A 42,328-nucleotide genomic window follows, 5' to 3' on the forward strand; every position below is an offset into this window, starting at 1 on the left:
TGTCGCCCACAACCTTACCCACACTTCGCCCACAGATAATATTGATAATATTACTATAAAATTTTTACTTATTTGGGTTAGGTGATTTCTGAGTCAACGTTGGAGCCTCCTAAAGTTAGGTAAAATGATGAGGCAACGCGGATTTTTGTGCAAGTCAAGGCGGATTTGAACAAAAAGATAATTTCTAGAGGTGCACTTAAGATAAAAATGGTTTTCATAGTTGAGGGTAGTACAAATGATGAGATTGGGAAAATATGACCGACGGAAATTCCCTTGCGGGATGGCCGTTTCAATCTTGTAACAAATAGTTATTTTAATCCTTGGAAATAGAAGTTGAGGTTTGTTTTTTGTCTGTAGGTGTGATGTCATAATTCATTATGTGCTCTACCTCCTGTTTAAATTGCAGGTAAAGATCAGCCTGCTGTTCTTCATGCTTATTATATGATTTAGGTAATCTGGTAATAATATTTCTATCAATTCTGCGTAAGGCATTTAACATAAATAAAAGCATATTTACAGCTTCGGGTGCTATTTTAGGGGCTGAATATTTTTTTTCTTTATCCACGGTGTATTCGTAAGCGTCGTTATCAAAATTAAAGCTGATGGGAAGATTAAATGATCTGTGTAACCTAAAACAGGTTTCTGCAGTAAAAAATTTATCATAAACTAAATTTTGCGTGCAATCGGGAGTGAAAATGTTGAACAATTTTTTAATGCGTGGTCTGAACTTTTTACGCGTCGCTAATTTATCCTTTTCTAGGCAATAATCGCAGATGGTATCTGTGATAGAATTAGTCATGTAATTAACTAAACAAGTTCGTTCGTCCTGCAAATAATAATTAGACACTAAACTTTTCGTCAATGAATGTGCATAAATAATCTTGCAAATAAAACGTTTATTTTTTTCAAATATGGCAAATAGTTTTTTGATTTGACTGTAGTCCAATTCATGGGCTGCAGTATTCCTTAGGGATAGAGCGGCATTTTTGATGGGTAATGATAATCCATACCTACTGCAATAAAGATTACAGAATTTATTAATGATTTCGTTAGCTTCTTGCAAGATGGATTGTTCTATAACGTAGACTGAAGATAATTCCTGACCAATGCTCTGAAAAATATCTGCGATTTGTTTGGCATCCTCTGGGGTAGGTTTTTGCTCTTTGAATAACATTAAGGTTGCATTTAATATTTTTAGCTTATCTTGCAAAGACTCGTATAAATTAGCTTGGGTGAGAAAGAAAATGTTGTCAGGGCTGAGTAATTTTATGATAAGTGCAATGGCCCCAGTTAAGTGATAGAGCTCATGCATTTGAATTGATGAGATACAGGCTTCAGTTGCATTTAATAATGAGATGGCGCAATTATATTTAGCCTGATCGGTCACTAAATCATCGCTCTGTCTAAAAAATCTCCTAAATGAAGGGGATTCTGTCGTTAAATCGAGCACTCCTTTGTTTGTAAAGCATAGATCAGCCAGCATATGGACTAATTTTTTGTCGTTATCTATGGATCTTCTCAATTTTAATGGCGTGGTAAACATACTGATTTTAGATAAAACTCCAGGTGGTATTTTTGCATCTTTGGGTTCCACAGAGGGTGATAGCGGAGTTGATTTTTCAAGTTTAGGTGGGTGTAAAAAATCACTTAAACGTTTGCGCGCATCTTCGCTAAATTGTCTGGCGCTACGCATATACTCCTCTACATCTGGCATGGTAATCGAAGCAGCCATTTCTAACATTCTATCAATTTCAGCTGTTTGTTTAATATGCCTTTGGATTACAGTATCGTTCACATAATCATCCAGACTTCGGCAGACATAATCTAATTCGCTGATAGAAGAGATCATTTTGATAAAAAATTCTTTTTTTGCTACTTCCAGTCCGATACTAGCCCATTTGTTTGACAAAGGTTTATTAATACGCGTGGCTTCTGCAACGAGTATTTCTTTAGCCGATTCTCTTCGAGGATTGCGAAATTCAAATAATGCCTTTTTGACCATCTGTAAAGGATCTAGGGTGCGCTGACTTAAATTGATTAAGAATTTTCTATGTAGAATAGTGACTTGCAGTGAACCACTGCTAAAGCAAGCTTTTTCTAATGTTTGGATGAACCAGCTATAAGCAGCTAATTCCTGATTCACTGCGGTTAAAAGACATAGTAAATTGAAATATTCTCTGGAGGCAGTTTGCACGGTTGTTTTTTTTGATTCTTTTTGAAATACTGAAAATACACCTGGAGCCCATGCAGTAAGATAGGCGTTGGATTCAAAGCTAAAATCAATTAACTGTGGTTTAAGTGCCCGTTCAGCCAGTTCTAGAAATTGTATGGGATTTCCTTGTTGTTTTTTGTCTTCTGCGGCACTTTTTATGGTCTTATCAGTCCTTAGCACATGTTGACGCAGCAGGGTCAAAGAGCATTCCAGCATGTCTTTGTTAGTTGTCAATTTACAGTAGTAATCTAAACCTTCTTTGACAATGACATCTGTAAATATAGCTTGACAGAAACCGGGATTATAAATTAGCTCTCTTAAAAATTGATCCGCGCTTAAAAAGAAGGTTATTTTTCCTTGTGTGGCCTGTTCTAGGTGCGACATTCCCTGAGGTTGATTCAATATATAGTCAATATAAAATCCAGCTTGCGAAAGGCTGATTTTTTTATCTGTGATTAACTTTCTGATATCTTCTATAGCGAGTTGTACTTTTTCTTTTTCTGTATTGGTTTTGATAATTAAACTGGCTTGACCTACCGTTTGTTTGACTTCTTTTAAGCGTGTTAATGAGATAGTCCTCTCTTCGCCAGAGAGGATACTGATATATTTTTTATAGATCTCTTCTAAAGCGTATTTTATCGAAGCGATTTTGATGTCTGTGCCCTGCAGCATGTAATGTGTATAAAGGGGCAGGCCGTCTATGATGTTTTTCGCATGCTCAAGGTAGTCGCGCAGCCAGGTAGGTATTTGTTTTGGCTGATTGATGATAGATTTAACTTCGTCCAAACCATCGGTTAAAGTGGTGATTGCTGGTTGTAGATATTGTTTAAAATGTGTACCTTCACGTAAAAAATAGAATCCTTGGCTACGTTGTAGCATTTGTAGAAAATTCAAAACTCTATCTAAAATGATATTACGCTCGCGAATATCCATATATTTGGTATTGGAATAAATGCGATCGATCAATATGGCAATTAAGAGTAGACATGCTCTTTTTAGAGTTGATGGACTACTGCCAAGCAGGTTTTTCATTTCCGCGTATTCATGGGCAAATTCTTTCATTTCTCCAGGTAATTTGCTATCAGGAAAAGCGCTGGAAGCTGTGAAGATATGTGGATTAAATGTCGGTTTAAAATGAATGTTTGCAGGAAATAGTGTGTAGAAGCTAGCTTTTTCAAAGCCAATTGTTATATTCCAATGCGTGTGAAACCAATCACAGAGTTTCTGAATATCTAGAAAATTATTGTTATTATTTAAGCATTGATAGCAGCATAATAGTATTTTTTCAAATAAATAGCCTTCTCCTGACTGTGGATTGATTCTGCCATAATTTAAAATAAGGGTATCGCTGGATTCAACACCATTTTCAGCTGGTTCTGAAGATGGGGGAGAGGGTTCTTCTGATTGACCTGTTGTTCTTTTTTTGACTTGGCTAAGTGTTTCTTTTTTGAGTTCCTCCATTTTATTTTTTCACCTCAATTATGATTATAAATTGCTTATATTTTGTTATCTATGCGAAATATAGTCAATACCGTAAAAATTACGCATTTTAAATGTTTTTAAAATAAAAGAGGTAGTACTGCAATAAGTTTTAGAATTGAGAAAGATAATTAAGAGAAATAGGCTTAGTGCCATCCGCCTGATATCCCGCGATCAAGTCGCAGGATATCAGGCCGAACGCATTAAATTTGGAGTGCGTTAGAAATAGATAAAGTTACAAATATTCCATTAAATTCAATTCTGCACCAGCCGACGAGGCGCAACTCGTCCATCTTTGAGAATTTCACCTACCCCGATAAAAGCGCCATTTTTATGTGATAGGCGCACCCAGCCGTCGGTGGGAGCATGGGGGATGATAACGGGCTGTCCTTGTTTTAGATAATAAATTGCCGCTTCTGATAAGGGCAAGAGTGGCCAAGTGGCGATGGAGCTATCAACCGGCAGTAAATAGGAATCCAGTAGCTCTTTAGATTGTGTCTGTTGTAGTTGTTCCAGGTGGGACAAAGTTTGCATTTGCTCAGGCTGGTAGGGTCCGGCGCTTAAGCGGCGTAGTTGGGTGACATGCGCACCACAGCCTAAAGTTTCTCCCATGTCTTCAACTAGGGTACGAATATAGGTGCCTTTGCTTGCGCGTACTTCAAAGCTGAAATAATCGCTACCGGCCTCAAGCAGTATAAGTTCATGAATAGTAACTTGGCGTGATTCACGCGGTATTTCTATGCCTTGACGTGCTAATTTATATAAAGGTTGTCCGTTGTGTTTGATCGCCGAAAACATAGAGGGCACTTGTTCAATAGAGCCGGCAAATTGGTTAAACAGCGAATGCAACAAATCTGCGGTAATCGTAGGTATGGAGCGTTGGCACACCACTTCGCCTTCACGGTCTCCAGTAGTCGTTTTAATACCTAATTTTGCGGTGACTCGGTAATATTTATCCGCTTCCAATAAAAATTGACTGAACTTGGTGGCCTCGCCAAAACAGATAGGCAGCATACCACTGGCCAAGGGATCTAGGCTGCCGGTATGTCCAGCTTTATTGGCCTCAAATAATCTTTTCACAATCTGCAATGCAGCATTGGAAGACATACCTTCGGGTTTGTCTAATAATAAAATACCATTAACAGCGCGCCTGTTACTTCGGGGTTTGTTCACCTTTGTTTTCTCCTTTAGCTTCCTCTTCTTGGATGGCTTGATTGATTAAGCGATCAATTCGATCTGCTTTGCTGATTGATTCGTCATAAATAAAATGTAATTTAGGGGTGATTCTTAAGTTGAGTGTATGTGCTAATTCATAGCGTAGAAAGCCAGCTGCTTTGTTGAGAGCAGCTAATGTGGCTTGAATATGTTGTTCGTCCAATTGGCTGATGAGCACAGTGGCATTTGCCATGTCAGGTGAAACATCTACCGCTGTGATGGACACTGTATGAAAGCGAGGATCATGTGCTTTGGTAGTGAGTAATACGGCTAATTCGCGTTGAATTTGATCCGCTATGCGTTGCATGCGGTTAAAAGAAGTATGACTCATGTTAGGGTTCCTGGGGCATAAGCATCTTCACCTATGGAAAAAGGAAGGTACTTTCCCCCCCTTTTTCAAAGGGGGGGGTATGATCTTTGTGGAAGAAAGAAATTAGTTGGGTTGAGAGTAGAAGAAGCATTTTTACAACTGTCGTGTAATTTCCTGTGTTTCATACACCTCAATCTGATCGCCGACTTTCACATCATTATAATCTTTAACACCAATACCGCACTCGGTGCCACTTTTCACTTCGTTAACATCATCTTTAAATCTGCGCAGAGACTCTAGTTTACCTGTGAACACGACAACATTGTCTCTCAACACCCGAATAGAACTATGGCGTCTGACTACACCCTCAATGACTAAGCAACCTGCAATAGCGCCAATTTTTGAGGATCGGAAGACATCTCTTACTTGGGCTAGACCAGTTATGGTTTCTTTATATTCAGGTTTTAACATACCACTTAGCGCTGCTTTAATTTCGTCTATCAAGTTGTAGATAATGCTGTAATAACGCAAATCCACGCCTTCTGTTTCTACCAATTTTCTAGCACTGGCATCGGCGCGGACATTAAAGCCAATCAGAATAGCAGAAGAAGCAATGGCTAAATTGACATCGGACTCGGTAATGCCGCCTACACCGCTAGCGATGATATTTACTTTTACTTCTTCAGTGGCCAATTTCGTTAATGCATCACTGATGGCTTCAACTGAACCTTGCACATCGCCTTTAAGCACGATGTTAAGCGCATTAACCTTGCCTTCGCCCATTTGTGAAAAGATATTTTCCAATTTAGAAGCGCGCTGTCTAGCTAACTTGATATCGCGGTATTTCCCTTGACGGAATAGGGCGACTTCACGGGCTTTTTTCTCTGTGGGGACGGCGATAGCTTCATCACCTGCGCTAGGAGTACCTGATAAGCCAAGTATTTCGACCGGGGTGGAAGGAATGGCGCTGTCGCGTGTATGACCGAGATCATCAATCATGGCACGGACACGGCCGTATTCACCGCCTGCTAATAGAATATCACCCTTATGCAAGGTGCCGCTTTGCACTAAAATAGTTGCCACAGGTCCACGGCCTTTATCTAGTCGTGACTCAATGACAATACCACGGGCTGGGCTGTCAACCGGGGCCTTTAATTCCAACAACTCTGCCTGCAGTAGTATTCTATCCAAGAGGTCGTCCACGCCTTGGCCGGTTTTAGCTGATATCTGCTGAAACATGGTATCACCACCCCAATCTTCAGAAATAACCTCATATTTCGACAGCTCAAGGCGCACACGATCTGGATCAGTGCCGGGTTTATCCATCTTATTAATGGCGACGATCATGGGTACCTTGGCCGCTTTGGCGTGTTGAATGGCTTCTATGGTTTGTGGCATCACGCCGTCGTCAGCGGCCACAACTAAAATCACCAAGTCGGTACATTTGGCGCCGCGGGCACGCATGGCGGTAAAGGCTTCATGGCCTGGCGTATCCAGAAAAGTGATGACGCCTTTGGCAGTATTTACCTGGTAGGCACCTATATGCTGGGTGATGCCACCTGCTTCACTGCTGGTGACTTTAGTGCGGCGAATGTAATCTAGTAATGAGGTTTTACCATGATCGACGTGTCCCATAATGGTGACAACAGGTGCACGGGTTGTGGTGTGCTGTTCCTCTTCACTTTCAAGTTGCAAACTTTCTTCTAGGGCGTTGATATTCAGTAGTTTAGGTTTATGCCCCATTTCTTCAACCACAATGGAGGCGGTTTCTTGGTCTATTACCTGATTGATCGTCACTAGTGCGCCAAGTTTCATCATGGATTTAATGACTTCAGCGGCTTTAATTGACATTTTTTGAGCTAAATCAGCTACGGTGATGGTTTCAGGTATAATCACTTCACGAATTAAAGGGGCAGTGGGCTTAGAAAAGCCATGCTCACGGGTAAGGCTGGCACCAGCACCCACCGCTTGTGCTTTTTTAGGTCCTCTTCTATGACGGGGATGATATTCCAATTCTTCCTCATCACCTCTGGGAATTTCATGTGCGCCATGTCGCTCCGTCCGACGTTCTTTTTTCTTTTTAGTACGTTTTTTGTCTTCGGCTTCGTAAACTGGGGCTTTAGTTGGTTTGGGTTCTTGCGCGCGTGTTGGAGCAGTTTCAATAGCAGCAGTGGTTTTTGTTTCTGTCAGTTGCTCCGCTTGAATTTCCACTGGGGCTTCAATGGGTCCTATAGATTCGGTTTGTGGCGCTTCTGGTTTTTCAGCAATAGTTTCTGTCGGTATTTCGGGGATAGGGGAGGGAGTAGGTTCTGGGGTCGGTACTGGAGGAATGGCTTTTTGTTCGACTACTACTGATTTCTTACGGCGGATGATGACGGGCACTGCACTGGTGGAAGGTTTGCCGGGCTGGCGTAACGAATCCACTTTAGTTTCTGTATAAGTTATTTTTTCAGCAGCAGGCGAGGGAGTAGCCACAATTTTGCTTTGACCGCTTTTAAAAGATGCCAATAAGGTACGTTTTTGTTCACCGGTCAGCGTCAGAGGTTCATCAGCATTGTTGACAACGATGCCGATTTTCTGCAAAGACATCAGTAGCCGTTCTAGCCGGTCTTCGGTGGTAATGCCAATGGATTTAGCAAATTGTCTGACTGTTACTTCGGCCATTATTTATTCCTCAATACAATCTATTGTGGTGTAAGCGTTCAGCCACTAGATGGAAACGGCCATATTTCCCCAATTTCACCCCTAAAATTTCGGGAAAAATGCTCACATACTCCCATGTATGCTGCGCTTTTTCCCGAAATTTTAGGGGCGACCTTGGAAAAATCTGACCGTTTGTGTCTGGTTTAGTAGGGTGCCTGAACGGTTACATTTTGGTAACCACATAATGGTTACGCTATTTTTTCTCAGGTTCATCTTCGGCAAACCATGGCGCGCGGGCGGCCATGATAAGCTTAGCAGCTAGTTGTTCATCGAGTCCTTCAATTGCGCTGATATCATCTACAGCCTGTTCTGCCAAATCTTCTTGGGTGATGATGCCGTTATTGGCTAATTGGTACGCGAGTTCCGCTGTCATACCTGGAAGATCCAGCAAGTCTTGTGCGGGTTCGGATACATTTAGCTGAGCCTCAAGTTCTTTAGCCAATAGTAGGTCACGTGCTCTGTCCTGAAGATCATTGGCAGTATCTGTATCCAGGCCAGGTATAGCTGCTATTTCTTCAATGGCGGCAAAAGCCAGTTCATCAAGGCTAGTATAACCATCTTGAACGAGTGCGGCTGCTATTGTTTCATCCAGGTTGAGCTCCTGCATAAAATTTTGTTTTAAACGTTCAGCCTCAGCAGTATGTTTCTCATTGGCTTCTTGTGCAGTCATCACATTCAGCTTCCATCCGGTCAAATCACTGGCTAGGCGCACATTTTGGCCATTTCGGCCAATGGCTTGTGACAGTTGATCTTCGCGCACGGCGACGTCCATGATTTTAGTTTCTTCATCAGCCATGATGGAGACTACTTCAGCAGGCGCCATGGCATTAATGACCAGCTGCACGGGGTTGTCATCCCAGAGTACAATATCGATGCGTTCGCCACCTAATTCGCCAGAAACTGCTTGTACGCGAGCGCCACGCATACCGACGCAGGCGCCAATGGGATCAATACGGCCATCGTTGGTTTTAACAGCGATTTTTGCGCGTGAACCTGGATCGCGGGCAACGGCTTTGATTTCAATCACTTGTTCGCCAATTTCAGGTACTTCGATTTTGAATAGCTCTGCCAGCATTTGCGGATGGGTGCGGCTGATTAACAATTGGGGCCCACGTTTGTCACCACGTATAGCATAAAGGTAGCCACGCAAACGATCGCCAGTTCTAACCACTTCACGTGGAATCATTTCATCGCGAGTAATTAAGCCTTCTGCACCATCGCCAAGATCGAGAATAATACTGTCGTGAGTGGCTTTTTTGATGACACCGGTGATAAGTTCGCCTATGCGTTTTTGATATCGGTCTTCTATTTTTTTACGTTCGGCTTCGCGTACCTTTTGCATCAGTACTTGTTTCGCTTGCTGGGCTTCGATTCGGCCAAATTCGACGGATTCTATGGGTTCTTCAATCACATCACCGGCTACTAATCCGGGGTGATCTATCACAGCAGTTTGTAGCAAAAGGTATTTTCCTGGGAAATCTTCGACTTCTTCGGGATCTTCGGATATCGTCCAAAACCTGAATGTTTCATAGTCACCGGTTTTTTGGTCTATGGAGACGCGTATTGAAACATCATCTTCATATCGTCTTGCCGCAACTGCTGCAAGGGCGGCTTCGACAGCCTCGAAAATAACAGATTTGTCCACTCCTTTTTCATTGGATAAGGAATCGACGATTAATAAGATGTCTTTGTTCATGCTAAAACCTCAATTCTGGTATGAGATTGGCTTTCTCAATATTTTCTAATTCTAAATCAAACGTTCCATCTTCGGAGTGGATGCGTACGGTGGTATCAAAGACGCCTTGCAATTCCCCGGAAAAGTTGCGTCTACCATCCAGTGCATTACGTAGTTTGATGCGCACCCGTCTGCCTAGAAAACGTTGGTAATGTGCCTTTGTAATTAAAAGGCGATCAAGCCCTGGAGAAGACACTTCAAGGTTATATTGTCCCAGGATGAGTGTTGAGACATCCAGCACGGCACTGATTTGCTGGCTGATCCGCATACAATCGTCTACGGTCACGCCCCCTTCTGGATTATCGACAAATACACGTAAAGTTTTCCTATGACCTTCGGAAACAATGGCGCAATTCACTAGCTCAAAGCCTAAAGCGGAAATGGCGGGTGCAATTGTATTTTCCAGCTCCGATGAAACAGTCATATTTACCCCAGGTACAAATAAAAAATGGGCAATCAGCCCATTTTTACTAAAGCTATATACATTTCCAGGCGCTATACTCGAAGTGTTTGAGTATATATACTGAGTTTCAACTACTGGCCGAAATGCGTATCATAGTTTTTTACATTTTTATTTGGTAGCGGGGGCAGGATTTGAACCTACGACCTTCGGGTTATGAGCCCGACGAGCTGCCAGACTGCTCCACCCCGCGGTGCATCTAACCGAACCATAATAACTAATCTGTTGCCTAAACTCAAGTACTATAAAGTGAAATCCGATTTCAAAGGCTTGAACCTGACTATGATTGACCTAGGTTGTAAGGCATAAGACCAGCCATTTGCCTACAATAAGTTCCGCCGTTTACCTACATTTTAATCATAAGGAGTATGGTGTAATACTTATCGAGAAATCACTTGGGGCGCAGGGAACTTGAATTTATAGGAGCCTCAGTTCATGGATGATGCATCTAGGGAAGGATGCAGGCTGCAAGGATGCTGCCACGAACCAAGTGATTTCACCTTTATGGCAATTCGGTACATAGTTTGCAGTGGTCAAACCGGACTATGTACCGATTGGCTATTCTATATCAGTTTATTCAATATTGTAAGGGTCAAGTATGTTAATGGAGTTACCTGAACCAGTACAAAAGCAAGTCCTCTATTATCTTGAAACTGATAACTTCCCAGCAGCTAAAAGGCTGCACGATCTTTGGGTTTCTCATCCATCCGAAATTGATTTAGATTCAGATGAATCTAAAATTGCTGATAAGTAATTGGGTCAAAATGCAATGATGCGTCTAGGACTCATTTTCTTCTTGCAAATCTTTTTTCCTTCCCATTAAACGGCTGCAAAATGACTAGGTTTTGCTCGTTATTCATATTTTACCCATAGCATCTTCGTAGTAAACACATTTTCTTAAATAAAGAAGGAGTGTCAGTATGATTCGAGTTTTGTTAGTGGATGACCATGAATTAGTACGCACAGCGTTTAAACTGATGCTGAATGATGCTCAGGATTTTGAGATTATTGGCGAAGCAGAAAATGGTGAAGATGCAATCCGTTTGACGCGTGAACTTTCGCCTGATGTGATTATTATGGATTTGAACATGCCAGGCATAGGTGGTTTTGAAGCTATAGCGCGGTTGCTACGCAGTAATCCATTAACCAAAATTCTGATTGTCAGTGCTCGTGTAGATGGACTTATTCCCGCACGTTTAATTGAAATGGGGGTTGCTGGGTATTTAAGTAAACAGGCAAGTGCTGAACAAATGCTAGTAGCCATTCGAACTGTATATGAGGGCGGCCGCTACATTGATGCAACTATGGCAGAAAACATTGCCATGTTTCATATTGCTCCAGCAGAAAATGCTTCGCCTTTTGCGCACTTATCGGAGCGTGAATTACAAGTTCTGCTGATGGTAGCCGACGGTATGGAGACAGATGAAATCGCTGATAAACTTTGTCTTAGTAAAAAAACAATTAATGGTTATCAATGTAATTTGTTAAAAAAGCTAAAGGCGAAAACAGATGTAGAAGCTGTTCGTATTGCCATAGAACATGGAATGGTAGAAATATAAGCTATTTTATTTCGCCGCCTCGCCTTGTATTTGAGATATCAGCCTATTTTTTCCAACAACTAAACGCGCTGCCAGCATGCTGCATACACTATTACCTAAAACATTCAGCATGGTTGCCGGTGGATCAATCAAAATAGTGATCGCTGCGATAACAATCAAAGCTTGTGGTGGAAAACCATAAAGCGAAAGAATTAATACTTCTGCAACCATTCCGCCACTTGGAATTGCACCCATAACTGTTCCCACTAATAACCCCACCAGTAAAGCTGTCAGTAATATCGGCAGTCCTGAAAAGTTCATATGAAAAATACCAAATAAAAAAGCGATTTTAACAATCCCACCCAAAGTTGAACCATCTTTATGTAAAATGGCGCCAATCGGAATGACTGTCTCAAAAACTTCTTTAGGAATTCCCATGGTTCTAGCCGCATATAAATTAGCAGGAATGCTAGCGGCACTGCTACATGTTGCAAGCGAGGTCATAATTGGGACTAATGAATTTTTCCAAAATATCTTAATACCGCGGGTTTTTAGAGCCAGGTAAGCATAAAAAGAATAGCCCACAATAAAATATAAGAGTGCAGAAGAATAATAGATTAAAGTCGCGCGAAAATAGGATTCTAATAACTTTGGGCCTAGTTCTCCAACTAACACAGCAAAATAAGCAAAAAAACCAATCGGTGCATAATACATAACATAGGAAACTGCTTTCATGGAAATTTCAGTGCCGGCTTGTAGAAATAGGTTAACAAGTTTTCTTTTACGTCCCAAAGTGGTAGTGGCTAAACCGACGAGACCTGAAAAGAAGATGAGCGCCAAAATATTTTCTCGTGAGAATAATTTCATAAAATCAGAAACTGTGAAGATGTTGACGATCTGTTCTCCGACACTAGGTAATTGCGCAGTGGTTGTTGTGGTTTGTGGCAGCTTTAAAAATACACCTTGCGCTGGCGGAAATAGCTTAACAACAAAAATCATGAAAGCCGCAGCCACAATACCGGTGAAAATAAAGGTCAGAAACATATTGGAAATAACCTTCCATACTTGCTTTAATTCACCCATACTTGCAATGGCAGCAGAAATACTGAAAAACACTAATGGAACGACTACGGTGAACATTAAATTCAAAAAAATATCACCCAGTGGTTTTAAAACAACTGCTTTATCCCCAAGCCAATATCCTGTCATTGAGCCGAGTAGAATCGCGACAATTAATATAATTAGGAATAAATAAGATTGGAGTTTTTTATGGTCAATTTGCATTGTGGAGTTCCAGTTGAGATCCTTTCGTTAAAAAGGCAAAAATATTTTGGTATCTAAAGGCTATAAATATACTAGATTCAGTTTGAAATCGTCACTTAATTCGAAATATTTTCCTTAAATCATATAAAAATAGCTAGAATTGTTATTAATTGTTGACTTGACATCTCAATAATATGTTAAAATCACAACGTTTTATCATCTTTTCCAATTCAAGGAGGAACTAAGCAATGCCAACTAAACGTACTGTTAAACGTGCTAAAAGCGCTAAACGTACTTCTACTCCCAAAGCTAAAACATCTGGATTTTCAGTGCAGGTTCGTGCATTGGAATCTTGTTTGGCGGCAGACCATGCAAAATTGAAAAAAATCTATCCTAAAGCCTTATCGGATGTTGAAAAAGCGATTGTCCGTAAGGTACAGGAACTCAAAAAAGCTAAGTCAAAAGCCAAACCTGCTGCTAAGGGAAGCAAGCCTGGAGCTAATTTGCTAAAAGCCAAGGTTGCATTAAACATCCTTGAAAAGGCAATAGATGCTTTAAAGGTCGAAAAAAATTCTCTGCAGGCAGGACACAAGAGATTTACGGCTTTACATAAAGCTAACCAGCAAGCAGAAAAGATTTGGGTCAAAAACATTTCCAAACTGACAAGGAAATCTAAGCCCAAAGCTAAAAGGAAAGTTGTACGAAAAACTGCAGTTAGTGAGTCCAGAGCAGTTTTACATTAAACTTCTGGTGTTCCCTGGAGCGCGGTCAATTCGTGCTCCCAGGGAATAAACTATCTTTTTTCAAAAAACTACACCCCTATCCCTCCAGATTTTTTAGAACTTCTTTAATATTCACTCCAGATTTCAATATAGGTAACCAAATATCTCCCTCTTTCGCCAAACGTTTATGAATGGTTTCCATGGTAAATTGTTGCGGACTCAATCCAGGCTTTAGTTCTCTCCATTGAAGAGGAGTTGAAACCGTCGCATCAGGCCGAGGACGCACAGAATAGGGTGCGGCGATAGTCTGACCGATGCGGTTTTGCAAAAAATCCAGGTACACTTTACCCTTACGCCGTTTAGGCATACGCTCAAGGCTGGTTATGTCAGGAATTTTCTCATGGATATAGGAAAAAATCAGTTCGGCAAATTGCCTAGAATGTTCAAATGTATATTTTCCTTTTAGGGGTATGAAAATATGCAGCCCCGTAGCGCCGGAAGTTTTGCAATAGTGATTGACCTTCAAGTGCTCTAAAAATTTATGTATTGAATGAGCGACTTCAACCACAGCCTCAAAGTCGATTCCATAAGGATCTAAATCGAGGACACAAAAATCTGGTTTCGCAAGAGAGGTATATTTTGATAACCAGGGATTCATATCAATGCAGCCTAAATTAACCATGTAAAGCAAGCTTGCCTCATTTTCGCAAAGCAAATAGTGAACTTTGCGTTGCTCCCCTTCTGAGTGAATAGGCACTGTATGCAGCCATGAGGGCACATGCACAATATTTTTTTGATAAAAGCCAGGCTCATCTACTCCCTCAGGAAAGCGATGTAATACCTGCAACCGGTTTTTTAAATAAGGCAAAATGAATTTTGCGACTGAATGATAGTATTCAATTAAATCTCTTTTAGTATATCCAGATTTAGGCCAATAGACTTTGTTTAAGTGTGTCAGCTTTAATGGATGTCGATTCACCTTCATAATGACTTCATTGTTTTGACTTAAAAAGGTTGACTTACTCTGCAGTTTTTCTTTAGAACTTCTGTTTGTAAGGCTCTTGCTTTTGGTTAGCTTGGATGATTGAGTATCCTGTTTAGAGGGGTACTTTTGGGCAGGCATCAGTTTAACAGTAGGAATAGGTAATTCGCGATGAACCGAGCGCGCCAGTTTATCCGTTCTTAATCCTAAAAATGCGGGTTGTCGCAATAGCCCCTCCGCTGTCCATTCGTGGAAAGCGACCTCGCATACTAATTGGGGCTTTACCCAAGTGACGGGAGAATTAGTTTTGGGTATGCGTTCAAATGGTGATTGCTCTTGTGCCAAGCGATCCAGACGCGGTTTTAATTCTTTAATTATTTTTTCAGTAAAGCCTGTGCCGGTATGTCCAATGTATTGAAGATGACCTCGCTCATAAACCCCCAAAATTAGAGCACCTAATAATTTACGGCTGCCGCGAGGTGCTGTGTAACCGCAGATAACAGCTTCTTGCTGCGGTCGTGATTTAATTTTGAGCCAACTACGGGTGCGTTTGCCTTCAGAGTAAACGCTGTTGGCTTTTTTGGCCATAATACCCTCTAGGTGGAGTGTTTTGGCTGCTTTAAAAAATTGTGTACCATTTTCCATTACATGCTCACTCAGGCGCACATATTCAAGCTTAGGGAGAATTTTTGACAATATGAGTTTTCTTTGGATTAACGGAATTTGGCGTAAATCATACCCATTGAACCAGATTACATCGAAAATATAATAAATGAGGTGGCCTACACCTTCAGATTGATATTTCTGCATCAGCTGAAAGCGAGAGCGGCCTGTATCATCTACCACCACCATTTCACCATCAAATACAGCTTTTAACTTAAGTTTGGCTAATTCAGTGGCGACTGTGGCGAAATGGTGTGTATAGTCTTGATGGTTGCGCGTGTGGAGTTTAACCTGTTTTTGATTTAAAAATGCCACGATTCGGTAACCATCCCATTTAATTTCATGCAACCATCCGGATTGATCGATTGGTTGAGTGACAGCAGTGGCAAGCATAACCGACAGCGTGTTTGGCATAGGTTTTTTAGGGGTAGCTAATAAATCGAAGTGTTCTTGTTGGAGAGAATCATCATGGATTTGTTCCAAGGTTAAACCACTGACAACAGACTTATCTGTTATTTTCAGTTTTTTATGCGGCGTATTATTTTGAGTTTTGATAAATAGCCAATTGTTTTTCTGACCACGTTTTGTCCTTATTAGTGCGAATTCACCGGATAATTTCTTTCCTTGTAAAATAAAAACGATATGGCCTTTGTCCAAGGCTTGGCTGAAATACAGATTGGGATCTTCTATAGAGTTATCTGCAGACTCATAGGTGCCTTTATCCCAAATGATGACTTTTCCAGCGCCGTAATTGCCTTTAGGAATAACGCCTTCGAAATCTTTATATTCAAAGGGATGATCTTCGACTTGAATGGCCAGATGTTTTTCACCAGGTTGGAGTGGAGGACCTTTAGGCACTGCCCAGCTGATTAAGACGCCATGCATTTCCAGGCGTAAATCATAGTGTAGATGTGATGCCGCATGTTTTTGTATGACAAAAATTAAGGAACGAGATTTGGCTTTTTTGCCACGAGATCCATGGGGTTCAGGAGTTTTTTCAAAGTTCCTTTTGGCATGGTATTTTTTTAATGGCACAAAGCCTCCCGATAAAGCTGTCCTTGTTATGGCTTTTATCTATTGTGCCTGTCCTCCTCACTCAGGATAACAGGCGCCCCTTTTCTTCAAGCTACCTTTTTATGTTTACCCGGTCGTGTTGGCTTTTTTAAACTGGCTTTAAGGACTTTCATTAAATCACCAGGTGTGGTTTTCTTTAATGCCTTCACTTTTGCGCTAGGTTTCTTGCCTCGGGTTTTAATTTGTATGGTATTTTGTAGATCCTCAGCATAAGTATCATGGAATTTTTCCGGCTTAAAGGGATGGCTTAATTGTTTTATCAGTGCTAAAGCCATATCAAGCTCTTGTTTATTAGTAAGATTTTGTTCAGGAAGCTTGAGATCTTCTGGTGAACGAATTTCTGATAGAAAACGTATTTTGTCCAAGACCAACACATTCTCAACAGATTTTAAAACTCCTAAGTGTTCACGGTTGTGCAACACAAATTTCGCAATGGCTATCTTTTTAGATTTATGCATCGCATCACGCAGCAAAGCATAAGCTTTATTGGCGCCTCTATCGGGTTCTAGGTAATACGGTTTATCGAAATAGCGGATATCAATTTCTGCTTCACCTGAGAATTCGATGATATCTATAGTATGTGTTGTGTTGACATGGGCTTTATCAAAATCTTTATCGGTCAAAATCACATATTCACCTTTCTCATATTCATAGCCTTTCACGATATCTTCGTAAGGCACTTCCTTGTCTTCCAGCTTACAAATTCTGGCATAACGAATAGGAGAGTTATCCTTTTTATGTAACAAATTAAAGCTCAGGCTTTTTTCTTCAGAAGCACTATAAAGTTTGATAGGTATATTGACTAAGCCAAAAACCAGAGATCCTTCCCAAAGGGCACGCATGAAATACTCCTGTAAAAACACAATCCTAGGATTAAGTATAGGTCAGTGTGGGTGGATTGCAAAAAGGGTGCGGGGGAGTTAATGGGCAATTTAGACATTTGAGTCTGGGCAGTGGTTCCTTCTCCCCTTGTGGGAGAAGGTGCCCGATAGGCGGATGAGGGGTATGTTTGAATGGGCTTTAAATAGTAAATGCTACTGCAAGCTTACCCCTCATCCGCCCTTCAGGCACCTTCTCCCGCAAGGGGAGAAGGAATAATGTCAATTCTAATTAAAGCATTTGACTATCTTGACGAAACTTCTGTAACAGCGGTGTATTCCAGGCGCTTCTTGCACCCCAGTTATAAAACACGATAGCCGCGATAACGACTGCGAACTGGTCATAAGGGGCTTTAAGGAGATTAGTGCCACCAAAATCAGTGCTGCCTAACCATGATAAGAGCGCCATCACCAAGAGATAAGTGACCAACCAACAACCGCTTTTAAGATGCTGACCAATGCCCGCCAAACCGTTTTTGAACTGATAAAATAGATAAATAAACAGCCCAGCGAAAACGACGAACAATACCTGTCCGGTTAACGGCCAACGTGACCAAAATACAATCAGCGACATGATGATAAAAGCAATGGGTGCAATAGCGCGCATCCCAGGAATCCGGCAAGGACTATGCCAATCGGGTGCAATACGCTTTAGACCGGCAACAGCCAAGGGTCCTGCAACATAGGATAGGGTATTCATAATGGAAATCACATTCGCTAAATGTCCCCAGCCACGAAAAATCCATAGGAAAATAAACCCTAAGATTAAGCTGACCCACATGGCGTTGCGAGGAATGGCATATTTGGGGTGCAATTGGCCAAAGGCGCCGGGCATATAACCACTGCGCTGCATCCCAAATAGCATGCGTGACGTCGAGCCCATATACGTAATACCTGTACCCGAAGGTGAAATTACCGCGTCAATATAGAGCAATATAGCAATCAAGTTCAGGTTAAAACTTAAGGCTAATTGTACAAACGGGGAATTAAAATTCAGGCCATGCCAGCCACTGGCTAGGTCTTTTCCATTTAATGCACCTATAAAACCAGCTTGCAACACTAAATAAATCAACAGACAGATTAAGATAGAGGAGATCAGTGCAATAGGGATAGTGCGGTGTGGGTTTTTAGCTTCACCAGCAAAATTCACAATAGATTGGAAACCATTGAAGGCAAAGATGATGCCGCCAGCAGCGATGGCGATAAATACTCCATTCATCCCATAAGGCGCGAAGGTTTGCCAGCTATTACCAAAGTTAGCCGGTTGGAATCCAGCCCAGATAATGGTGCCGGCGGATAACAAAGGCACAATCAGTTTAAAGGTAGTGACGAAGGTAGTAGAGCGTAGGAACAACTTCAGCGTCCAATAGTTCAGGAAGAAATACCCGAGCATCAAGAGACTGGCTACGAATAATCCGGTAGAGCTCATGGTGCCTGTGCTGGCATCAAATAAATTTTTGAAACCGTGAATGGAGCTTAAATATTGTACGGAAGCAGCCGCTTCAGTCGGAATAGCTGCCACAATTCCCAGCCAATTGACCCAGCCGCTCAAAAAGCCAGTTAATGAGCCATGGGTATATTCCAAATAGCGGGCGATACCACCTGATTGTGTAAACCGGGTACCGACTTCTGCAATGGTCAGTGCAATTAATAAGAGAGCGAAAGCTCCGATGATCCAGGATAACATGGCGGCAGGACCGGCAATTTTGGCGCTGTGGAAAGCGCCAAACAACCAGCCAGAACCAATGATTGAGCTGATGCCGATGAAGGTCAGTTGGACTAAGCCAATTGAGCGTTTCAAACTGCCTTCGCCAGCTCTTGTTTGTGTTGCGGATGTAGCAAGGGAATTGGGTTTCAATGTAAGTGATGCATCATCCATCAATGTTCTCCTGCACGGGTAAATGGGGAAGGGTAAACCCAGGCGAACCAGGGAGCCAAGTGTATATAAAATGCTAAACGCGTGATTGTAACACTCAGTTTGATGGTTTTTCAATTCGTAATTTAACCATAAGTAACTTATTTTTCATGTTAATCTCAGTCTGTTTGTTAATTATTAATATGGCGCAGTGTTTCGCATTAGGAATCTGATGTCGCTTTAGTCAAAAAAAAGGTGGTTTGGCTAGTCAAATCAGCTGGCTCTGTACTGGATATACGAGGGGCGAAGAACGGATGGGAGTGAATTTCTGAGCATTCAACTTCCTAAGTTATGCGTTATTCACAAAATCCAAATAGTCTTTTAAGACACAAGCTACGGCTATCTGATAAAGCTTTTCCCCAGTTGCAACACTAGCTTTACTTGGATCGGAACCAATGCGACCATCAGGAAATTGTTGACGGAAATCACTGGCATCGCGAAATTCACCAATAGGGGCAATTTGAGGATGTAGAGTTGCGGATTTAACTGCATGGGGATAGGCAAAATAAGTCAGCGCAATCTCCCCGGGTGTTGCATGCCAACCTTCATTTTCACCATGTAATTCTTTAGATAAATTCTTCAATTCACGGTGTTCCCACCAATTATGCAACCGACATTCTAATTTAGAAAAAATGGAGGTGCTCTTGAAACTACTTTCAGCATAAATACTATCAAAAGCTGCTTCAAGCGTGGCAACATTCCCGCCATGACCATTCAGAAAATAAATTTTTTCAAATCCATGCACTGCCAAAGAATTGACGATATCAAATATAAGCGCCATTAAAGTGCTAGGCCGTAAAGAGATAGTACCGGGAAAACCTAAATGGTGTTGCGCCATACCAAAATTGATAGTAGGCGCAATCAATGCTTGGCATTGTTTTTCAATACCTTGGGCCAGCGTTTGTGGGCAAATGGCATCAGTGCCAATTAAACCTGTGGGTCCATGCTGCTCAGTTGAGCCAATGGGTATAATAATACTTTTGTTAGTCTTTAAATAAGCTTCAATTTCAGGCCATGTTGAAAGTTGTAAAAACATAGTTATTCTCTAAATATTGATTCAATTTGTAGTGGAGCCTTTGCAATATTAGTTAATATATGCTTAATTTCCAAGGTGATACAATGATAAGGTTTAAGCGGAAAGTTACAATTTTGTAACTACTCGGTCTAAATAAGGTGTGAGCATTTACGCAATTTTATTAAATGAAGAGGAATAAATATGGCACAGAATATAAGTGAGAGTGATCGTAAGGTGAGCGCAAGTGCAGTTTTAGGTGGATTAATAGGGTTGTTCGTAGGTTTAATTTTGCATAATAATTTCGTTGAAAATCCAAGCGAAGCCAGTATTTTGACTATGGTGGCATTAGGAGCTACCTTAGGGGGTAAATTAGGTGTGGCTATTGCTACACCCACTACACAACGTGAGCCAGTGGCGGCAGACTTAGAACTACCACTTCTGGCTAATCTATGTGATCTCTTAGACTGGATAAAATTTCAATCTTATAAATGCAATCAGAAAAATAGACCATAGAGTTTATTTTAACTTCCATTGGGCGACTTATGAAAATAATTGAAACAGCTAGATTGATATTGCGCACCTGGCAAAGCGAAGATCTTGATCCCTATTATCGTATAAACCAAGATCCCAAAGTGATTGAATTTTTGCTAGGGACAATGTCCCAAGAAGAAGTCAAACAGTTTATCGATAAGAATAATCAGCAACAAGAAACCAGAGGCTTTACTTTATGGGCTGCTGAATTGAAAGTGACGCATGAACTCATAGGTTTTATCGGCCTAAACTATACGGATTGGCCGGCTCACTTTACGCCCGCAGTTGAAGTGGGTTGGCGTTTGGGTTCAGAGTACTGGGGTAATGGCTATGCGACAGAAGGAGCGAAGGCTTGCTTAGATTATGGATTCAATCAATGCGGTCTTAAAGAAATTGTTTCATTTACCGTGCCTGCTAACCTACGCTCTATTCGCGTAATGGAAAGGATTGGCATGCTGCGTGATGTAAATGATGACTTTTCTCATCCCAGGTTGGCGTCTGAGCATAGGCTTTCGAGACACGTGTTATATAGGATTAAACATAAAAATTGCGATTAAATTCCAATTTATTATCTTGTGCATCATTATTCAATACTAACCTTTCTTCCAAACATAATCTTGGACTGAAGACCTCTATATAAATCAAAAAAAATTGTCCAGTAGAGGGCGCTAAATGTTAACACTATTTTAAGAATGCTAGGCTAAAATTTTTATAATTTTTAGGCGTTGGAGAAATAAATGAGTACAGAAGAATTCAAAGAGCATCCATATCTAGGTAGTAGCTTTATTGAAGAGGGGGAAGACGGAGAACAGGTAGGTTTGGTATCTGTTTTTGTTCCAGAAGTTGGCTATTACAATCTACTTGAAGCTTACCAAGATCGAGCTGCAGTGAATTTAGATTTAAATGATAGCTCACAACAAATTGAGGGGCTCTTTTCTAGAGATTTTGCTGCTTGTGTTGCAATTATTTTAAGAAGTGAGGATAGCTCTAAGATATCTTTAATGCATATATCTTCCATTTATGATCGAGGAGAGGAAGCGGAATGGTTTAAAGACGAGGTAGCTTTTGTTTCTAATAGTAATAAAAATGATTATAGTATTGAGCTTGGCATAAGTAAGGAAGGATATGAAATTAGCTACGATAAAAAAGATTCGGGCTCAAAAAAACCAGATGATTTCGTAACTGAAAAAATAGCCAGCATCAAAGCGCAAATTATAAGTTTAACTAACAAAGAAGTGAGTGTTGTTCATAAATTACCTTACTCTATGATCTTAATAGATATCGAGGGTACTGTCATCAATTTTGAAGGTATAAACAGAGACGAAATAGAAGTAGTGCCGCAGGAGAATATAGTGTCGCAGGAGGAGGTAGTAGCGCAGGAAGAGATAGGGCTGCAGAAAGAAGTAAATGATGATGATGGTTTTTCTAAAGACCCAATTGAATTACCTAGCGCACAGATAACTGAGTCATCAAGAAAAGGACCTTTAACAGTGGACAGTAAACTTAATACTCAGGTTGTTGCAGATTCTTTCCGTTTCCTGCATTCCCCCATGGAAAAGAAGAGCAAAAGAAAGCTGCCCTCAGACCAAGTCCTTGAGGACCGGCAAGACCCCAAGCGTCATCAAACTAAAGAAGAGATGGTTGAATTGGTACCATTTAGTTCTCTGCCTTCTTGATTCGGATTTGAAATTCACGTAAGAATTAGGTGTGATGTAATTCGAGCACAAAGTGACAAAGTGTTTGTATATTGATCTTGTATCTAATTTGGTTATAAAGTTTTATAGTCGTTGGCGCGAAACTCAAAGCGTGTCATTCGCGCCAACGACTAGTTACGTCACTTTTACAAGGATTGTCATATGGATGCTAAACGGATCAAAAAAATTCTATCCACTGCAAGTCCACCGAACTTAAGAAATTATACTTCCTCTTCATCCTTTACCTGGGAAAAGTCATTAGCTGAGCTGGATGGATTGCCGGAAGAGAAAGGTATTAATATTGCTCATGAAGCAGTGGATCGTCATGTTTTGCGTGGCAAGGGCTCCGATATTGCTTTGCGTTTTATTGATAAAGCTGAGCGAATTACTGAATTTTCTTTTCAACAACTAAAAGATGCCAGCAATCAATTTGCTAATGTCTTGAAAACCTTAGGTATCAAAAAGGAAGAGCGTGTTTTTGGGCTCACTAATCGAACACCTGAACTTTATATCACTGCACTTGGCGCCTGGAAAAATCGTAATGTTTTTTGCCCGCTTTTTTCTGCATTTGGTCCTGAACCGATTAAGGCGCGAATGCTCATTGGATCTGCTAAGGTTTTAATCACTACTGCCGAGCTTTACCGGAAAAAAATCTTAAAAATACGTGCTGCATTGCCGGAATTGCAGCATGTCATCCTAATTGGTCAACAAAAACTAGAAGAAGATTTCAAAGATACATTAAACTTTCAAGATCTCTTAGCTTCAGCTTCTACAGACTTTACCATCGAACCTACCAAGCCTGAAACCATGGCTTTACTGCACTTTACTAGCGGCACCACTGGAACTCCAAAAGGTGCGATTCATGTACATCAAGCCGTAGTTGCTCATTACATCACCGGTAAAATTGCCTTGGATTTTCATCCCACGGATATTTTTTGGTGCACTGCTGATCCTGGTTGGGTCACAGGAACTTCTTATGGCATCATTTCACCTCTGACAAATGGCATTACCAGTATTGTGGATGAAGCTGATTTTGATGCACAGCGCTGGTATCGTATTTTGGAAATGGAAAAAATCAGTGTTTGGTATACAGCGCCGACTGCGATTCGCATGATGATGAAAATGGGCACTGAACTGGTTAGGCAACACAGGCTCCCGCAACTTCGATTTATTGCTAGCGTTGGGGAGCCGTTAAATCCTGAGGCTGTATATTGGGGTATGGAAGCATTCAATCTTCCCATCCACGATAATTGGTGGCAGACAGAAACCGGTGGCATCATGATAGCTAATTATATCAGCATGGATATTAAGCCTGGATCGATGGGGCGGCCTTTACCTGGGATTGAGGCGGCTATTGTTAAACGCTTGCCGAATGATAAGCTGCAAATTATTCATGAAGCTGGGGTCAAAGGAGAGTTAGCTTTGAAAGCTGGTTGGCCTTCTATGTTTCGTGGGTATCTGCATGAAGAGGAGCGTTATAAAAAATGTTTTCTCGAAGATTATTATTTGACAGGCGATCTTGCCACCTGTGATGAAGAGGGCTATTTTTGGTTTGTAGGACGGGCAGATGATATTATCAAATCTTCGGGACATCTGATCGGTCCCTTTGAGGTGGAAAGCGCTTTGATGGAGCATCCGGCCGTGGCTGAAGCCGCCGTTATTGGTAAACCAGATCCAGTGGCATTAGAAACAGTCAAAGCTTTTATCGCCTTAAACCAGGGTTTTCAAGCAAGTGAAGCGTTAAAATTAGAAATTATCGGTTTTGCGCGAAAACATTTGGGCGCTGCTATTGCGCCGAAAGAAATTGATTTTTTAGACAGCTTGCCCAAAACCCGTAGTGGAAAAATTATGCGTAGGTTGTTAAAAGCACGCGAATTGGGATTTCCTGAGGGTGATACTTCCACTTTGGAGACATCACTATGAGTGATTTAGATTTACTCTATCAAATGATTTTAATTCGTCGCTTTGAAGAAAAAGCGGCAGAGCTCTATAGTGCCGGTAAAATTCGCGGTTTTTTACATCTTTACATTGGTGAAGAAGCCATTGCTGTCGGATCAATGCGGGCATTTACCCCAGATGATAATATTGTTGCCACCTATCGTGAGCACGGCCATGCTTTGATGCGCGGCATCTCCGCCAGCACCATCATGTTAGAAATGTATGGTAAGCGGGAAGGGTGTAGTGGCGGGCGCTGTGGATCCATGCATTTATTTTCTGCCGAAAAAAAATTTATTGGTGGTAATGCCATTGTCGCAGGGGGTATGCCTTTAGCAGTGGGTTTTGGGTTGGCAGCCAAAATGCAAGAGCAGCCGATAGTGACAGCGTGTTACATCGGTGATGGTTCAATTGCAGAAGGGGCTTTTCATGAATCTGCCAATTTGGCCGCACTATGGCAATTGCCAGTTTTGTTTTTATGTGAAAACAATTTTTATGCCATGGGAACTAAGTTGAGTGAGCATCAATCCCAAACTGATCTGGCTGCTAAAGCTAAGAGTTACAATATGCCAGCCGTTAAAGTAGATGGTATGGATGTAAAAGCGGTGCTGGAAGCTACGCAAAAGGCCGCAGATTTTGCTCGCAGTGGGCAAGGACCTTATTTTATTGAATTTGAAACCTATCGCTTTCGTGCGCATTCCATGTATGACCCCGATCTTTATCGTGATAAAGCGGAGATCGAAGCTTGGAAACAAAGAGATCCCATTAAAAATTTCTATGAGAAATTGAGTAGCCAAGGTATCGCTTCGCCTAAAGATTTACACCATATTGAAGCGCGTGTTCAGGCAGAAATTAACCAGGCTGTGATCGATGCGGAAAATGGAACCTGGGAGCCGGTTCAGGATTTAACCAAAAATGTTTATAGAGAGGTTACTCTATGACACTGCAATTAATGACTTATCGTGAAGCACTAAAGCAAGCGCATCGTCAGGCTATGTTGCGCGATTCACGGGTCTTTCTGATGGGAGAAGATGTCGGTGTATATGGTGGAACTTATGCGGTCAGTAAAGGTCTGTTGCAGGAGTTTGGTGCAGAGCGCATTCGTAACACACCCTTATCAGAAAATACATTCGTAGGTGCTGGTATTGGTGCGGCCATAGGTGGGATGCGGCCGATCGTTGAGATCATGACCATTAATTTCAGCTTGTTAGCTTTGGATCAAATTATCAACACTGCAGCGACGATCCATCATATGTCTGGTGGACAATTTAATGTGCCATTGGTGATGCGAACTGCAACCGGCGCCGGCCGGCAGGTTGCCGCACAACACTCACATAGCTTTGAAGGCTGGTATGCCCATATTCCGGGCATCCGCATACTTTCTCCCGCTACCGTAGCGGATGCATTTGGTATGCTGTGGCCGGCATTGCAAGACCCCAATCCAGTGCTGATTTCTGAGCATACGACTTTATATAATTTGGAAGAAGAAATTGATACCCGTCTTGATAGCGTAGATATTTACAAAGCGGTGATTCGCAAAGAAGGACATGATGTCACAGTCATTGCTTACAGTGCCATGTTATTAAAAGCCATGCAAGCCGCTGCAGAATTAGAGCATGAAGGAATCAGTGTAGAAGTAATTGATTTGCGCAGCTTGCGACCATTGGATGTACAAACCATCATTACGTCTATCCAAAAAACCCATCGCGCGGTGGTCGTTGATGAAGGTTGGAAAAGTGGCAGTTTGTCTGCCGAAATTATGGCGAGAATTATGGAAAATGCCTTTTACGAATTGGACGCACCAATCATCAGGGTATGTGCGGCTGAAGTGCCAATTCCATATCCCAAACATCTTGAAGAAGCAGCCATTCCACAAACCTCATCAATAGTTGCTGCCATTCGGCAAGTGGTAGGTCACCATGTATGAATTCAAAATGCCGGCATTGGGCGCTGAAATGACATCGGGTAAATTACTTGAATGGAAAGTGAAAGAAGGAGACAGTATCAAGCGTCTAGATATTATTGCCGTTATTGATACTGACAAAGCTGCCATTGAAATTGAGAGTTTTGTCGAAGGCGTGGTGCAGTCGCTATTGGTTCAACCAGGAGAAAGAGTGCAGGTAGGTGCTGTCTTGGCTTTGATTCGTGAAACAGGTGAAGCTGCATTAATCCCTGCCAAAGCACCTGCACCTGTTTCTAAAGGTAGAGCATTTAAAATTTCTCCCTTAGCTAGGAAAATGGCTGAACAATGGGGGATAGACCCAGCAAATATTGTAGGCACAGGTCTTGACGGTGTGATTACCGAAGCGGATATTGAAAAATTCAGGGCCACCACGACAGCCTTGTCTTCTTCCGATCGCACTTTGGCAATGCAAAAAGTGATCGGAGCTGCAATGGCTAGATCAAAAAGAGAGATTCCACATTACTATTTGTCTTGTGAAATTGATTTAAATTTAGCTTTGAAATGGCTTGAACAATACAATAGCATTCATCCCATGAGTGAAAGAATTTTATATGTGGTCTTGCTTATCAAAGCAGTCGCCGAATCTATAAAAAAATTTCCACAATTTAATGGTTTTTATATCGATGACGAATTTCATCCCGCTCCATCAGTGCATGCTGGGATTGCTATTGCACTGCGCGGCGGTGGCCTGATTGCTCCGGCTTTACTTAATGTCGATCAATTAAGTTTGCGTGAAATCATGCAAGGCCTTACCGATCTTGTCAGCAGGGCGCGCAGCGCAAAATTAAAAGGCTCTGAGATGTCAGATTCAACCATCACAATTACCAATCTGGGGGAGCTTGGTGTTGATTCAGTGTTTGGGGTGATTTATCCCCCTCAGGTGGCGTTGATTGGGTTTGGCAGAATTTCACCTCGCAACACGATCATTGCTTCGTTGGCCGCTGACCATAGAGTCAGTAACGGCCATTTAGGCGGCCGATTTCTTTCAGCAATCCAACAATTTCTGCAGGAACCCATTCATTATGGCCAGTCCCCAATCGCTCGATGACATTCAAGCAGCTGTGTTTCATGCTTTGCATTTGATTGCGCCAGAGGCTGATTTGCAAACCCTCAATCCCCAAGCTCCACTGCGTGAAGAATTAGATATGGATTCGATGGATTTTTTCCGTTTTATGTTACAGCTTAATCAAGCTTTACAGATTGATATTCCCGAAGCAGATTATGGGCAACTGTCAACTTTAAAAAGTTGCCTTGAGTATCTGAGTTTAAAAATAAGCAAAAGCTTAGGTTTGCCTTAGAGGCAGTAGGTGCGGTTTTACCTATCCGCAAGATTAACTTATTATCAAAAAGTGCTTGACCGAACCAAAGTTGATAGAGCTCTGTGCGGTCGAAAGGAGGTGACCCCGTCAAACTATCAAAACCCTGCACTGTCCCGACATCAGCATTGCTGGGCATGCCATTAAATTGCAGCATTTGAATGCCAAACAGGCCGCCATCCCACCATGATAATTTTCAGTATCTAGGGTAAGTCCCAAAATGAGGGAACTATTACCCGTTAAATCCTGATTACTTTTTCCTCCTGCCAATAGTCAGTTTCCATCACCAATCCAACTCTCTCCTGGGCGGATTCCAGAATTCTTGGTAAAATTAAATAAACGCCCTAAATCTCCATTACCGGGATTCACTCTGCAGCTGGATTTGAGCTAATGCTCAAATCAGAAAAAGTGCTGAAGTTATTTTCAGCAGTGTTAGCAGTCAAAGGCGGTTGATTAGCCAACGACAATGAAGATGCTAATGATAGGCTTATAGTCAGTGCTGCATTTTTTCGGCAGAGTGAGGCAAAAAAATTTTTATTCATATTGTGTGCTGCAAAACATGCTGATTCTGCTCAAAATCTCATGATTGTCTATACATCGTACCACTAGAGTAATGGAAAGTAAAAAATGAAAAAAATCGTGGTTGATGTAAAAAAACCAATGCACATAACAACCAGTAAAGCGACGAATGGAGAATTTATATGAGACCATTTCACTTGGCAATTCCTGTGCCAGATTTGCAAAAAGCACGCCATTTTTATGGAACTATTCTTGGTTGCCCTGAAGGCAGATCAGATGACACTTGGATTGATTTTGATTTTTTTGGACATCAACTGGTTTTTCATCTAAACCCTAATCAGAAAATCGATCGCTTTGTTAATCCCGTAGATAGTCACCCCGTACCTTTGCCGCATTTCGGTGTCATATTAAATTGGCAAGATTGGGAAGCCTTAGCTGCCAAAATCCAAAATCATCAAATCGAGTTTGTTATTAAGCCTTATGTTCGCTTCAAAGGTGAACCAGGAGAACAAGCTACCATGTTTTTTTATGATTCTAATGGCTTATCTTTAGAATTTAAAGCATTTAAAAATGATTCTATGATTTTTGAGAAATAGTTAAAGAAGGTATCATTGGCCTAGTTCACATGAGGCTTCCCTTTTATTGTACAGTGTTCAATTAGTTATTGAACACTGATTAGTTGTTGGTTACTATGGGCTTATTGTCAATAGCTTAATGGTTATAGGCAATCCTAAAAAGCTTGGCTGTGTTAAAGTCTCCATACCCTCGTCACGGCCTAGAAAAAATAACAACGGTTCAATATCATTTGAGGTAAGTTAAAATGAATAAAATATTTTTTCCAATTCTAATGGTGTGTGGTCTATTTACTCAAGCAGCGTTCGCGCAGGGTTCTATTTATTATTTCCCCACAGTCGAAGAAGCGCAAAAATATTGTCCGTCTTTAACTAATTCAAGTTATGATTTGATCTTTAAGTCAAATTCTTATGTAGATCATAGTGCAGGTATCATAAGCGGAAAATCTCAAAATAATAGTTTATTTTTGAGTGCTAATAATGTGCTCGAACCAATGAGTTGGAATTCTCAAACAGGAATAATTAACGATGCCCAATTTCGAAGTATAGATGGCAACTATGGATTTATTTCTGGTGATAAAACTACTTGTTATTATGCTTATCAAGGTTGGACTGGTGTTACAGTTTATTTGAATATGAGTAATTAGTTCCTTTAAACTATTTTTTTAAATAGCGCGATACAGCTTGCACCAAATGATATTTTTGAGTTACGTATTCTGTTTAACTCCCAATGATTTAGTTTATTAAAAAATCTATTAATTAATGCGGCTGGATTGTGCTCTTGAATGTTATTTGCAAATTTTTTTTCTTCAGACAACAGCTTGCCAATGCCAAGGCGATATGGAAGAGTCCGCAGAGAAAAAGTAATAGGTGGTAGGTAAAAAAAGAAATAAGAGGAGTAAATGGGTTTCAAGCCACTTTGATTAGCTAATTTTATAAGTGATTTTAAGGTGTATCGTCTAAAATGACCTGCTTGATTGTCTGCCTTTGACCATAATATATTATAGGCAGGTACCGTAACATAGATCATTGTTCCTGTTTGTAGCATTGAAGATAACTCATTCAAGGCTTTTTGGTCATCCTCAATATGCTCAAGAACGTCAAATAATCCTACGGCACCAATTGAATTATGCGCGAACGGAAAATCCTGAAAAGGTATATTATAAATCTGCTGTAGTCCACGAAATTTCGCATTTAAACAACCTTCATAGCCCGGCTCGACAAGAAAGAATTTCCTATCTGGATACTTTTTCGCTAAATATGCAATTTGAAAACCATTCCCACCGCCAATATCAACAAAGTTTTGTTGGAAAGGAAAGCGCTGAATCACAGAATGTAATAGGTTATTTCGGTGCTGAAACCAGAAGCTGTTTTCTTCTAATTTCATATTATTCCTGTTTCCCATGGCTGGATAGGATATAGCTATTGAAGAACAAGTTGTCCAAATACCATTTTTGTCGAGTATTAATTTTTTCATATTTGCAAACGATATCAGACGGTGTATAACTTCACATATTCCCTCATTTTAGAACAGGAGAATCATTCAGGGTCAGGCCTGATTTTGTTCCATTGATTCTTTTTGTGTTCATATGCCCAAAGCGAAGACTTGATCCGCATGCCTTAGTTTATAGATCCTGGTTTGCTAATGTAAATTACCCAATGGTTAACAAAAAGTAACCACTATTATAAAATTTAGAAGCACTATTCAGATAAGGTATTATAAGCTGAATTATTGTTCATGGTGATGGATATGATGCCACTATTTTGTATTTCCATAATTTCAATATGATCCAAACGTGGTCCAAATTTTGAAACTACTTTAGAAGCGGCAAAATTAGCTAATTTACCTGCTGTTTCGAAGCTATGTCCCTGCGTGATTGCATATAAAAAGGTTCCCGCAAATATATCGCCCGCCCCAACGGTATCCAATACTTCGGTGGGATATGCGGCAATGTGCGAAAACTTATAACCATCATAGGTAAGTGAACCATTAGCACCCAACGTGATTACAAATTGTCGCGCATATTGTTTAAGAGCTTGTTTTGCTTCTTCTAAAGTAGAGGTCTGTGTAAAAAGCATTGCTTCTTGTTCGTTGCTAAAAATAATGTCTACTTGATTGCCAATGATTGAATGAAGCTTATCTTTAAAATAGAGCACCATATTGGGATCTGATAAACAAATAGCGGTTTTCACATGAAATTTTTGCGCCATTTCACGCACGATGATGGCTGCTTCACAGCTGGGAGGTGATGCCACTAAGAATCCTTCAATATAAAGATACTCTGAGTTTTTTAATGCGCTTTCAGAAATTTCCGCTTTAGAAAATTCAGCGGTAATTCCGAGGTGGGTATTCATGGTGCGGTCTGCATCTGGTGTCACTAATACAATACATTTTCCCGTAGTTCCAGGATATAACGCGTCGGTCAAATTGGTATCAACGCCTTGTGAAGTTAAAGTGTTATAATAAAACTTTCCGGAGCTATCATTGCCTACTTTACATGAAAAAAAAGTGCGTGCTCCTAATTGTTGTAGGGTAACTAGCGTATTTCCTGCCGAGCCGCCACATTCTTTCAGATGTTTGATACCATCAAGTTCTTCTAATAAGCGATGATGTTTATCTTCATCAATTAAAGTCATAACGCCTTTTTCAATATTAAGTCGCTCAAGCGTCGCATTACTCACTTCAAAATCGATATCAACTAACGCATTACCGATACCATACACCTGATATTTTTTCACTTTGAACGCCTCCATTTAAAAGTGCTTTATTTATTCGTGTAATTACTTTTGCAATAAATTCTTATTTATCACGATACACTCCTGAAGGGAACTTCTTATTCATAATAATTGACAGCAAGCACTGCTGAGGCAAATTCTGTTGCATTTCGACCTGCAACTGAAAACCAGGGGCCGGCAATGATACCTAAGTGTGAATTGAAATTATATTCCATAGCAGGGGCTAAACTTAGTTCATTGCCTGAAGGACCATTTTCAATTGCCGGCAAGCCTTCTGAGTTGGTTCCAGTTATTCCGGTAAAATTGGAACCTCCATTTGCTGTGTACAATATATCTAAAGCAGGAACCCAATGATTGGTTAAGGTGTATTCCATTGCCAAGTCAGCACTGAATTGATTACCTAACTTTACATTACCACTTGTTTCATTGTTACCGCCAAAAGAATTCACACCTTGAATACGAGTTGTAGAAGGCAGTGTATAGCCTAAAGCCAGTCGATCACGAAAGTACTTAGTGGCTGTGACATGCCATAGTTGCTGAAAATTTAAACCAAAACTTGTCTGATATGCCCCTGTACCAGTAGCATCCGTCCCTTTTCTATTTGGATTTAAGTCCTCAAAATCACCCGTTGGAACAGTCTCACTGATAGTGCCGCGCAGACTGGGATGCCAGGTATCAGTCACCCCTCTTAACAACTGGAATCCCAAAGTAAAAGTAGCATCACCCGCATCACTGTTCGTTTCTCCATCGGTATGGTTAAACACATAGGGTATAGCCGCTTGAAAATCCATAAAACTGGTGAGCCCTAAGGAGATGATTAATGTTGGGCTGACTGTATAAAAATTATTAGCAAAATCAACGGCCTTTCTATCGCTGTTATAAACCCCATAGGCGTTGGTAAAGAACACATAAGGTTCAATATTAAAATGTCCGGCAGGAATAGTATTACCAGAGCCCGCCAAAAGAGGACCTGTAAACCAGGGTAAGTCTTCATCAGCGGCGGAGTTAACAACACTGGCGGGCAGCACTGCAGAGGGCTCAGTCCCAGAGCTTGGATCACCTAACGCTAATCCATTAGTTGCATGCAGCAAACTGAGAAGACCGGTCACGGCAACAATAAGAGAGGGATTTTTCATGTATAAATCTCACAGATTTAGTTAAAAAGCTTATATTAATTAGAAGCATAATTCACAGCTAGCCACCTCTAGCCAAATTAAATCACATGCCTAAAATAAAAGGGGTTTATCAAAATAACAGAGCTTGGATTAAGGGGTCAAGTCTAACTTTGTACACTTGGACAGCTGATAACTCAGTCCCGAGGTTTTCATAGTAAAATAAACCCTAAAATAGAGCCACAGGCTTGCTTACGCCCATGGTGCCACTATTAAATATTCGCATGGCTGATAACAAAAAAGAAATCAACGAGGTGAAAGAAATAACAAGTAAACGCGATGCATTGATCGATCTCGCGGAGCATAAAGAAAATTCTGCAAACTTCAGAAACAAATCTAAACAAAGCAATTTGCAGCTTTCCCGCAACAATTAACCGCTTTAATGCAAAACCTCGCAAGAAAAAATTCTGATTTAAACCCCACTGTATGTGTCTTTTGGAACAGACCTTATCTACCTCCAGCCCAATCCGAATTAGCTAATCAGACTAAAGCTATGCGGAACCAAATTCAGCGACCAGAGCATCTATAAAACTACGCAACTTGATGGTCGGTTTGCGAGCCGCAGGATAAACCACATGCATTGATTTAGTAGGGCCTTCGTAGTCAGCCAGAAGCTATGGGGTTAGACTATGGGGTCAAATTTTGACATATGACATTGATTTTTGCTTCAATGTCATATGTCAAAATTTGACCCCATAGGCTGCTTAACTTAACGCTCCCCGCGAGGTAGGGATTGCAGAACAATACCTGCAACCCATTGTGAGCGTGTGGTTGCATCTAAAATATTTACATGCCTATATCATTACGCATTGATTTTATTGAAAAATTAATCATATTTCGAAAAAATCAACAAGCTCTTGCAGAAAATCCAGGCCATATCGAAAATAGCTAAATTGAGGTCTCTGGCTATCATGATAATGATTCATGGGTATAGGTTTTTTCACAGCTCGCCATTCACTCACGTTGTGTGCCCAACACAATGTCAACGCTAACAAAGTCATTACTTTTTCTAAGCGATCCAGCGCAGTAATATGAGTTTGTTCAAAATTAAAACCCCGTCCTTTTAAATTTTGAAATAAAGATTCGATTTCCCAGCGCCGCAGATAAATTGAAATAGCATTTTTGGGATGTTGATTAGTAGCCACTATCATCAATTCTCCACCTTCTGAGCGAGAACCTGCTAAAAAAACGGCTGTATTATCCCACAGATTAATTTTCATCATATAAATCGATTTTTCTTTCGGATTTAAATGATTAAAGATTTTTTTAGCTTTTACCCATTTTTTGCCTGCGATATTTGCTTGGCTGCCTTCCTTGATGCGAATATAAAAAGCAATTTTTTCCTTATTAAACCATTTAAAAAATGCTTTGCTGGCAAATTCCCTATCTCCTAAAACCCCTAAAATGCACTCTTTTCCAAATACAGATACAAATCGTTCCATTAAAGCAATATGCTCTTTAGCTGATGCATTACCTGCTTTGGGTAACAACTCCCAGAATAAAGGAATTGCTATACCTTCATAAGCTACGCCTAGCGTAAAGACATTTATCTTCGCTTTACCTAAAAACCAATTTGTTCTGTCTATTGTCAAATAAAGCTTTTTCTCAGTAAAACCAAACCATTTAAATATCAATCGCGCCATTACCGCTGCATCAATGTTAAATTCTCGAAAGAAGCTTTTTAAGCGTTTATAGCGTGATGATTGCTGCACTGGACTGTCCATCACCACAGCCATTTTGAACAAGCTTATTGTTCTTGCTGCTAGCAAGGCTAATATCATTAAACTAAAACAAGTTAATCTGGCCTTGTTCCATTTTAATTCTTGGCCTAGAATTCGAACTAACTCGCTGGTTTTATTTTTATCCATATAATCTCCTTTTCTTTGTCGAAAATGATTATATGTTTTTCTTTCAAAATCAGCGAGTTATCTCGCGCAATTCTTTTTTATTCTTCTTTTTTCAATTTTCGTACCCTACAGAGGTATTTTTGTTGTCGGACATATGGGGGCAGGCAAGGCATTGCTGAGTGAAGCCCTAGCTAAAAAACTGGGATGGCAGTTTATTGATGCCAATCCTAGTTTAGAACGGTATATTGGGCGAAATTTGCATGAAATTTTGGGAAGACAGGGTGAAGAAGCTCTTCATCAATGTGAGGCCGAAATCATATCTCATTATAAGGGTAAAGAACAGGTTGTTGTCTTGATGGAAGAAGCGGTGATTGCTACTGAACAAAATAGGAAACTGTTATCCTCAGAATTTGTTGTTTATTTGAAAGTGACAACACCTATGCAGATCGAGCGAATGCAAGTCAATCTGAGCAATCGACCTCCAGTTTTACCAATCGCCGATCTCAAAGCTTTTTTAGATAAACAACACCTTGAACGTGATAATTTTTATGAAGAGGTAGCGACACTGACCGTCGAGTCCATTTCTGTTGAAGAAGGTGTGAATACAATAATAAAAGCCGTTGAGAAGTTTTGAAGCATGCATCCTGAACCACAAGCTACATTATTGCGGCGATTTTTCTTATTTTTATTAGTAACTCAACATCCTTCCAGTCATCACAATTGATTTTGTGCATTGATGCAAAAACTTATTGGGAAATATCATGTTAACAACTGAGATGAAGTATTTGCCTGCGAAAAATGAAGATGGCAATTTAACTGAATGGAAGTCAACAGTATTTTTGAGACATTTCATTACCAAAGATTTTATAAAGATTGGTGATTACACTTATTACGATACAAGTTTTACTGATGAAAATCCTGAAGATTTCGAGAATACAAATGTGTTGTATTTTCCGACAAATAATTCTCAATTAATCATTGGAAAATTTTGTTGTCTAGCCAATAAATGTAAATTCATGATGTCCGGGGCTCAACATCATTTAAATTCTTTTACTGCCTATCCTTTGTTTTGGAATTTTATCGATAATCCCGAAGTTAAAAGCTATATGGATATAATTCCGGACAAAAAATATTACCATAAGGAATATGATAATACAGTAGTGGGTAATGATGTTTGGATAGGTTATGATGCATTAATTATGCCAGGAGTAAAAATCGGGAATGGGGCTATTGTTGGAGCACGTGCTGTAGTGACTAAAGATGTGCCTCCATACGCGATTGTTGGAGGTAATCCAGCTAATATTATCCGAACACGGTTTGACGACAAAACGATTCATCGTTTACTTGAAATCCAATGGTGGAATTGGTCGATAGAAAAAATCATGAGCGCATACAGTGCCATTATGAATGCAGATATAAAAGCGTTGGCATCCTTCCAATCATTATAATCATTCGCTTCGTCACTCAATGCTTTCTCTAAGGTTATGGATGTAGCACAGAAAATAAAAATTTATAGCCTTCTTTTTCTTGGCATGGTATTCCGGCCTATGATGCTTGAAAAAATTAGCTATAGACCGGTTCCAAGCTCAATAAGCACAGAATAAATGGTACCTGGCCAAAGCCTCTTGGTGGCCACTGATTGGGATATACTGCATAATCACTGAGAAATTAGTTTTCTCGCCTATATATTCTTGTAGCGTTGTGAAATTAAATTGGACAACAGGTTGTTTAAGGTCAGCATGGCCTTCAGAATAAGCAAGGGGACAATCTTTAGCATGATCGCAAACTTTTATGTCAAGAAAAATAGTGCCTGCAGGCGGAATCTCTTTCGGGGTTAGCTGACAGGTGAATTTATAAAGTTTCTTAGGGTCTAATGTTAGAACTTGAATTTCCTCATTTTGTATCTCGCTATCATATGGAAAAACCTATCATAGCGGATATTAGAAATTTATTTGTGTAAGGTTTGTATAGAGTTTTTAAAACCCGAGTTATTTAGGATTTAAAACCACACTGAATCGTGCACCACCCAGTGGAGAATCACTGACCAATAATTTCCCGTTGTGGCGCTTTACTATGATGTCCGCAATAGCAAGACCTAAACCAAATCCTGGTGTATTGGATTCTAAGGTGACAAAAGGTGAAAAAATATGGGTTTTATCGGCATCATCAATGGCAGTGCCATCATCATCGACATGGATAATAATGCAGCCTGAGTTTTGCTGTTCTATGTGCAATTCAACCTGAGAGTCAGCATGTTTTAGTCCATTATTAATTAAATTACAAAGCATATGTTTCATTAGTTCAGAATCAAATGTGAGTAGGATGCCTGCCGGTATCTGCGAATCCAGTGTCATTTTTTTCGGTGCTTGTCGGTATTTGGAAATGACAGCAGCTAACCACTGATTAATGTCTACATTTTTGTAATGCAATGGGTATTCTTCAGCGCTAAAACGAGCATAATTTAAAAAATCGCTCACTAGATTGTTTAAATCAGACAAATCTTCTTTAAGGCTAATGATGTCCTGTTGGGCTTTTTCAGAGAGATTTTCCTGCTCCATGCTATTCACTGTAAATAACATGGTTGAAATTGGCGTTCGACATTCGTGTGCAATAAATCGAGTTAAATTGCGTTGTGATTGAATGAGATTTTGGATTCTATTACCCATTTTCAAAATGTTATCGTATAGCTGGCGCAAAGTGGAATGGCGACTTACTTTTTTAGGCGGAATTGAGAAATCAGCCTGACTAAATTGTTCAGTCAATTTATAGACGCTGTTTAAACTTCTACTGAATAGATAAGTCAGTAGAATAATAAATACCAAAGTCAGAAAAATAAAAAAGAGCAGCAAAACACCCCAGTAATTTTTCATATAGGCAGGATAGGAAATGGGTCCAATCTGTAGCAAGCTATTTTGTTTTGGCAAATTAGCGTACAGATATTTAATCTCTCCGGAATTGTTTGCGTCACTTAAAGCAACCCCATCGTGTTGTAAGGCTGAATATACTGATGGAGAGACTGTATTGGCCGGGATAATCGCCAATGGCAATCCATAGTTGGCCTGCAATTGTTGCAATTTTTCTGGCCATTTCTTGCGTGGCGTCTGTGATAATTCTAATATAATTAATTGGGTCATCCAGGCAGAGGCAGGACGAGCTACCACTTGAATGGGTACGTCTTGCATTCTAAGGGCATAGTGGCTCAGCCCTATGCGTTGATATAAAAACAAATCCTGAATTTCATAACCAAAAAAAGCATGAACCCCACCACGCTGCAATACGAACTCACCCGCCAACAAGCGCTGCTTTTGTGTATCTGACAATGAAATATCAGAAAGAGGGAGTATTGAAGCAGCTGTTCCATATTCTGGCTGCAGTTGTTTGATGATAGTTGGCCACGAGGCTTCAGGATAGTGCATGAGCTGTTGTTGTAATGAGTAAAAACCCCCTCGATACATCTGTTGCATTACCTGCTCTGACCCGCGTTCTTGTATGCTCTGATAAATCCAATAGATTCCGGCTCCTGCAATAATGGCAAGGATGCATAGACTGAACAGATATTTCGTGAAAAGTCGAAACATTAGGAGCTCCAGGTAGTGGAGATAAAAATATATCCTTTGGAATGTACCGTTTTAATGCGGTAAGGCTCCTCAATATTATCTTGTAATTTCTTGCGTAAATAGGAAATACGCAGATCAATGGTTCTATCAATGCCGTCAAAACTGACCCCACGCAAGGCTTGCATGATATTTTCACGATTAACGATGCGATCGGCATTTTTGGCTAAGAATACCAGCAATTCAAATTCCAGGGGTTTTAGATCTATGCGAGCACCCGATAGTGTGACTACACGTTCGATGATATTCAGGTGTAAATTGCCAAAAACCAGCTCTTTTAGTTGGATTGGTTGGTGATGACGACGCTGTAAGGCCTTGAGCCTTGCCAATAGAACTTTGGGTTCAATAGGTTTCACCACGTAATCGTCAGCGCCACTTGTTAACCCTTCGATCTGATCCTGATCAGTATCTAATGCTGTTAACATGAGTATCATACCGCGATAATCACCACGCACGGATTGGCAGACCTGGACGCCATCAAACCCAGGTAGCATGACATCCAGAATAACGATGTCGGGCTGATGTTTTAATATGTGATAGACCGCTTTATCGCCACGGGTTTCATGAGTGACACTATAGCCATTTTCCTGAAGATAAGCCTGGATACTCAACGCCAGCTTTTTGTTATCCTCAACTAATAAAATTTGAACCATGATTCTGTCTCAAAGGGCTGAGAGAATGGATTTATGACCAGTATCTGTTAGGTTTAATGAAATTTCAATATTTTTTAGGGAATCATGCCTATAGTTAGCCTTTATGGGGATGGAAGTTGTTTGTCAATCAGACAATAGTCTTCTACCTTGTGGTACTTAGAAAAATAATCACACCATTCCGGGAAAAAAACCTTGAGAATATCAGGCTCTATTTCCTGTAAATAACTCGATAATTCGAGTTCTTTCTCTGATAAAGGTAAATGGCGATAGGCCCCCTTGTATATTTGTATTTTATAGCCTTCTATCTGTCTAATAAATTCTGCAGCTCGTTCCTTCAGGTTTCCAGATTTTGAATAATCATTTAAAACTTCTTCATTAATTCGTTCTAAAGATAAACATTCAATGGAGCTTTTTAGTCTGTAATTTTTCATAGCATCTAGATATGTGTTTAAATTTTCTTTAGCTAATTTATCTATGAAAGTATTAGGGTTCAATAAAGAGGATTGGCTTAACAAATCTTTAAAATGCTTAATGCGTTCGAAACCTGCGTCTAACGCTTCTTTATGTGCATTATAGGCTGTTAAATCACCTTCCCAAGTTTCCGCCTGAGAAGAATCTTGAAAAAAAGGCCTTACAATTTCCATAGAGGCTAATACCTTGCTTGGCAGAAATAACCCTTGTCTGCGTAAATTGGTAAAATGTACGGCTACATGATGCAGCTCATTACGTAAAGTAGCTAATAGTTGCTCATCCGATGTACGACCATGGGTACGGATATAAACTGTGCGCTCTATAGGTGAATAATAGCCTTGTGACCCTCTCTCATCCTCTGCTATCAATTTAATAGAAAAATCAGGATCATGAAGTATATCGAGTAGTAATTTTGGATGGATGGCTTCTGATAGTAATGTTCTTATTTGCCTGATTTCTCTTTCTAAGGAAATGAGTAAAATCGAGTTTGAGGGTGTGGATATTATTTTTCGATACCAGTCTGGGTTAATGCTTATTTTCGTTTTTTCTATAGCTTCAGAAAGGGCTTGACTCTGTGCCAGAACCAATATTGGTTCTGGCGCAGCTTCAGGCTTTTTCTCCTTGGAATCAGACGAAGAAAATGTTTCTAAACTTCCACTAGCTTCACCTGGGTTATCTTCAGTCCAACATTTTTCCATTAAAAGATTGTCTGTTGGTTTTGGTGCACAAAAGTCTGGCGGTGGCGCTAATCCAAATTGATTGAGTTGCATCAGGTCAGATTCTTCACCTGAATCTTTGGCCGATGATTCTTTATAAACACTGATTTTATTAATCAAAGAAGCATGAAGAATAAATAAAACCTTCAAAACTTTAAAAGCATTTAATGGCATAATATTAAATCTTCTCGATGATTATTTAAGTTAAAAGTTTGGAATTTCAGGGCATGGCGGCTCTTGAAATGTTTTTCCCGAAGTTTCTTCAGAAGATTTCTTTTTTTCTGGGGTAAACATAGCTGATCCAAAATGGCTCGATGCTTGCAGAGGCTTTATTTCTGGTAGTTCAACGTAATCACCACGAGTTACCATGGTATTTTTTAAAGGTTGATCTTTACTAAAAATCGGCGTTACTTTTTTCTTTAAACTAGTGTCAAAAAATTGACCCACACACTCTGCAACTGTTTTGCTCGCTTCTACACCATTAATAGTTCCCGTTTGAATGGGTGTTCTAATATCCAAATTTCCAAAAATTCCTGGATCTTGCTTTTGCATTCCAATTAAAAATTGTTCAAATGCTTGTGCCGCGAGATGCGTTTGCAGGGTTGAATTATCTTTAAAATTATTATGGCAGCTATAATATTTATCACTTTCATCCGTACCTAATAAAATATGTGTGGTATTCTGATTAAAATAAAATGGTGTATCTGGTGCTTGTCCAGAGTAGTTTAATTTCCATGTTGTAGCATGCATTTGTAAGGATGGGATTTTAACTTCCCGACGAATATCCCAAGAATCAACTCCCACATCGACGCGTGCATCAAGTGCTGCAACACCTTGAAATAAATTGGGATGTTGTTGAGCTGCCAAGATTGACACAGACCCTCCCATAGAATGACCAAGCAACCCCACTTGGTCGATTTGCATCGAAGCATAAATAGGATTTTCTTTAGAAAGTTGTGAAAGGCTTTGACGAATAGATATGATTTCAGAAAGAACCTCTTTAGGTTCTTTTTCAGAGGCTTCAGGACTAGCGTGCAAGTCAGGGTTATGAATATTATCTCTGGCAATGACTATATAACCTCTACTGGCGAGATCAGAAATGGTGTTTTCATAATGTCCCGCAATACCTCCTGTTCCAGGACTAAAAATAATGACAGGAAACATTTGGTTTGGGACAACAACCAGACCTTCTTTTGAATAGGTTCTAACGGAATCCAGTGATTCTAAATCTTCTTCACTCACATCAACCTGACCTCCTTGAGGCTGACATCCTTTAATATCTAACTTCACCTTCTCTGCTAACTTAGAAGGACTGCCCGAGTCGATTTTTTCAAGTGACGGATAATAAACAGTTGCATTTAACTCTTTACTTTTTTGATATCCAACTGAATATTCTCCGGATGGTTTTACTAAATATTGAATAGAAGAAGATGGGGTTCCGATTAATTTCTGTTCGCGATGGGATAGCTGGCTTTCTTGGTCAAAATCTTGCATATATGATACCTCTTTTTTAAATGTGACTAAATTTTATCGAAAATTATAAATCAAATTATTTTAGGTATTTGTATAAGCTTTGTATAAGATCTATACGTGCAGAAAAAACATTAATTACCTTGATATCTCGTCATAACAACTCAGTTATACAAAAATTATACAATCAATAATTAATATTTATTGTATCTTTGCCATTGTGAAAATTAATCATCGTAAAAAATAAAGAGAGGTATATTATGCTTAGAGAAACCAAAAATTTTTTAAATGCCAATTGCCTGTATATCACTGGAAAATTAACATTATCTTTAATATTCGCCAGCATGCTATTTCTTTTAGCTGGTTGTAACACGGTGGCAGGAGTAGGTGAAGATATTCAATCGTTGGCAGGAAAGAAAAAGCCTACTTATAATTGTGTACCATTAGTTAATACTGTTGTTGCCAATCCTTCACCTCAACGCAATAAATCAGCTCATTAATTACAACAGATCGCCTCACAAAGCGATCTGTTATTTTTTTATAAAGAATCTACCGGTTGAGATTTGGTATATCCGATTGAAGTGGTTTCTGTGGGCATCATTTCGCTGCTTTCTGCGTTTTTGCTTTATGCTAGGTGTATGTGGTTAGGCATTCGGTGGGCAGGAGAATTTCATTCATGCTATCGATTACATCTTGAAAAACGATAAGGAATGGCGCAAAGTATCACAGCATTCCATGACAAATTCGCAGGAGTAAACCAGTTGAAAATAGGGTTTCTCCACTACCTAAGGAGAAGGCTATGGAAGATATGATCAAATAGCCTGGTTTCGTTCCACATAGACCCCGTCTCTTATATTTTATTTTGCTGGACTTCAGTAGACGGTCAAGCGTCGCGGGACTCATCTTGAGTAGCTTTGCTTTTATATCCGCAGATAACAAGCCATAATTATCCTCA

General features: G+C 40.2%; 38 protein-coding genes and 1 tRNA gene. 17 read left to right on the plus strand and 22 right to left on the minus strand.

Annotation, left to right across the window (positions count from 1 at the left end; all coding sequences use genetic code 11):
- Positions 1-313: 313 nt before the first annotated feature.
- From VHE99_12005 to VHE99_12035, 7 genes are all read right to left on the minus strand, one after another.
- Positions 314-3,673: a hypothetical protein gene (locus tag VHE99_12005; GenBank protein ID HVV69732.1), complete on the minus strand. Its 3,360-nt coding sequence runs from the start codon at positions 3,671-3,673 to the stop codon at positions 314-316.
- A gap of 273 nt (positions 3,674-3,946) precedes the next feature.
- Complete coding sequence (gene truB, locus VHE99_12010; protein HVV69733.1) at positions 3,947-4,864, minus strand: tRNA pseudouridine(55) synthase TruB; 918 nt, start codon at positions 4,862-4,864, stop codon at positions 3,947-3,949.
- Positions 4,845-5,237, minus strand: a complete 393-nt coding sequence (gene rbfA / locus VHE99_12015) for a 30S ribosome-binding factor RbfA (GenBank protein ID HVV69734.1) — start codon at positions 5,235-5,237, stop codon at positions 4,845-4,847. Before rbfA ends, truB begins: the two co-directional genes overlap by 20 nt.
- 132 nt (positions 5,238-5,369) lie before the next feature.
- Entirely contained in the window at positions 5,370-7,880 is a 2,511-nt protein-coding gene (gene infB / locus VHE99_12020) for a translation initiation factor IF-2 (GenBank protein ID HVV69735.1), read from the minus strand.
- 232 nt (positions 7,881-8,112) lie between these two features.
- Positions 8,113-9,615, minus strand: a complete 1,503-nt coding sequence (nusA, locus tag VHE99_12025; GenBank protein HVV69736.1) for a transcription termination factor NusA — start codon at positions 9,613-9,615, stop codon at positions 8,113-8,115.
- Position 9,616: 1 nt separating this feature from the next.
- The gene (gene rimP / locus VHE99_12030) at positions 9,617-10,078 is read right to left on the minus strand and encodes a ribosome maturation factor RimP (protein ID HVV69737.1); all 462 of its coding nucleotides are present in this window, start codon (positions 10,076-10,078) and stop codon (positions 9,617-9,619) included.
- A 152-nt stretch (positions 10,079-10,230) separates the two neighbouring features.
- Positions 10,231-10,307: transfer RNA gene (locus tag VHE99_12035), tRNA-Met, on the minus strand.
- A 405-nt stretch (positions 10,308-10,712) separates the two neighbouring features.
- Here VHE99_12035 and VHE99_12040 point away from each other — a divergent pair.
- Entirely contained in the window at positions 10,713-10,868 is a 156-nt protein-coding gene (locus VHE99_12040; GenBank protein ID HVV69738.1) for a hypothetical protein, read from the plus strand.
- A gap of 166 nt (positions 10,869-11,034) precedes the next feature.
- Positions 11,035-11,673, plus strand: a complete 639-nt coding sequence (locus tag VHE99_12045; GenBank protein HVV69739.1) for a response regulator — start codon at positions 11,035-11,037, stop codon at positions 11,671-11,673.
- Between the two features lie 6 nt (positions 11,674-11,679).
- On the opposite strand, the gene VHE99_12050 is transcribed toward VHE99_12045, so the two are convergent.
- Positions 11,680-12,936, minus strand: coding sequence for a dicarboxylate/amino acid:cation symporter (locus VHE99_12050; GenBank protein ID HVV69740.1), 1,257 nt, complete (start codon positions 12,934-12,936; stop codon positions 11,680-11,682).
- Positions 12,937-13,163: 227 nt separating this feature from the next.
- Between VHE99_12050 and VHE99_12055 the strand changes: the two genes are divergently transcribed.
- Positions 13,164-13,658 (plus strand): hypothetical protein, encoded by a 495-nt coding sequence (locus VHE99_12055; protein HVV69741.1) that lies wholly within the window; start codon positions 13,164-13,166, stop codon positions 13,656-13,658.
- Between the two features lie 76 nt (positions 13,659-13,734).
- Here VHE99_12055 and ligD read toward each other — a convergent pair whose 3' ends face one another.
- The 4 genes from ligD to VHE99_12075 form a co-directional block, all read right to left on the minus strand.
- Positions 13,735-16,317 (minus strand): DNA ligase D, encoded by a 2,583-nt coding sequence (ligD, locus tag VHE99_12060; GenBank protein HVV69742.1) that lies wholly within the window; start codon positions 16,315-16,317, stop codon positions 13,735-13,737.
- Between the two features lie 86 nt (positions 16,318-16,403).
- Positions 16,404-17,198, minus strand: coding sequence for a Ku protein (locus VHE99_12065; GenBank protein ID HVV69743.1), 795 nt, complete (start codon positions 17,196-17,198; stop codon positions 16,404-16,406).
- A gap of 268 nt (positions 17,199-17,466) precedes the next feature.
- Positions 17,467-19,113: an APC family permease gene (locus VHE99_12070; GenBank protein HVV69744.1), complete on the minus strand. Its 1,647-nt coding sequence runs from the start codon at positions 19,111-19,113 to the stop codon at positions 17,467-17,469.
- Between the two features lie 325 nt (positions 19,114-19,438).
- Positions 19,439-20,185: a creatininase family protein gene (locus VHE99_12075; GenBank protein ID HVV69745.1), complete on the minus strand. Its 747-nt coding sequence runs from the start codon at positions 20,183-20,185 to the stop codon at positions 19,439-19,441.
- A gap of 180 nt (positions 20,186-20,365) precedes the next feature.
- Here VHE99_12075 and VHE99_12080 point away from each other — a divergent pair, with 180 nt between their 5' ends.
- From VHE99_12080 to VHE99_12115, 8 genes are all read left to right on the plus strand, one after another.
- Positions 20,366-20,677, plus strand: a complete 312-nt coding sequence (locus tag VHE99_12080) for a hypothetical protein (GenBank protein HVV69746.1) — start codon at positions 20,366-20,368, stop codon at positions 20,675-20,677.
- A 29-nt stretch (positions 20,678-20,706) separates the two neighbouring features.
- Entirely contained in the window at positions 20,707-21,252 is a 546-nt protein-coding gene (locus VHE99_12085; protein HVV69747.1) for a GNAT family N-acetyltransferase, read from the plus strand.
- Positions 21,253-21,432: 180 nt separating this feature from the next.
- Positions 21,433-22,371, plus strand: a complete 939-nt coding sequence (locus VHE99_12090) for a hypothetical protein (GenBank protein ID HVV69748.1) — start codon at positions 21,433-21,435, stop codon at positions 22,369-22,371.
- A gap of 180 nt (positions 22,372-22,551) precedes the next feature.
- Positions 22,552-24,312 (plus strand): acetate--CoA ligase, encoded by a 1,761-nt coding sequence (acsA, locus tag VHE99_12095; protein HVV69749.1) that lies wholly within the window; start codon positions 22,552-22,554, stop codon positions 24,310-24,312.
- Complete coding sequence (gene pdhA, locus VHE99_12100; GenBank protein HVV69750.1) at positions 24,309-25,265, plus strand: pyruvate dehydrogenase (acetyl-transferring) E1 component subunit alpha; 957 nt, start codon at positions 24,309-24,311, stop codon at positions 25,263-25,265. Before acsA ends, pdhA begins: the two co-directional genes overlap by 4 nt.
- Positions 25,262-26,251 (plus strand): alpha-ketoacid dehydrogenase subunit beta, encoded by a 990-nt coding sequence (locus VHE99_12105; protein ID HVV69751.1) that lies wholly within the window; start codon positions 25,262-25,264, stop codon positions 26,249-26,251. Before pdhA ends, VHE99_12105 begins: the two co-directional genes overlap by 4 nt.
- The gene (locus tag VHE99_12110; protein ID HVV69752.1) at positions 26,244-27,335 is read left to right on the plus strand and encodes a dihydrolipoamide acetyltransferase family protein; all 1,092 of its coding nucleotides are present in this window, start codon (positions 26,244-26,246) and stop codon (positions 27,333-27,335) included. The genes VHE99_12105 and VHE99_12110 overlap by 8 nt, the downstream gene beginning before the upstream one ends.
- On the plus strand, positions 27,310-27,585 hold the full coding sequence (locus VHE99_12115) for an acyl carrier protein (protein HVV69753.1): 276 nt from the start codon (positions 27,310-27,312) through the stop codon (positions 27,583-27,585). The genes VHE99_12110 and VHE99_12115 overlap by 26 nt, the downstream gene beginning before the upstream one ends.
- Before the next feature lie 383 nt (positions 27,586-27,968).
- Here VHE99_12115 and VHE99_12120 read toward each other — a convergent pair whose 3' ends face one another.
- A complete protein-coding gene (locus tag VHE99_12120) occupies positions 27,969-28,145 on the minus strand; it encodes a hypothetical protein (protein ID HVV69754.1) in 177 nt (58 codons plus the stop codon).
- A gap of 153 nt (positions 28,146-28,298) precedes the next feature.
- Between VHE99_12120 and VHE99_12125 the strand changes: the two genes are divergently transcribed.
- Both VHE99_12125 and VHE99_12130 read left to right on the plus strand, forming a co-directional pair.
- Positions 28,299-28,718, plus strand: a complete 420-nt coding sequence (locus VHE99_12125; protein HVV69755.1) for a VOC family protein — start codon at positions 28,299-28,301, stop codon at positions 28,716-28,718.
- Between the two features lie 224 nt (positions 28,719-28,942).
- On the plus strand, positions 28,943-29,341 hold the full coding sequence (locus VHE99_12130) for a hypothetical protein (protein HVV69756.1): 399 nt from the start codon (positions 28,943-28,945) through the stop codon (positions 29,339-29,341).
- A gap of 5 nt (positions 29,342-29,346) precedes the next feature.
- Here VHE99_12130 and VHE99_12135 read toward each other — a convergent pair whose 3' ends face one another.
- The 3 genes from VHE99_12135 to VHE99_12145 all read right to left on the minus strand — a co-directional run bounded on the left by VHE99_12135 (position 29,347) and on the right by VHE99_12145 (position 32,566).
- Entirely contained in the window at positions 29,347-30,081 is a 735-nt protein-coding gene (locus VHE99_12135; GenBank protein ID HVV69757.1) for a methyltransferase domain-containing protein, read from the minus strand.
- A gap of 314 nt (positions 30,082-30,395) precedes the next feature.
- Positions 30,396-31,433, minus strand: a complete 1,038-nt coding sequence (locus VHE99_12140) for an adenosine kinase (GenBank protein HVV69758.1) — start codon at positions 31,431-31,433, stop codon at positions 30,396-30,398.
- Between the two features lie 95 nt (positions 31,434-31,528).
- Positions 31,529-32,566: a hypothetical protein gene (locus tag VHE99_12145; GenBank protein HVV69759.1), complete on the minus strand. Its 1,038-nt coding sequence runs from the start codon at positions 32,564-32,566 to the stop codon at positions 31,529-31,531.
- 224 nt (positions 32,567-32,790) lie between these two features.
- Between VHE99_12145 and VHE99_12150 the strand changes: the two genes are divergently transcribed.
- Positions 32,791-32,976 carry a hypothetical protein gene (locus tag VHE99_12150; protein HVV69760.1) on the plus strand — a complete coding sequence of 62 codons (186 nt, stop codon included), beginning with the start codon at positions 32,791-32,793 and terminating at the stop codon, positions 32,974-32,976.
- A 456-nt stretch (positions 32,977-33,432) separates the two neighbouring features.
- On the opposite strand, the gene VHE99_12155 is transcribed toward VHE99_12150, so the two are convergent.
- Positions 33,433-34,470, minus strand: a complete 1,038-nt coding sequence (locus VHE99_12155) for an IS4 family transposase (protein ID HVV69761.1) — start codon at positions 34,468-34,470, stop codon at positions 33,433-33,435.
- A 133-nt stretch (positions 34,471-34,603) separates the two neighbouring features.
- Here VHE99_12155 and VHE99_12160 point away from each other — a divergent pair, with 133 nt between their 5' ends.
- Both VHE99_12160 and VHE99_12165 read left to right on the plus strand, forming a co-directional pair.
- Positions 34,604-35,083: a shikimate kinase gene (locus VHE99_12160; GenBank protein HVV69762.1), complete on the plus strand. Its 480-nt coding sequence runs from the start codon at positions 34,604-34,606 to the stop codon at positions 35,081-35,083.
- Positions 35,084-35,210: 127 nt separating this feature from the next.
- Positions 35,211-35,897: a CatB-related O-acetyltransferase gene (locus tag VHE99_12165; protein ID HVV69763.1), complete on the plus strand. Its 687-nt coding sequence runs from the start codon at positions 35,211-35,213 to the stop codon at positions 35,895-35,897.
- A gap of 540 nt (positions 35,898-36,437) precedes the next feature.
- On the opposite strand, the gene VHE99_12170 is transcribed toward VHE99_12165, so the two are convergent.
- The 4 genes from VHE99_12170 to VHE99_12185 all read right to left on the minus strand — a co-directional run bounded on the left by VHE99_12170 (position 36,438) and on the right by VHE99_12185 (position 41,397).
- Positions 36,438-38,027 carry an ATP-binding protein gene (locus tag VHE99_12170; GenBank protein ID HVV69764.1) on the minus strand — a complete coding sequence of 530 codons (1,590 nt, stop codon included), beginning with the start codon at positions 38,025-38,027 and terminating at the stop codon, positions 36,438-36,440.
- A complete protein-coding gene (locus VHE99_12175) occupies positions 38,027-38,716 on the minus strand; it encodes a response regulator (GenBank protein HVV69765.1) in 690 nt (229 codons plus the stop codon). Before VHE99_12175 ends, VHE99_12170 begins: the two co-directional genes overlap by 1 nt.
- Before the next feature lie 101 nt (positions 38,717-38,817).
- Positions 38,818-40,077, minus strand: a complete 1,260-nt coding sequence (locus VHE99_12180; protein HVV69766.1) for a hypothetical protein — start codon at positions 40,075-40,077, stop codon at positions 38,818-38,820.
- A 30-nt stretch (positions 40,078-40,107) separates the two neighbouring features.
- Positions 40,108-41,397 (minus strand): alpha/beta fold hydrolase, encoded by a 1,290-nt coding sequence (locus VHE99_12185; protein HVV69767.1) that lies wholly within the window; start codon positions 41,395-41,397, stop codon positions 40,108-40,110.
- Positions 41,398-41,633: 236 nt separating this feature from the next.
- Here VHE99_12185 and VHE99_12190 point away from each other — a divergent pair, with 236 nt between their 5' ends.
- Complete coding sequence (locus tag VHE99_12190) at positions 41,634-41,873, plus strand: hypothetical protein (GenBank protein HVV69768.1); 240 nt, start codon at positions 41,634-41,636, stop codon at positions 41,871-41,873.
- 223 nt (positions 41,874-42,096) lie between these two features.
- Here the strand turns inward: VHE99_12190 and VHE99_12195 are convergent.
- On the minus strand, positions 42,097-42,328 hold a 232-nt coding region (locus tag VHE99_12195), incomplete at its 5' end, for a hypothetical protein (protein ID HVV69769.1).

The sequence above is a fragment of the Gammaproteobacteria bacterium genome, assembly GCA_035546635.1.
Lineage (GTDB): Bacteria > Pseudomonadota > Gammaproteobacteria > JAURND01 > JAURND01 > DASZWJ01.

What these genes read in the sequence shown, in the direction of transcription:
- VHE99_12080 (HVV69746.1), top strand. Translation starts at nt 20,366, where the DNA reads ATGGCACAGAATATAAGTGAGAGTGATCGTAAGGTGAGCGCAAGTGCA.
- VHE99_12160 (HVV69762.1), top strand. Translation starts at nt 34,604, where the DNA reads ATGGGGGCAGGCAAGGCATTGCTGAGTGAAGCCCTAGCTAAAAAACTG.
- VHE99_12170 (HVV69764.1), bottom strand. Translation starts at nt 38,027, where the DNA reads ATGTTTCGACTTTTCACGAAATATCTGTTCAGTCTATGCATCCTTGCC.
- VHE99_12110 (HVV69752.1), top strand. Translation starts at nt 26,244, where the DNA reads ATGTATGAATTCAAAATGCCGGCATTGGGCGCTGAAATGACATCGGGT.
- VHE99_12075 (HVV69745.1), bottom strand. Translation starts at nt 20,185, where the DNA reads ATGTTTTTACAACTTTCAACATGGCCTGAAATTGAAGCTTATTTAAAG.
- VHE99_12050 (HVV69740.1), bottom strand. Translation starts at nt 12,936, where the DNA reads ATGCAAATTGACCATAAAAAACTCCAATCTTATTTATTCCTAATTATA.
- VHE99_12185 (HVV69767.1), bottom strand. Translation starts at nt 41,397, where the DNA reads ATGCAAGATTTTGACCAAGAAAGCCAGCTATCCCATCGCGAACAGAAA.
- VHE99_12165 (HVV69763.1), top strand. Translation starts at nt 35,211, where the DNA reads ATGTTAACAACTGAGATGAAGTATTTGCCTGCGAAAAATGAAGATGGC.
- VHE99_12070 (HVV69744.1), bottom strand. Translation starts at nt 19,113, where the DNA reads ATGGATGATGCATCACTTACATTGAAACCCAATTCCCTTGCTACATCC.
- VHE99_12145 (HVV69759.1), bottom strand. Translation starts at nt 32,566, where the DNA reads ATGAAAAATCCCTCTCTTATTGTTGCCGTGACCGGTCTTCTCAGTTTG.
- VHE99_12005 (HVV69732.1), bottom strand. Translation starts at nt 3,673, where the DNA reads ATGGAGGAACTCAAAAAAGAAACACTTAGCCAAGTCAAAAAAAGAACA.
- VHE99_12065 (HVV69743.1), bottom strand. Translation starts at nt 17,198, where the DNA reads ATGCGTGCCCTTTGGGAAGGATCTCTGGTTTTTGGCTTAGTCAATATA.
- VHE99_12085 (HVV69747.1), top strand. Translation starts at nt 20,707, where the DNA reads ATGAAAATAATTGAAACAGCTAGATTGATATTGCGCACCTGGCAAAGC.
- pdhA (HVV69750.1), top strand. Translation starts at nt 24,309, where the DNA reads ATGAGTGATTTAGATTTACTCTATCAAATGATTTTAATTCGTCGCTTT.
- nusA (HVV69736.1), bottom strand. Translation starts at nt 9,615, where the DNA reads ATGAACAAAGACATCTTATTAATCGTCGATTCCTTATCCAATGAAAAA.
- VHE99_12090 (HVV69748.1), top strand. Translation starts at nt 21,433, where the DNA reads ATGAGTACAGAAGAATTCAAAGAGCATCCATATCTAGGTAGTAGCTTT.
- VHE99_12155 (HVV69761.1), bottom strand. Translation starts at nt 34,470, where the DNA reads ATGGATAAAAATAAAACCAGCGAGTTAGTTCGAATTCTAGGCCAAGAA.
- VHE99_12190 (HVV69768.1), top strand. Translation starts at nt 41,634, where the DNA reads ATGCTTAGAGAAACCAAAAATTTTTTAAATGCCAATTGCCTGTATATC.
- infB (HVV69735.1), bottom strand. Translation starts at nt 7,880, where the DNA reads ATGGCCGAAGTAACAGTCAGACAATTTGCTAAATCCATTGGCATTACC.
- acsA (HVV69749.1), top strand. Translation starts at nt 22,552, where the DNA reads ATGGATGCTAAACGGATCAAAAAAATTCTATCCACTGCAAGTCCACCG.
- VHE99_12115 (HVV69753.1), top strand. Translation starts at nt 27,310, where the DNA reads ATGGCCAGTCCCCAATCGCTCGATGACATTCAAGCAGCTGTGTTTCAT.
- rimP (HVV69737.1), bottom strand. Translation starts at nt 10,078, where the DNA reads ATGACTGTTTCATCGGAGCTGGAAAATACAATTGCACCCGCCATTTCC.
- VHE99_12130 (HVV69756.1), top strand. Translation starts at nt 28,943, where the DNA reads ATGAATAAAATATTTTTTCCAATTCTAATGGTGTGTGGTCTATTTACT.
- VHE99_12180 (HVV69766.1), bottom strand. Translation starts at nt 40,077, where the DNA reads ATGCCATTAAATGCTTTTAAAGTTTTGAAGGTTTTATTTATTCTTCAT.
- VHE99_12045 (HVV69739.1), top strand. Translation starts at nt 11,035, where the DNA reads ATGATTCGAGTTTTGTTAGTGGATGACCATGAATTAGTACGCACAGCG.
- VHE99_12040 (HVV69738.1), top strand. Translation starts at nt 10,713, where the DNA reads ATGTTAATGGAGTTACCTGAACCAGTACAAAAGCAAGTCCTCTATTAT.
- VHE99_12135 (HVV69757.1), bottom strand. Translation starts at nt 30,081, where the DNA reads ATGAAATTAGAAGAAAACAGCTTCTGGTTTCAGCACCGAAATAACCTA.
- VHE99_12175 (HVV69765.1), bottom strand. Translation starts at nt 38,716, where the DNA reads ATGGTTCAAATTTTATTAGTTGAGGATAACAAAAAGCTGGCGTTGAGT.
- rbfA (HVV69734.1), bottom strand. Translation starts at nt 5,237, where the DNA reads ATGAGTCATACTTCTTTTAACCGCATGCAACGCATAGCGGATCAAATT.
- VHE99_12120 (HVV69754.1), bottom strand. Translation starts at nt 28,145, where the DNA reads ATGAATAAAAATTTTTTTGCCTCACTCTGCCGAAAAAATGCAGCACTG.
- VHE99_12055 (HVV69741.1), top strand. Translation starts at nt 13,164, where the DNA reads ATGCCAACTAAACGTACTGTTAAACGTGCTAAAAGCGCTAAACGTACT.
- VHE99_12105 (HVV69751.1), top strand. Translation starts at nt 25,262, where the DNA reads ATGACACTGCAATTAATGACTTATCGTGAAGCACTAAAGCAAGCGCAT.